Here is a 56,894-nt window from a genome sequence, read left to right as displayed (position 1 = left end):
GCGGGACGCCGCGGCCAGCAGGTGCAATCCACCCCGGCCGCCAGCTCCTGCCGAAAGACCGCCCCCCGAGGGGGCGCGGTCTGGTCGGTTCGCGTTCTCTCCAGGCCGCAGATGCCTCAGCCCGCCGCTTCCTGCATCTGGGGCGGGGTCACCGCCGGCTGGTCCGACACGAGGCGAAGCCGGAATTCCCCTTCACTATCTGCCCCCTTGTTGGCGAGATAGTTTGCCATCTCCTCCCGCGCGACCGTCACCAGCTCGCTCTCGCGGGCCTGGAGCGTGTCCACGCAACCGCCGATGCCGATGACCAGCAGCCGCGAGGCCAGTTCGGACGGCAGCTTGATGGCGATCATGCCGTAATTTTCCACGACGCGGTGCTTCGAGAAGGCATATCCCCGCCGCCGGACGCGCGTGAGCTGGGGCAGGAGCTCGGCGATGTCGACTTTTTCCTGCGCCTCGGTGGCGTAGGCATTCAGGCGATGGACGAGGCGACGCACGTCCTGATCCGGCAGCGCAGAGAGCAGCGCGTGGCCGACGCCGGATGTCGCCAGCGGTCGTTTCATGCCTGTTTGGATATGGTGGGCCACCGCCTCTGGCTGCTTGAGCACATGAACGTACTGGGCGAAATCGCCATTCCGCGCGCCGATCAGGACGAGCTGGCCAGTCCGTTTCTGGATGGCCCGCATCATCCGAAGAAGCGCTCCGTCTTCGAACAGCGAAGGAGAGATCCAGCTGCCCAGCAGCGAGACACGGTCGGTCGGCAGATAGGTTCGCGCCCGCGCGTCATACTGAAGGTAGCCCATCGTCGCCATGCTGCGCAGAAGAGCCGCGGTGCTGGACTGGGGATAGCCGAGGGCCTCGGAAACGGTAACGACATTTGCAGGGCAGCGGATCTCGTCGAAGTATTCAAGAATTTCCAGGGTCCTGACGGCTGATTTCACGACGTGTGCTTGATCTGCCCCGGTCGCGGACACTTGAATGAGCATGACAACCCTCCCTTGGCACCACGGCTGTTCCGCCGTTTATGAACGCCATTTACATATCTGAATAGCGCTTGGCGGACGTGTCAAGCAGGCCTGCGCCACCTATTGAGCACGGTTGTGTCTTTTCCCGTTCCGGTGCGGCAAGCGCTTGACCCTGAGGCACCCGGCACGAAGTCTTCCCCGCTCCAGAGCCCGCCGGATCGCGGCGAATACGAAGCCCGGAAGGGAGAAGCATGAATCTCAAATTCCTCGGCGCCGAGGACTTCTGGTGCGGCGCGCTCCTGATCGCCATGGCAGCATTCTTCCTGGTTGCGGGAAGCGACCTCGCCGTCGGGACAGCCCTGCGCATGGGGCCCGGCTACGCCCCGCGCGTGCTTGCGGCCTTCGTTGGGATTGCCGGCATCTGCCTGAGCGCTCGCAGCCTGCTCACCGAGGGACCGAGACTGCGCGCGTTGCCTCTGCGCCCGCTCGTCTTCGTGCTCGGTGCCGTGGCTGTCTTCGCCCTTCTGCTGGACCGGGTCGGGCTGGTGTTCACCACCTTCGCGGTCGTTGCGGTTGCGAGCGCCGGTATTGCCGGCCGTCGCATGGGGGAGACGCTCGGCCTGGCCGTGGCTGTGGCGGCCATCTCTGCCCTCGTGTTCGTCTATGGGCTGAAGCTCAACATCCCACTTTGGCCCTCCCTCTGAGCCCCGCGCCATGACCGAGATCTTCTCCAACCTCGCAATGGGCTTCTCCGTCGCCCTCGCTCCCTCGAACCTGATGTTTGCGCTGGCGGGCTGCCTGGTGGGCACGCTGATCGGCGTGCTGCCCGGCCTCGGGCCGGTCGCCACCATGGCGATGCTGTTGCCGCTGACCTTCTATGCGCCCCCCGAGGGCGCCCTGATCATGCTCGCGGGCATCTATTACGGCGCACAATACGGAGGTTCGACCACCGCCATCCTCGTCAACCTGCCCGGCGAGAGCTCGTCGGCCGTGACCTGCATCGACGGCTACCAGATGGCGCGACAGGGCAGGGCGGGCTCGGCGCTTGCGATCGCGGCGCTCGGATCGTTCTTCGCCGGCACTGTTGCGACGGTTCTCATCGCCTTGTTCGCACCCGGACTGTCCCAGGTGGGCCTCGCGTTTCAGCCCGCTGACTACTTTTCCCTCATGGTGCTCGGCCTCGTCGGGGCCATGGTGCTGGCGCACGGCTCGCTCATCAAGGCGTTTGCCATGGTGGCCCTCGGCCTGCTCCTCGGCCTGATCGGCACGGACGTGAACACCGGCGTGCAGCGCTTCGCATTCGGCATCCCGGATCTATCGGACGGCATCGACTTCGTGCCGCTGGCGATGGGCATCTTCGGCCTCAGCGAGATCATCATGAATCTCTCACGGCACGAGGACGAGCGAACCGTGCTTGCGAGCACGGTGAGCCGCCTGTGGCCCAGCCGTTCGGATTTCGCGCGCGCCTGGCCTGCCACGTTGCGCGGCACGGCGCTCGGGTCAGTTCTTGGCATCCTGCCCGGCGGCGGAGCGCTCCTCTCGTCGTTCGCGGCCTATACACTGGAAAAGAAGCTCTCGAAGCACCCGCAGGAATTCGGCCGGGGCGCGGTGGAAGGCGTCGCCGGTCCTGAATCCGCCAACAACGCGGGGGCTCAGACCTCCTTCATTCCCATGCTGACCCTCGGCATTCCGTCCAACGTCATCATGGCCATGCTGATCGGCGCCATGACGATGCAGGGTATCGCTCCCGGACCGCAGGTGATGACTGAACGCCCACAGTTGTTTTGGGGCATGATCGCTTCCATGTGGGTCGGAAACCTGATGCTGGTCGTCATCAATCTTCCCTTGATCGGCATCTGGATCAAGCTGCTGAGCGTGCCCTACCGTCTGCTCTATCCGGCCATCGTCGTATTCTGCGCGATCGGCGTCTACAGCGTGCACAACAGCACGTTCGACGTGGGGATGACGGCCTTTATCGGCTTGGTGGGCTATGCGCTCATCCGCGTCGGCTGCGAGCCGGCACCGCTCGCGCTCGGCTTCGTGCTTGGCCCCATGATGGAGGAGAATCTACGCCGCGCCATGTTGCTCTCGCGCGGGGATCCGATGATCTTTCTGTCCCGGCCCATCAGCCTCTCCTTGCTGATCGTGGCCGTGCTGCTGCTGGCGACCCTCGTTCTGCCCTCGCTTCGCAGCCGGCGGGAGACCGTGTTCCAGGAGTGAAGCGGCGCTCAGGACGGGGCACGTTGGTGGAGCCGGGCCGGGCAGGCCCGACCCGGCATCATCGACCGCAATGCGGAGCCGAGGGCGTCACTTGACGCCCATGCGCGCCAGCACGTGGTCGTCGAGGGTGCGCTCGTAGGGCTGGGCGTCGGTCAGGTCGAAGATGCGCGTCTTGTTCTCGGCGAAGTCCTCGATGGTGACGTTCCGCTCGCGCGAGCCGTCGATCACGGCGCCGGTCGCCTTCACGAGCTTCACGCGGGAAAAATATCCGCCTCCGGCTGCGATGATCTCACCCGTGACGTCGCAGGCCTCGCTCGCAAGCCACGCCACCGCGGGAGATACCTGTTCGGGCCGCAGGATATCCTGCAGGGTCGGCGCATTCAGGCCCTGGGTCATGCGGGTCTCGGCGACGGGAGAGATGGCATTTACCTTCACGTTCGCCTTCGCGCCTTCGATCTTCAGATTGTTCATGAAGCCGATCATGCCGGCCTTCGCCGCACTGTAGTTGGTCTGGCCGAAATTGCCGACGAGACCGGAGCCGGACGTGGTCAGGATCACCCGGCCATAGCCTTGCGCCAGAAGATGCGGCCAGGCCGCCTTGGTCACATACACGGTACCGAGCAGGTGAACATTGAGGACCAGCTCGAAATCATCGAGCGTCATCTTGGCAAAAGACCTGTCGCGGATGATCCCGGCATTGTTGACCACGATATCGATGCGGCCGAAATGGTCGAGCGCGGTCTGCACGATGGATTCGGCCCCCGCGCGATCGCTGACGCTCGCGTAATTGGCCGCGGCCTGCCCGCCGGCTGAACGGATTTCCTCCACCACGCGGTCCGCGGCGCGCTCCGATCCGCCTGCGCCGTCGACGTTCCCGCCGAAGTCGTTGACGACCACCTTCGCGCCCCGCGAGGCGAGCAGAAGGGCGTGCGCGCGCCCAAGCCCGGCGCCTGCGCCCGTCACGAGCGCGACCCTTCCATCAAACCTGATCATGTGAAGCTCCAGCCAAGTGTGAATCTGCCGAGACGGTCCAGCAGCGCATTCAAACCGGTGGGGCATTGTCATGGGGCGCGCCGCCCTGTCCATGGCCCCAGGCGCGATCCCTCATATGTGTGCTCGCGCCCCCTGGGGCCGGCGTCCTATCGGTGAGCCCTCAAGCTGGCGAAGGCGTCGCGCTCCAGCTCTTCGCGGAACTGCGGCGCGGCGATCTCCACCATGCGGCTGACCCGCTGTGCGAGCGACAGGCCGCGCAGGTCCGCGGCGCCGTATTCCGTCACGAACACGCCTGCATCGGACCGCGCGGTGCTGACCGGTCCGTCCAGCCGGGCGACGATGCGGCTGACTGGGCCATTCGGTCCACGGGCGGTCGCGGGCAGGGCGATGATCGGCAGTCCGCGCAGGGATCGCGCGGCACCGCGCAGAAAATCGGCGGCGCCGCCCACGGCGCCGACGTAGCGTCCGGCCGCCACTTCGGCGTTGACCTGACCCGTGAGGTCCACCTCCACGGCCGAATTGATGGCAGTGAAGCGGTCCATTCCCGCGAGCACCGTGGGATCATGGGTATAGGATGTCGGCGCGAGCCGGACCGATGGATTGCGGTGCAGGAGCCGTGTCAGTCGCTGCGTTCCCGCCACCAGGCCGGTGACGGAAATGCCGGCATCGCGTGTTTTGAAGGCATTGGTGACGGCGCCCCGCTCGATCAGATAGCCGAGCCCGTCGTTGATAAGCCCGGTATGGATGCCGAGGTCGCGATGACCGGACAATTGCCGTGCGATCCGATCCGGCAGGGCACCGAGGCCGACCTGAAGCACCGCGCGATCCTCCACGAGGGCAGCCACGTGCGCGGCGATCCGCGCCTCGGTCTCGCCGGTGGAGATCGACGGTGGCTCGTTCAGCGGGCGGGCCGTGCGCAGCACGGCATCGATGTCGTCAGGCCCGAGGGTCTGAGCACAGGGAATGGCAGGCGCGTCCTCATTCACTTCCGCAATGACGATCCGGGCGCGCTTGACCAGCGGGGCGAGGTATTCACAGGCGAGGGCGAAACCGTACCGCCCCTCCTGATCCGGCGGTGTGAGCTGAAGCATGAGGACGTCCACGCTTTGGCTCAGCACGTCCCCGAGCGTGGAATAGTGCACGGGCAGGATATCAAGCCTGTCCGCAGCGGCGAGGTGCCGGTTGAGACCGGTGCCGCAATACGACACGAACCGAACGTGATCCGTGAACGCCACGTCGACGGTGTCGCTCCAGCTGACACCGATGAAGGCGGTAAAGCCGCCGATCGCCGCGCGCTGCGCCATGAGGGCGCGGGTGAGGGTGAGGGGCTCCGCCGCAGCCTGCCCCCAGCAAATGGTGTCGCCTGCCCTCACGAAGCGCGCGAGATCCGGCGTGGTGGCGTCGAGTTCGACCGGCATGAAACTCAAGCCCGCTCGAAGATGGCCGCCATGCCCTGTCCACCGCCGACGCACATGGTCTCAAGACCGTAGCGGGCACCGCGCCGCTTCATCTCGTGCAGCAGCGTCGTCATGATGCGCACCCCGCTGGCACCGATCGGATGGCCAAGCGAAATGCCGGACCCGTTCACATTCAGCCGGCCCATGTCCTCGAAATGCCACGCCTTCAGCACCGAGAGCACCTGCACCGCGAAGGCTTCGTTGAGTTCCACGAGGTCCATGTCGGCGAGGGAAAGCCCTGCCTTGGCGAGGACGCGGGCCGTCGCCGGCACCGGTCCGATGCCCATGGTGGCCGGCTCGCAGCCGGCAGCCGCCCATCCGACGAAGAAGCCGAGGGGCTCCAAGCCTAGCTCAGCCAGCTTGTCCTCTGCCACCACCAGGCAGGCCGCGGCGGCATCGTTCTGCTGGCTGGCGTTGCCGGCGGTGACCGTGCCGTCCTTCATGACGGGCCTGAGCTTTGCCAGACTTTCGATGCTGGCGTCCGGCCGGATGCCCTCGTCTCGCCGAAAGAACAGCGGCTCGCCCTTCTTCTGCGGCACAGGCACCGGCACCACCTCGTCTGCGAACAGGCCGGCATCCCACGCGGCGCTCGCCTTCCGATGGCTTTCGACGGCGAATGCGTCCGCCACCTCGCGGGTGATCCCGTATTCTCGGGCAAGGTTCTCCGCCGTTTCCACCATGCCCGAGATGCGGCCGAAGCGCCATTCCGGCTGGGACCGCTCACGGCCCCGGTCGAGCCGGTCGTGGAGTTGCAGGCCGCCCGAGCGCGTGCCCCAGCGTGCGCCGGTGGTGTAATGCTCGATATGGCTCATGCATTCGATGCCGCCAGCGAGCACGACGTCGCAGGCGCCGGTGGAAACCATCATGGCGGCTGTCGAGATGGCCTGGAGCCCGCCGCCGCAGCGCCGGTCGAGCTGCATGCCGGGCACCTCGATTGGCAGGCCGGCTTCCAGTGCCAGCCAGCGTCCGACACAGGGCGTCTCGCTGTTGGCATAGGACTGGGCGAAGACGGCGTCCTCGATCCGGGCGGGGTCGACCCCTGACTTCTCAAGCACGGCCTTGATCACCAGGGCGCCGAGCTTCTCTGTCGACACATTCCTGAGGGAGCCGCCGAACAGGCCCACCGGCGTGCGGAGGGGGGCGACAATGGCTGCGCGTCGCATGCGGGTCATCCTTTGCAATCCGCCGCGTTTCAGTAGCTGCGGGGTAGACCGAGCACATGCTCGGCGACGTAGGCGAGGATCAGGTTCGTGGAGATGGGGGCGACCTGATAGAGGCGGGTCTCGCGGAACTTGCGTTCCACGTCATATTCCTCGGCGAAGCCGAAGCCGCCGTGGGTCTGCAGGCACACGTTCGCCGCCTCCCAGGAGGCATCGGCCGCCAGCATCTTCGCCATGTTGGCCTCGGCGCCGCAGTCGAGCCCGGCCTCGTAGCGCCGCGCAGCGTCATGCACCATCAGCTCGGCCGCACGCATGGCCGCATAGGCTTTGGCGATGGGGAACTGAATGCCCTGGTTGCCGCCGATGGGCTTGCCGAAGACCTGCCGCTCGCGCGCATACTTCACGGACGTGTCGGTGAACCACTTGGCATCGCCGACGCACTCGGCGGCGATCAGGATGCGCTCGGCGTTCATCCCCGAGAGGATGTAGCGGAAGCCCTTGCCCTCCTCGCCGACGAGATTTTCGGCGGGCACTTCCATGTTGTCGAAGAACACCTCGCAGGTGCTGTGGTTCATCATGGTGCGGATGGGCCGGATGGTGAGCCCGTTGCCGAGCGCCGTGCGCATGTCCACGATGAACACGGAGATGCCGTCCGTCTTCTTGGTCACCTGATCGCGCGGCGTGGTGCGGGCGAGCAGGAGCATGAGGTCGGAATGCTCCGCCCGGCTGGTCCAGATCTTCTGACCGTTGACGATGTAGCGATCGCCGTCGCGGCGGGCGAACGTGCGCAGCGAGCTGGTGTCTGTGCCGCTCGTGGGCTCGGTCACGCCGAAGGCCTGCAGGCGCAGCTCCCCGGTGGCGATCTTGGGCAGGTAGCGACGCTTCTGCGCTTCGGAGCCGTGCCGCAGGATCGTGCCCATGATGTAGAGCTGGGCATGGCAGGCGGCGCCGTTGCAGCCCTCGGCCTGGATGGTTTCCAGGATCGCCGCCGCTGCCGACACGCCAAGGCCCGTGCCGCCGTATTCCTCGGGAATGAGAACCGAGAGGTAGCCCGCTTCCGTCAGGGCGCGGACAAAGTCGGTGGGGTAAGCGCGGGCCTCGTCGAGCTTGCGCCAGTAGTCTGCCGGGAAGCGCGCACACAGCTTTCGGACTTCTTCCCGGATGTTGTCGTGCAAGCCCGAATCGTGAGCAGTCATCGTCGTCATCCTGTTTGCTCTGTGCTGCCCGGCTCAATGGAGCGCCCGGGCGCTAAAAATGGAACCGGAGGCGGCGCGCGGCTCAGCCCGGCAGGCCGAGGACGTTCTTCGCCAGAATGTTGCGCTGGACCTCGCTCGCGCCGCCGTAGATCGTGGACGCACGCGCCGCCAGGAACTGGCCTGCGGGATTGAGGTCCCGGTTGCCGTTGATCGGTTCGAGCCCGGCGGCCGCCTCGCTGCCGATCTCCAGCATCAGCTCGGTGATGCGCTGGTAGAGTTCGCCCTGGTGCAGCTTCAGGAACGAGATGTCCGGCCCGAGCTGCCCGCCGGCCCTGAGGATGTCTGCGAAATGCTCGTAGAGGGCCTTGTGGTCGGCGAGATCGAGGGCGAGGCGGGCATAGCGGTCGCGGAACACCGGCTCGGTCCAGCATCCCACATGGTGCGCCAGCACCTTGAGCCGCTCCAGCGCATTGGCCGACTGCCGCGGCGAGCCGAGGAAGATACGCTCGAAGCCGAGCAGCGCCTTGGCCATGCTCCAGCCTTTGTTGATCTCGCCGACGAGGTTCTCGCGCGGCACTCGCACGTCGTCGAAAAAGACCTCGCAGAACTCGTCCTGCATCTCGAGGTTCAGGATCGGCCGCACGGTGACGCCGGGGCTGTTCATGGGAACGAGCAGGAAGCTGATGCCCTCCTGCTTGCGGGCCGCAGGATCGGTGCGAACCAGCATGAAGATCCAGTCAGCGTCCTGGGCCAGCGTGGTCCAGATCTTCTGGCCGTTGACCACCCAGTGCTCGCCATCGAGCACCGCCCGGGTCTGCACATTGGCGAGGTCGGACCCGGCGTTGGGCTCGCTGTAGCCCTGGCACCAGATGTGCTCGCCGGAGATGATTTTCGGCAGGAATTCCTGCTGCTGCGCCGTGCTGCCGTAGCGGATGAGGAGCGGCCCGAGCAGCATGATGCCGTGGTCCGGCATTCGGGCGGCTCCAAACTGCTCGAACTCCTCCATGTAGATCAGCTGCTTGGCGGCAGACAGCCCCATGCCGCCATGGGTGCGCGGCCAGCCCGGCGCCAGCCATCCGTGGGCCGAAAGGGTCATGTACCAGCACCGGATTTCGTCCCAGTGCAGCCGCTTGGGCGGGTTCCGCAGATCTTGCGGATAGTGCTCCTTCAGGAAGGCCCGTGCGAGCGCGCGGAACGCCTCGTCGTCGAGGGCATCGAAATCGTCGAGCCGGTAGAGCGAAGTGGTCATGTGCGCTTCCTCAGGCAGTCCGAGCGGGGGCGGGGCTGGCCTCGGCGCCGTCGCCGAACGTCAGCGCGGCGAAGCGGGCGCGATGAAAGGCCGAGCCGCCGAACGCGGGGGCGAGCACCATCGCCTTCCGCAGGTAGAGGCCGATGTCGCATTCGTCGGTGAAGCCGATGCCTCCGTGGAGTTGCACGGCTTGACGCGCCACCAGAAGGGCCGCGTCCGAGGCGCGGGCCTTGGCGCGCGAGACAGCTGCGCGGCGCTCGTCGATGCCGACGTTCGTATCCGCGATCCGCGCTGCATCCTCGACGCTGACGCGGGCGAGAACGGCCTGGAGCTTCAGGTCGACGCAGCGGTGCTGCAGGGCCTGGAAGGTGCCGATAACGGCGCCGAACTGCTTGCGTACCTTCAGGTACGCGACGGTGCGCTCCAGCACCGCGTCGGCGAGACCCAACAGGTAGGCCGCGGTGGCGAGGCAGGCATCGTCAAGCCCATCTTCGAGCCGCCCCGGGAGCTTCTCCACGGGCACGTCTTTGAGCACCAACGTTCCCGAATGGCTTCCGTCCTGCATGGTGACAGCCTCGATCACCAGGCCCGGAGCGTCCGAACGCACGAGGAAAGATCCATCCCGGCTTGTCACCACGAACGCATCCGCGCCACGGGGCGAAGGAACGAACAGCTTGCGGCCGCTGATCCGGCCCTGCTGCACGGAGGTTGCCGGGGCCGTGTCGGGATCGGCGGCCTGTTCCTGGAAGGCTGGAAGGACGACGAGGCGCCCCTCCAGCGCCGCGGTGCGCTCAGGCTCGGCCAGGACGCGCACCGCGAGGGCGGCCGGGATCAGCGGCTCCGGGACGATTGCGGCACCCAGCTCCTCTGCCAGCGCGCACATTTCCAGCATTCCGAGACCGGAGCCCCCGTCTGATTCCGGCAGGCGCAGCCCCAGCCAGCCGAGATCGCACATCTCTTTGAGAATCTGTCGATCAAAGCCGGTCTCGGAAAAGCGGAGCTTGCGGGCGCGGCCGACATCCCCGCGGTCCGCGATGCCCGCGGCGCTCTCCCGGATCATCCGAGCGCCTTCCAGGCGTTCTGCGGTGATCGTCATGCGTGTCCTCCAGAATGCGTCTGGTCTGTCTCGGTAGTGCCTTGCTGGCCACCCGATAGCATGACCGACTGCGCTTTGCGGTCGGCCGTCACGAAAAGCACAGGTGTGTTCAATGGGCCCTGCGGGCTGCCGGACAGCGAAGGCGCAAGGTGCGCCTTGGAGTATATAAGTTGACATAAATTCTCGCGGGGAGATTGCTGCAGGGAGAAAATCAACGCAAATATAATAATTTAAAATTCAAGTGCCCATCCATCGCGCGCGATATGCGCAATATGTTGACTGAAAGTCAGGCTGCTGACATCGTCGTTTCCCTAACGATAAATGGGGGAAACGACCATGCTCCGGATTGCCGCCGCGATGGCCCTCTCGCTCTTCGCGGGATCCATTGCCTATGCCGAGATGACCGTGAGGGTCGGCGTTCTGACCGATCTCACCGGCCCTTACGCTTCGCTGTCCGGGGAGGGCTCCATCACGGCAGCCAAGCTTGCCGCGGAAGAGTTCGAGGCGAGCAATCCGGGCGTCAAGGTCGACGTGATCTTCGGCGACCATCAGAACAAGGCGGACATCGGCTCGGCGATCGTCCGCAAGTGGTACGATCAGGGCGACGTCGATGCGGTGGTGGACATCACCAATTCAGCCGTGGCTTTCGCGGTGAACCAGATCACGCGCGAGCGCAACAAGGTGTTTCTGGCCTCCGGTCCTGCGAGCCCCGATCTTTACGGGAAGGCTTGCGCGCCTACGACGGTCCTGTGGACATACGATACCTACGCCATGAGCCAGGGGACCGGCCGGGCCCTCGCCAAGTCCGGCGGCAGCAAGTGGTTTTTCATTACTGCGGACTATGCGTTCGGGCACGCTTTGGAGCGCGACACCACGCGCGTCGTCGAAAGCGAAGGCGGCAAGGTCGTCGGGCAGGTGCGCGCTCCGCTCAATACGGCGGACTTCTCGCCCTTTCTGTTGCAGGCCCAGTCTTCGGGGGCAAACGTGCTCGGGCTCGCCAATGCGGGGCTCGACATGATCAACACGGTCAAGCAGGCCTCGGAGTTCGGCATCGCGCGGTCCGGGATGAAGCTCGCCGGCCTGCTGGTCATGATCACGGATGTGCGCAGCCTCGGCCTCAATGCTGCGCAGGGTCTGGTCGTCACCGAGCCCTTCTACTGGGATCTGAATCCGGCAACGCGAGGGTGGTCCCAGAAGTTTGCCGAGCGGGCGCGGGGCAAGATGCCGAGTTCGGCGCAGGCAGGGGCTTATTCCGCCACGCTGCATTACCTGAAGGCGGTCGCGGCGCTCGGCTCCAAGACCGATGGCGCCGAGGTTGTCCGGAAGATGAAGGCGATGCCGACCTCCGATCCGGCCTTCGGCAACGGCATGATCCGCAAGGATGGCCGCAAGCTGCACGACATGTTCGTCTTTGAGGTGAAAACCCCCGGCGAATCCAAATCGGAATGGGATCTCTACAAGCTGGTCGCGACCATTGCGCCGGAGCAGGCCTTCAAGCCGATGGGCGACTGCGTGGCGCTGCAGTGAGAGGCGCCCGGAGACCACCCGGTGGACCCGCCCGCCGGGCGGTCTCCGCATTGTAATGTGCAGGAGCCGAAAGTAGTTTTGGCTGCGAATGGCTCGGGCGGGTGCTGGCATGGGGCGAAGCGCAACCCGAGCGCATGACGGAACCGAGATGAAGAACCGTTCGACGTCCGCTGCAGCCTCCACAAGCCTCACGGCGCTGCACAACCGGCTGTTTTTTCGCGTTTTCCAGGTCGGAAACATGCTTCAGCGGCAGGCCGCCCAGGAGATCGGGATCAGCTCTGTTCAGTGGGCTGTCCTGGGGGCACTCTCAAGTCCTCGCTATCAGGAAGGCATGACGGTGACTCAGCTGGCCGAACACTTGGCGGTCAGCCGGCAGAACCTCGATGGTGTGCTCACCAGGCTGGAACGCGACGGCCATGTCGTTCGCGTGCCCGATGCCACGGACAAGCGCACCCGCCGCGTGACCATGACCGAGGGCGGCTGGGCCTTCTGGAACGGGCTGCAGGCGACGATCGAAGCCTTCTATGCCCAGTCCATCCATGATTTCAGCTTCGACGACAAAGTTGCCTGTGTTCATTTTCTGAACAAGCTGCTCACCAACATGCGGAATGTGAAGCTGGGCTAGGCGGGCGCCGCTGGTTCTGCCGGGCGCCCGCCTGTGCTGCCTATGCGTTCACTGGCTGGCGATTGAACTGCGGCGTCCGCTTTTCCCGGAACGCGGCGATCCCTTCCCGTGCATCCGCGGAGACGAAGGCTTCGGCGAGCAGGTCGGCTTCCGCGTCAAGGCCTGCTGCAAGCGGGAGGGTGGATGCCGCCTCGATCGCCTGGCGTGCCAGAAGGCTTGTGCTCCGGCTGAAGGCGGTGAAGCGTGCTGCGAAGGCGAGCCCGGCCGCGGTCGCATCCTCGCCTTCGACGACCGCCTGGATGAGGCCGATGCGCTCGGCTTCCGTGGCATCGATCGTTCGTCCAGAGAGGATGATCTCGGCGGCACGCGCCGGCCCCACGAGCCGGGGCAGGCGCTGGGTGCCGCCGTATCCGGGGATGAGGCCGAGCTTGATCTCCGGTAGGCCCAGCTTTGCGTCGGGCAGCGCGATGCGGAAGGTGCACGCCATGGCGAGTTCGAGGCCGCCGCCGAGCGCGAAGCCCCGGATGACGGCGATGGACGGCATCGGGAGGTGATCGAGCTTGGCGAACGTCGACTGACCAAGCAGCACCGCGCGGTGCTGCTCTTCCCGTGTGCGGCCCTCGATTTCCTTGATGTCGGCGCCTGCGCAGAAGGCGCGGTCGCCCGCGCCCACGATGACCAGCGCGGAAGCGTGCGAGGCTGCGACGGTATCGAGCGCGCGGCCGATGTCTGCAATCACTCCCGCGTTCAGCGCGTTGTGCGCTTCGACGCGGGCGATCACCATGATTGCGACGTCATCACGCCAGTCGATGTGGACCGCCATGGCATTCTCCTCTTTCCGCCAGCGCCGTGCCCGTGAATGTCCGGGTTTGGTGTCAACATATTTACGTGTTTTTCCGCGATGAGCGCAATTCCTTGCGGATATCGAGGTTGGGTGGATGGTGATTTTTAAGGGGGGAAGGTGCCGCTCCGCAGCAGTCTCTCATATGAGAACACATACGTGTGAAACGTGCGTGTAGAATGGTCATCGGGGTCGAGTCTGCGAGAGGATTGAAGCCGCAGAAGGTGCGAATCCAAATTAAGTAAAGATATTGACGGTTATTCGGGGCGGATCTAGGTTTGGAGAAAATACAAACCGGATCGGGAGGAAAGATGTCGCCGTACCCAAAGCTCATGGAGCCGCTGCACCTTCGCGCCACCATGCTGCGCAATCGCATCGTGATGGGCGCAATGCACACCCGCCTGGAGACCCTCGATCGGGCCAACGAGCGTCTGGCTGCGTTCTACGGCGCGCGGGCCCGTGGCGAGGTCGGTCTGGTGCTGACCGGCGGATACGCGCCCAACCCTGATGGCATCTTCGAGCCGGGCGCTCCGGCCTTTTACGATGCGTCGAGGATGGATGAGCACCGCGCCATCGTCGGTGCCGTCCATGACGGCGGGGCGAAGATCGCGCTTCAGATCGTTCATTCGGGGCGCTATGCCAAGCACGACCGGTGTGTGGGTGCATCCACGCTGCGGTCACGCATCAATCCCATCGGCCCGCGCGCGCTGACGACCGAGGAAGTCTGGCGCACCGTCTCCGATTTCGCAGCCACCGCGGCGCTGGCGCGGGAGGCGGGTTACGACGGCGTCGAGGTCATGGGGTCGGAAGGCTACCTCATCAACCAGTTCACGGCCCCGTTTACCAACCAGCGCGAGGACGAATTCGGCGGCAGCCTGGAAAATCGCGTGCGTTTCCCTGTTGAAATCGTGAAGGCTGTTCGGGAGAAGGCCGGGGACGATTTCCTTCTGATCTATCGCATCTCCGCGGTGGATCTGGTCGAGGGCGGAATGCCCGGCGATGAGGTGCAGGAGCTGGCGCGGCGGGTCGAGGCCGCCGGGGCGGACCTCTTCAACACCGGGATCGGCTGGCATGAATCCGCCATACCCACCATCGCGGCCGCAGTGCCTCGCGCGGCCTGGAGCTACGCTGTCCGGAACGTCAAGGAGGCGGTGGGCATTCCCGTCATCGCCTCGAACCGCATCAACACCCCCGACGTCGCGGAAGACATCATCGAAAGCGGCGTGGCGGATCTCGTCTCCATGGCGCGGCCCCTGCTTGCGGACCCCGATTTCGCCCGGAAGGTGCGCCTCGGCCGTGCCGACGAGATCAACACCTGCATCGCCTGCAACCAGGCCTGCCTCGATCGCATCTTCACGGAACGCACGGCCACCTGCCTGGTCAATCCCCGGGCCGGGCGCGAGATCGAATTCGCGGACGCCCCGGCGCTGTCACCGAAGCGGATCGCGGTGGTGGGGGGCGGGCCTGCGGGCATGGCATTCGCCGTGAATGCGGCCGAGCGTGGACATCAGGTGACGCTCTACGAGGCCGCGAGCGAACTGGGCGGCCAGCTCAACATGGCCCGTGCGGTGCCTGGCAAGAGCGAGTTCAACGAAATGCTGCGCTACTTCCGCACGCGCCTCAAGGCGCTGGCGGTCGAGCTGCGGCTCGGCCACGCCGTGGAGGCGGAGGAGCTGACCCGGGAGAGTTTCGATGAGATCGTGGTGGCCACGGGCGTGCGCCCGCGCCGCCCGGATATCGCCGGCCTCGATCACCCGAAGGTGCTCTCCTACGTGGATGTTCTTTCGCGCAAGGTGCCCGTGGGCCGCCGCGTGGCGATCATCGGGGCCGGCGGCATCGGCTTCGACGTGGCCGAGTATCTGGTGGGAGAGGACAGTGAAGCCCTCGTGCCGGAAACCTTCCTCAGCACCTGGGGGGCGGATGCGGAGCTGCGCAGTGCCGGCGGCCTGACGGAGCCGGCCGGTGAGCGGGCGCCGCCGCGCGAGCTCTTCATGTTCCAGCGCAAGCCGGAGGCGTTGGGCCGGCGGCTCGGCAAGTCCACGGGCTGGATCCTCAAGACGAAGCTCAGGCGCGCCCATGTCGCCATGATCGCCGGCGCCGAATATCGCGCCGTGGACGATGCCGGCCTGCACTATGTCACCGACGGAGTGCCGCACGTCCTCGACGTGGATCAGGTGATCCTGTGCGCGGGCCAGGAATCGGAGCGCACCCTGTACGACCGCCTCGCGTCCCTCGGCGCTCCTGTGCGGTTGATCGGAGGCGCGGACGTGGCGGCGGAGCTCGACGCGCTCCGTGCCATCGATCAGGCCACCCATCTCGCCGTCGCCATCTGAGGAGAGCGGCATGACCAGCAAATATGATGTCGGTCTGGAGCGGCGCGGCGCGAACTTCCGGCCGCTTACGCCGCTTCATTTTCTCGACAGGGCTGCCGACGTCTACCCGGACCGCACGGCAGTGATCTACGGCGAGTCGCGCTACACGTGGCGCATGTTCGCGCAGCGTTGCCGGCAACTCGCGTCCGCGCTCATCTCTGCCGGGATCGAGCGGGGCGACACCGTATCCATCTTCTCGCTCAACACGCCGGCCATGCTGGAGGCTCAATTCGGCATCCCGCTGTCAGGCGCCGTCATCAACTGCCTCAACAGCCGCCTCGATGCGCCTGCGGTCGCTTTCATCCTGGCGCACAGCGAGGCGCGGATCGTCCTCGTCGACCGGCAGCTCGCGCCGGTGGCGAAGGAGGCTCTGCGCTTGATGGAGGCGCCGCCGCGCGTCATCGATATTGACGATCCGGCCGGCGCCGACTTCCCCCTTCTCGGCGACACCGAGTACGAAGCGTTCATTGCCGCCGGGGATCCCTCCGCCGAGCTGCGCTGGCCGGAGGACGAGTGGGACGCCATCGCGCTTAACTACACCTCGGGAACCACCGGCGATCCCAAGGGTGTGGTGTATCACCATCGGGGGGCCTACCTGAACGCCCTCGGCCAGATCATCAACGGGCGCATGACCGGCGCGCGTCCGGTCTATCTGTGGACGCTTCCGCTCTTTCACTGCAACGGCTGGTGCTTCGCCTGGGCGCTGGCGGCGGTGGGGGGCACCCAGATCTGCATGCGCAAGGTTTCCGCCGAGGGCATGTACGAGGCGATTTCCGAACACGGCGTCACGCTTCTGTGCGGCGCTCCGATCGTGCTCGGCTTCCTCGCCGATGGCGCTCCGTCAGGTTGGACGCGGCCCGCCGCTCCAATCCGTGTGCTGTCGGGCGGCGCCTCGCCGCCCGCGCCGGTGTTCAAGCGGCTTGCTGAACTCGGCTTCGAGGTGGTCCACCTCTATGGCATGACGGAGATGCACGGGGTGACCACCCTGTGCGAGCCGCAGGAGGCGTGGGACGACCTCGATATCGACGAGCGCATGAAGCATGTCGCCCGTCAGGGCGTCCGCGCCGTCCTCGCCGATGAAATGATCGTGGGTGACCCGGTGACGCTCCAGCCCGTCCCCCGGGATGGTCAGACCATCGGCGAGGTATTCATGCGCGGCAATATCGCCATGAAGGGCTACCTCAAGAACCCCAGGGCGACCGAGGAAGCGTTCGCGGAGGATTGGTACCATACCGGCGACCTCGCCGTGATCCATGATGACGGCTACATCGAGGTCAAGGACCGCTCCAAGGACATCATCATCTCGGGCGGAGAGAACATCTCTTCCATCGAGGTCGAGGAAGCCCTCTACAGCCATCCCTGGGTGGCCGGCGCAGCCGTGGTGGCCGTACCGGACCCGAAGTGGGGCGAAACCCCCTGTGCGGTCGTGGAGCTGAAGCCTGGCGCGCCGGGCGGCATCACGGAAGCCGACATCATCCGCTACTGTCGCGAGCGGCTCGCCGCCTACAAATGTCCCCGCCATGTGCTCTTCGAGCCATTGGTCCGCACGGCGACCGGCAAGCTCCAGAAGTTCAGGCTGAGGACGCACGCAGCCGAGCAGCTCGCCGCAAAGGGTCGGATCTGAAGCGCGGCGCATCCGTCGCCCTCCGCAATCCCCAGGGCTGCCGGCCAATACGGCAGCTTCATCTCGCACGGACAGGGAGTTCCACATGACCGGTTTCACCGACATCCTCTACGAGGCGTCGGGGGGCGTCGCCCGCATCACCATCAATCGCCCGGACAAGTACAATGCCTTCCGGGGGCAGACCTGCGAGGAGCTCATCACCGCCTTCAACCGGGCCGGCTGGGACAAGTCCGTGGGCGTGATCGTACTCACCGGCGCAGGCGACAAGGCGTTCTGCACCGGTGGCGACCAGTCGGCCCACGACGGCGGCTATGACGGCCGCGGTCTTGTCGGCCTGCCGGTGGAAGACCTGCAGACGGTCATCCGCGACATGCCCAAGCCCGTCATTGCGCGGGTGAACGGCTACGCCATCGGCGGCGGCAATGTGCTGGTGACGTGCTGCGACCTCGCCATCGCGTCGGAGACCGCGCAGTTCGGGCAGGTCGGGCCGAGGGTCGGCTCGGTGGATCCCGGCTTCGGGACCGCCCTTCTCGCCCGCACGGTGGGTGAGAAGAAGGCGCGGGAGATCTGGTATCTCTGCCGGCGCTACAAAGCCCAGGACGCGCTGGAGATGGGGCTGGTGAACCGCGTGGTGCCGGCGGCCGAACTCGATGCGGAAGTGGCCCGGTGGTGCGAAGAAATTCTCGCCTTGAGTCCCACCGCGATCGCCATCGCCAAGCGCTCCTTCAATGCCGATTCCGAATCCATTCGCGGCATCAGCGCCCTCGGGATGCAGACGCTTGCGCTCTACTACGAAACCGCCGAATCCAAGGAGGGCGTGACCGCCTTCATGGAGAAGCGCAAGCCGCGGTTTCGGAACACGGGCGAGTGAAAAGCCTTTCCCGCCGGCTTGGGCGGGCGGGACACCAGGAAAGGGAGACCTGAGGGGCAATGACCGACGTCAGGCAGCTTGATCTTGCCCTTCTGCGCAGCTGGATCGGCCGCGAGGAGACCGCGGAAGAAGTGGTGACGCACGCGCTCGCGGAGCGCTTCCGCGCGACGTTTGACGAGGGCAGGGGCACGGCCGAGGCATCTGCGACCGCCCCCCGGATGCTGCACTGGTGCCTTGCGCCGCCGGCGGTGCCGATGGGGGAGCTGGGAGCGGACGGCCACCCCGCCCGTGGCGGGTTTCTGCCGCCCGTTCCATTGCCGCGCCGGATGTGGGCTGGCGGCGATTTGGTTTTTCATGGGGAGATTTTGGCGGGTGACGCGGTGCGCCGCATATCGCGCATCGCGGATGTCTCCGTGAAGGAGGGGCGCAGCGGTCTGCTCTGCTTCGTCACTGTCTGCCATGAGGTGAGCGCCAACGGTCGCGCTGTGCTGTCCGAGACGCAGGAGATCGTCTATCGCGATCACCCCGCTGCCGACGCGGGGCCGGCGCGGGGTGGGGCACCGGCTGCGGAGGGAGAGCACAGGCGGAGTATCGATCCTTCTGCGGTGCTCCTGTTCCGCTATTCGGCCCTGACCTTCAACGGCCACCGCATTCACTACGATCTGCCCTATGCGACGCGCACGGAGGGCTATCCCGGCCTCGTGGTGCAGGGACCTCTTCAGGCCACGCTGCTGGCCCGCTTCGCGGAACAGATCCACGGCGCGCCGCCGTCGCGTTTCTCCTTCCGGGGCTTGGCGCCGGCCTATTCGGGTACGCCGCTCGTGCTTCATGCCCAGTCGGAAGATGGCGGTCTGAAGCTGTGGAGTGCCGTGCCGGGGGGCCCTGTTTCCATGAGCGCGCGGGCGGACTGGTGATGGCGAGTGACCTCGATTTCTGCGTTGCCCTTTTCGTGCCGGCGAACCGGCCGGAGCGGTTTGCCAAGGCGGCAGCGGCGCGGCCCGATGCCGTCATCCTCGATCTCGAAGACGCCGTGCCCGCCGACGCCAAGGCGCCGGCACGCGCCGGCCTGCGACGCGACTTCACGGAATTGCCGGTCATCGTCCGCGTCAATGGCGCCGGCACGCCCTGGCACGACGCGGATCTCGCCGCCGTCGCGCGTCTTGCGCCGACGGCCGTGATGCTGCCGAAGGTGGAGCGGGGCGAACAGCTCGATGCCGCGGCTGCGGTGCTCGGGCCGTCAATCCCCATCGTCGCTCTCGTGGAGACCGCGGCGGGGCTGGCGGCTGCCCGCGCCGTCGCATCGCACCCGGCGGTGGGGCGTCTTGCCTTCGGCTCGGTGGATTTCTGCGCCGACCTTGGCTGCGCGCACGAGCGCGAGCCGCTGCTTCCGGCGCGCATGGAACTGGTGCTGGCCTCCCGCCTCGCGGGGTGCACGCCCCCGCTGGACGGCGTGACCACGGATATCCGCGACCCCGCGCTTGCGCAGCAGGATGCGCAGCATGCCCGTGCCCTCGGCTTCCGCGGAAAGCTCGCCATCCACCCGCATCAGATCGCTGCCATCCGTGAAGGTTTCCGGCCCAGCGCGGCCGAGATCGCCTGGGCCGAGGCGGTGCTCGCCAGCGGGGACGGGGCGCAGAGCGTCGGCGGTGCCATGGTGGACGAACCCGTGCGCAAGCGCGCCCGCGCCATTCTCGCATGGCGGGGGAGCCCGGCCCGTCGCCGTGACGGAATGTAGGCCCTTGGACAATGGGCGTGCCCGACAGCGCGGTTATGTGGATTATCGCCTTCTGGAGCGTCGTAGTGGCGACGAATGCCCTTTCCGGAAACCAATGGGGAGGCCCGCGTTCGGACTGGCCGGGCGCGCGGTGTTCGGGTACGCGTGGGTTTGACGGATCCAGCACCGCTCGGGCCGAAAGGAATGCATGATGATACTCGGCGTGGAAGCGGCTGTGGCGGACGGCCTGAGCACGGTGGCACCCGATTTATTGCGCGTGAAGGTGCCGCTGCCCTTCCCGCCGCGGGAGGTGAATGCGTGGCTTCTCCCCGGCCCTGACGGGTGGACCCTGATCGATTCCGGTGTTGACGATGCGCCGACCCGCGCGCTTTACGAGCGCGTGCTGGCAGACCGGCGGCTCGGCGGCAGGCCCGTTGACCGGCTTCTCGTCACCCATTTCCATCCGGACCACGTCGGTCTCGCCGGTTGGCTCCACGCGCGTACTGGTGCCGAGATACACATGAGCCGGGTGGAGTGGATGCAGGCGCGTCTGCTGCTGAATGAGCGGCCGGACGAGGTGATTCCCCAGCTCGTGTCGCATTTCGGTCGATGCGGCGCTCCGGAGGCATTTCTGGGGTTTCTGGAGCAGCGTGGCATTTTCTATCACCAATGGGTGGGACCGTTGCCGCGCCGATATCACCGGCTCCAGGAGGGGGAGAGGGTCAGCCTCGCGGGTACCGCGTGGCGGGTCATGATCGGCGAGGGTCATGCCCCGGAGATGGTCTGCCTGTACAGCGCCGAGCGCCGGATCCTCATCGCCGCGGATCAGATTCTTGAGCGGATTTCGCCGCATATCGGCACGCATCCGTCCGATCCGCGCGCCGACCCGCTGGGGGCGTTCCTGTTGTCTCTCGAGAAGTTCGAGGCATTGCCCGAGGACACGTTCGTGCTGCCGTCCCATGGCGAGCCATTCCACGGACTGCATGCGCGCATCGCTGCGCTGCGGGCGCATCACGCGGACCGTCTCTCGATGTTGCTGGACTTCTGCGCGGTCCCGCGGACGGCGATGGACACGCTTGATGTGCTGTTCCGCCCCCTGCCGATGGAGCAGTTCGGTTTCGCCCTCAGCGAAGCCCTGGCGCATCTGCACCATCTGGAGCGTCTGGGGAAGATCGATCGCGATCTTTCCGGGCATCAGTGGACGTTCGTGCGGCGCTGACGGGCAGGGCGGTTCCGGCCCGCGAGGGCTACAGCGGAACCTGTTCCAGCAAGGGCTGGCCCGCAAAGAAGCCGCGGATGTTGCCGAAGATGAAGTCGGCCTTTTTCTCGGTCGTCTCCACCTGCCCGGCACCGATGTGAGGGGTCAGCACCACGTTGGGGAGCCGCAACAGGGCAGATGCAGGCGAGGGGGGCTCCTGGGTGAACACATCGAGGCCCGCGCCGCCAAGCTGCCCGCTGCGAAGCGCATCAACGAGGGCTTCCTCGTCCACGAGCAGGCCGCGCGCCGTGTTGACGAGGAAAGAACCGGGCTTCATCCGCATCAACTCCCGCCGTCCGATGATGTGCCGCGTTTGCGGCGTCCCCGGCAGGTGGAGGCTTACGATGTCGCTCGTCTCAAGCAGCGTATCCAGCGCGACGTGACGGAATCCGGTCTCTTGCCAGGCGGCATCGGGCGCCGAGCGGGAGTAGCAGAGGCCTTCGACATCGAAGGCGCGGAGCAGCTTTGCGAGCTGCCGAGCGATGCGGCCCATGCCGACGAGGCCGACCGTGCGTCCGCGGAGCACGTGGGATACGGAGCGCAGTTCGACGTGTAGGAATTCGCCTCGTCGCATCGCGGCATCGGCGTGCGAAAGATGTCTCTGCGCCGCGAGAATGAGCATCAAGGCATGCTCGGCCACCGCGTCCGCCGTTGCCGTCGGACAGCAGGCGAGGGCGATGCCGCGACGTTTGAGGACCTCCCAGGCCACGCGGTCATGCCAGCCGACCCCGACCATGTGCACCAGCTTGAGGCGGGGAGCGAGGCTCAGCGTCGCCTCGTCCACCGGCTCGCCTCCGCTCACGATGGCATCCGCCGTGGGAAGGGCTTCCGCGCGGGCCTGAGCGGTATCGGGCAGCACGAGATCGAATGCATCCGGACAGCGCCGCGACAGCAGCGCCCGCATGCGCTCATCGACGGTCGCAAGGTAAAGCACGCGCGGGCGATGCAGATCGGCTGACACGGGTGCGTCCCTCGTCCGTGGGTACACCTGCGCTGGTAGGCCCGAGGCTGCGTTGCAGCAAGGCGGTTTGTCCCATCCTCCTGGGTTAAATGGCACGACGGCTTGAGGGGGCGGGCGCGCGGCTTGTTCAATGAGGCTCTTCCTGCCGCTGGAGCACCCGCCGTGATCGTCGATAGCCAGATCCATGTCTGGGCTGCGGAAACACCCGATCGCCCCTGGCCGGCCGAGCGCATGAGCCATCCTCAAAGGAGCGCCCCGTTTCTGCCGTCCGATGCGCTCTGCGAAATGGATGCGGCGGGTGTCGCCGGCGCGGTTCTCGTTCCGCCGACCTGGGAGGGTGACAGGAATGATCTCGCCCTCGCTGCCGCCCGCGCGCACCCCGGACGCTTCACCGTCATGGGCCGCCTCGCACTGGATGCGCCCGACGCGCGGGACCTCGTGGCCGGCTGGCGCGATCACCTGGGGCTCTCCGGCTTCAGGCTCACCTTCCACACGCCGGCGTTGCGCCGCCATCTCGATGACCCGTCTGCCTCATGGCTGTGGCGGTCCCTCGAAGACTCCGGCGCACCCGTCATGATTTCCGTGCCCGGCATGGCGCGTGCGCTCCAGCCGGTCGCCGAGCGCTATGAGGGGCTGAGGATCGCGGTCTGCCATCTGGCGAGACCGATCGGCGGCCAGGAGGAGGCGGGCTTTGCCGACCTTGACGATATGCTTGCCCTCAGCCGGTTCGCCCATGTCTCGGTGAAGGCTTCGGCAACACCCTGCAACACGCGGGATGCCTATCCCTTCCCCCGCGTGCACCGTCATCTCCTGAGGGTCCGCGATCATTTCGGGGCCGAGCGGATGTTCTGGGGATCGGACCTCACGCGCCTGCCCTGCACCTACCGCCAATGCATCGATCTTTTCGCTGAGGCCCTGCCGGGCCTCAGCGAACCGGAGCGTGCACAGATCCTCGGGCGCTCTCTCTGTCGCTGGCTGAACTGGACGCCCACTAGTCCCGGAAGCGGGGCGCGATCGCCTTGATGACGGCGGCGGCTTCGCCTGCTGCGGCCGCAAGTTCGCCGCAGTATCCGTCCCGCACCGCACCGATTGCCCAGATGCCCGGCGACGTGGTGGCGAAACCGTCGTCTGCACATACGTGGCCGGTGTCCGTGCGGGCGACGTCCATGGGCAGGAATGCGCTGTTCGGGATGCCGCCGATGAGCGGAAACACTCCACGGCAGGCCACCTCCTCCAGTCGCCCGCTGCTGCAATCACGCAGGCGGACGCCCGAAAGTCCGTCATCACCCAGCAGGGCATCGACCTCCATGCCCCAGATGAAGCGCAGGTTTGCCTTGCCGGTGGCGCGATCAACGAGAGCGCGGCGTGCGCGGGCATTTCCCCGGACCACGACGGCCACTTCTCGGCAGATGTCGGCCAGCGCGGCCGCGGCTTGAAATGCGGCATCGCCGCCGCCGACGACCAGAACATCGCGCCCTCGGTAGAAGCCTCCGTCGCAGGCCACGCAATGAGAAAGCCCGCGCCCCGCCCAAGAGGCTTCGTGTGGCACGTTCAGCAGGCGCCTGCGGCACCCGCTCGCCACGACAACCGCGCGGCACCGATGCGCGCCCGCTACAGTGGCAACCCGCCTCAGCGCGCCTTCCTGCTCGATCGCGATCACATCCGCCTCCACGAGGGTGACGCCCGACTGGACCGTCGCTTCCAGCAGGCTCGCAGCGAGACCGTGGCCGGAGACGGGCGCGATGGATGGGAAGCCATCGACCCGGTCCAGGGTGGCAACCTGCCCGCCAAACAGGGGGCTCGCCTCAACGAGGACGACGGACATGCCGGTCTGCGCGGCATGCCAGGCCGCAGTCAGGCCGGCGATGCCGCCGCCGATGACCGCCACATCGTGAGCCTGGCGCTTGCGCATGGTCATGCCGGAAGGTTCCTCGCGTCGCTTCGCCGCCTCATGCCTCCCGACCCGCGATCAGATCGTCCCAGGCACGGGGCAGCAGGATGCGCTTTCCCACCGGATAGCCGAGCGTGCCATTGTGGGAGAGCGTATAGGCGTTCGTCCGCATGGGGTCTCCGGTCACCGCGATGGTGAAGTCGTCCGGGTGGAAGACCAGCGGCACGAGCCGTCCGGGATCGTCCGATGCGTGGAATGATTTGGGGACCTTCCCGAGCCGTGCCAGGGCGGCGAGATCGCAATCCACGTGGTTCGTCCAGTCGCGCATCAGGCGTTCGAGCTTTTCGGCAGGCATGCGCGCATGCTCGAACAGATAGCGCTTCACGTCGTGCTTGGACCAGCCGGCGCCGGCAAGGCGCTCCGCCAGGATGGGGCTGAGGAGCAGCATCGGCCGCAACATCCCGAACGTGGCGCTCATGGTGAAGGTCATCTGCCAGGAGGTCTGGCGGAGGATCGCATCCGCGATGTAGGGCAGCATCGCCTCGGGTGTGTCGCCGTTGACCGAGACGATCACGTCGCCGCCGGTGTAGCGAGCAAGGCTCACCACGTTCTCGCCGCGGCTGAAGCCGAACTCCGCGCTCATCGGCTCCCAGCCGATGCGCGCGAGCACGTCCTCGTTCTCCGCGATCGCCACCCGCCATGTGCCGCCGAAGGTCGCCTTGTCGGTCTTGTGCGGCAGGAAGCCTGCGACGTTCCTCAGAAGAAGACGGAGGAACCGTCCGACGGACGTATTCGCCCTAAAGCCGTCACGCATCACCCCCTGCTCGAAATTGAATCCGAGCTGTTTGATGATGGGTCCATTGACGACGATGAGGGTTTCTGCGCCGGGTGTGTTGCCGCTGTGCTCGACGCCATATTCGGGATCGCACAAGGCCTCGGCGATGGCCAGCAGCACGGGCATGTAACGAGGGGCGCAGCCCGCCATCACGCCGTTCACCGCCACGCTCCACACGCTGGCATTCCGCTGGTCCGGGAGCATCACGCCAAGGCTCGCGTCCGGCGCCAGATCCGTAAAGCGGAGGAAGGCCTCCACGCGGTCGAGGGTCGGCGGGACGACGGGGAGGCCGTCGCTCCATTCGTTCTCCTCGAAACAGGTGTTCACGGCGTCAAAGGATCCGGCGAACACGATGGATCGCTGCGCGGGCTCGGTGGACAGGACGGCCGCCTGGGGCTGTCGCGTGAGATTTTCCACGATCTGCGGGAAGGTCACGTCCGCAATGTTGCGTGCTAGCTCTTCGTCGCTCTGCACGCCGGGGTGGCCAGGGATCGCGGCAACCGGAAGGTTGGGCATGCCAAGGCCGACCGCGGTGAACGCTGCCTGTTGCAGAAAGCCCTCGCAAACCAGTGTCGAGGACGGGATGCCTGCAGCCTCACACGCCGCGCTGGCCCGCAACACGGCGGGCGTGCAACTCCCTCAACACCCCAGACCGGAAATGGCAGCGACCGCGCCGAGCGCGGTGAGCCGGCTTCCCAGCTGGGCAACGAGCGCTTGCTCGTCGTTTCCGTGGATGTTGCCGATTTCCCTCCAATGGATGAATTCCACGCCCGGGAACCGCTCCCGGAGCAATTGCTCCAATTGAAGGAAGATGCGGTCGCCCTTGAAGAGATAATCCCAAAGCTGAACGATCTTCAGACCCGACAGATCGGACGTGCGGGGCGCCAGCGGCTTGAGACTGCCGCGGCGCTCTCCGCGCGGCCAGACCACCTCGAAATGGCCGTCAGTGCACTTCGGCATTTCACTCTCCCCGTTTGTCGGAGAAGGATCCGATCGCGGGTTTGCGCGTCAAGGTCTCGCGTCCTGCGACGGCGTAAATCCCAGCCATGTGGTGTTCACAAGGCTCCGTTCGCAAGCGCCGGCGGCATTGTCCGGCGTTCCGGGCTCGCGGCTTCCGGCAACGTTAAACTCCACATCCATGCGCAAAATCCGCAGGCGGAGCAAAGCCGGGGGACGCGCTGGACAATGCTCGTCCGCGCCGTTCACAGTGACGGCGGATGCAGTGCGATGCCCCATGGGCAACCAGGCTGATCGCCGGCGCAAGAAGCAAGCAATAACCACCGCTGACCCACCCGGGAGGAGAGGATATCTTGACCGCGAAGGCTGCCATTCGGGTGCACGGTCTTACCAAGTGTTATGGTGTCGGGAGTGGAGCGCTGGTCGCGTTGAGCGATATCGGCTTCTCTGTTGGCGAAGGAGAGTTCACCGTCTTCGTCGGACCGTCGGGTTGCGGAAAGTCCACCCTGCTGAAAATTCTGGTGGGTCTCGACCGCGCAACGGCCGGGACCGCCGAGATCCAGGGAGAAGCGATCACCGGGCCGAGGCGCGACACAGGCGTGGTGTTTCAATCGCCGGTCCTGTTTCCGTGGCGGACCGTGCTGGACAATGTTCTGTTGCCCATCGACGTGCTCCGGCTCGACCGGAAGCAGCATCTGGCCACGGCGCGCGAGCTGCTGTCGATGGCCGGCCTTTCCAGCTTCGAGCGGCACTATCCCTGGCAATTGTCGGGCGGCATGCAGCAGCGCGTCGGGATCGTGCGCGCGCTTGTGCACGATCCCAAGCTGCTGCTCATGGACGAGCCCTTTGGAGCCCTCGACGCGCTGACGCGCGAAAACATGAACATGGAGCTGCAACGCATCTGGATGGAGCGCCGCAAGACCGTGATCTTCATCACCCACTCCATCACGGAGGCGGTGTTGCTGGCTGATCGCGTGCTCGTCATGACGCCGCGTCCCGGCCGCATCGTCAGGGATATCAGAATCGACATTCCGCGGCCGCGCGACCTTTCGGTCGCCAATACGCCCTTGTTCGGAGAATACGTGCGCGAGGTTCGCGAACTTCTGAACGCCACCGGAGCAATAGATTGATGTTCGGCATCCAGCATCACGTTCTACGGCTGCTTTTCATGGTGGCAGTCATTCTTGGCTGGGAATTCCTGGCCCGCTTTTTCGAAGTCCCCGCCTTTATCCTGCCCACCCCGAGCGCCATCGCCGTGGCGTTGGTCAGGGGCGTGCAGTCGGGTCTCTACATCTCGAACGCCTGGGTCACCCTCGCGGAGACCTTCCTCGGCTTTCTGCTCGGCGTCTTTCTTGCGCTGTCTCTGGGCACGGTCGTCGCGCTGAGCCGCCGGACGGAATTCTACCTCTATCCGTTCATCGTGATGTTCCAGTCCATGCCGAAGGTGGCTCTGGCTCCCATCGTGGTCATCTGGTTCGGGCTGGGCATGACCTCTAAAGTGGTCAGCGCCGCGCTCGTCGCCTTCTTTCCGCTCATGGTGAACACCATCGCCGGGCTTCGCTCCACCGACCCCGATCGCCTCAGTCTCATGAAGAGCCTCAACGCCAGCCCGCTTCAGATCTTCACCATGCTCCAGTTGCCGAATGCCCTCCCGTACATCATGGCCGGCATCGAGGTGGCGATGATCTTTTCGCTTATCGGAGCGATCGTCGCCGAGTTCGTGGGCGCGGAGGCAGGGCTTGGCATGCTGATCCAGAGCATGAACCTGTCTCTCGACGTGGCGGGGCAGTTCTCAATCCTGATCATACTTTCCTTCTTCGGGCTGGGATTCAGTGTGGTCCTGCGCCTTCTAAAGAAAAAGATGCTCTTCTGGGATGCATCCAGCCGTTCCGAAAAGAAGGGAGGAGAAGTCGCATGAAGAAGAACATCCTTTGGACGGTGGCCGCGTCATGCGTGGTCGCCATCGGGGCCACGCTCCATGTGGCTGCAGCGCCTGCGCTGGAAACGGTGAAGATTGGCATTTGCACGCCGGCCTTGACCATGGGCGTGGCCCCGTTCGCTGTTGCCGAGAAGATGGGCTACCTCGCCGCAGAGGGATACAGGGTGGACTTGGTCGCGGCCGGCACTGCGACGGACTGCGCGAAGTATGTCGCGACCAGGCAATTCCCCTACGCCCAGTTCTCAATCGAACCGATTGTCACCATGCGCCAGCAGGGCGTGAAGATGACGACCTTCTATACGCACAACCAGGGCAATGTGTACGGCATAGCGGTGCCGGAAGACAGTCCGATCAAGAGCATTTCGGACCTGAAAGGCAAGAAGGTCGGCGTGACGTCGCTCAGCTCCGTCGGCGTGTTCGTTGCCCGCGCGCTGCTGCAGCAGGCGGGGTTGCAGCCCACGGATTTCACCCCGGTCGTGGTCGGCCAGGGTGCGCAGACGGCCGAACTCCTGCGCAGCAAGCAGGTCGATGCCCTGAGTGCCTACGACACCCAGTTCGCCCTGGTGCGGAATGCCGGCGTGCCGATGCGGGAACTGCCCGTGCCGGACGAGTTTTCCGGCATGCCGACAACGGGCTTCGTCGCCCTGGAAAGCGTGTTGCAGGCCAATCCCAAGACTGCGGAAGCGATTGGCCGGGCCTGGGCCATGGGAACGGTCTTCGCGATGGCCAACCCGGCCGCGGCGGTCAGGATGACCTGGGAGCAGTATCCCCAGACGAAGCCCTCCGGGAGATCGGATGAGCAGGCGCTGGCCGATGACCTCAGCGTCCTGAAGGCGCGCCTTGAGAACCTGAAGCTTGAGAAAAGCCATGTTACCCGCTGGGGCGAGAACAACCCGGCTTCCTATAAGCGGTATCTGGATTTTATCACCAAGTGGAACATCGTGAAGCCGGGCGTAGATGCGTCAGAAGTCTTCACAAACGCATATGTCGCAGGTTTCAATACGTTCGATGTGGCCAAGGTCGAGGCGCAGGCCAAGGCTTACCGCTGAACGAAGGTCGATCATCAGCTGGCGGGCGGCTTTCCAGCACGGGCCGCCTGCGGGTGTTCAAATAAAAAATGGGGCGGGCAAGGCCGCCCCCCCTCGTGATGTCTCGGTGCGCCCCGTCCGGCTGTCTCAGCGCAGGCCGAGCGTCTTGGCGATGATCCCGCGCAGGATCTCTCGCGTTCCGCCATAGATGGAAAATGACGGGGCGTGCAGCATCACGTGATGAAGAACGCTCGCGTACGTTTGCGCGGTGTCATTCGCGGCGGCGGGGGAGATCCGATCCATTTCATCATCCGGAACGAGCGCCTGAAGATCCACAAGGTCACGGGCAATTTCCGGGATGGACTGCTCGAATTCGCTGCCCATGCTCTTCACCACGGAAGCTTCGCTGGCTATGTCCCGCCCGGCTTCCAGGGCCGCTGCCAGGGAGAACGACATGGAGCGCAAGGTCACGAGATGGGCCAATAGCCGACCGACGGCGATCCGGGCCCGTTCAGGCGCATCCGGCCCGAGCTGACGCACCAGCTCGCGCAGAAGGATGTAGGATGTGAGGAAGCGCTCGGGGCCGCTGCGTTCGAAGCCGAGTTCCGCGTTCACCTGCTTCCAGCCTTCCCCGGCGACACCGACGAGAGCAGCGTCGGGAATGAAGCAGTCGGTGAACACCACTTCGTTGAAATGGTGCTCGTTCGCCATGTTGCGGATGCCGCGGATTGAGATTCCCGGGCTTTTCAGATCGACCAGGAACTGGCTCATGCCGCCGTGTCGCTCCTCGCTGCTGCCGGTGCGGCAGAGCAGGATCATGTAGTTTCGGCGGTGTGCGTTGCTGGTCCATATCTTCGCGCCGTTCACGCACCAGCCGTCGCTCACCTTGCGCGCGCGAGTCTTGATGTTGGCGAGGTCGGAGCCGGCGTCCGGCTCGCTCATGCCGATGCAGAAGAACAGTTCGCCAGCCGCGGTGGCCGGTAGCAGTGCCATCTTCTGTTCCTCGGTGCCGTAGCGCAGCAGCAGCGGCCCGCTTTGGCGATCGCCCGTCCAGTGCGCGCCGATCGGCGCGCCGGCCGCCAGGAACTCCTCGATGACCACATATCGCTCGATGACGGTGCGTCCGTGCCCGCCATATTGTTTGGGCCAGGTCATGCCGATCCAGCCCTTCTCGGCCACCTTCCGGCTGAAGGCGGGGTCGAAGCTGTGCCAGGAGCGCGCCGCTTCTTCCGCGGGAATGTCGCGCATCGCCTCGGCGAGGAAGCCGCGAACCTCCTGACGCAGATCGGTCAGGTGCTGCGCGTTCGGCGGGATATCAAATCTGAAGCTCATCTTGATTGCTCCGCGAGGGCCGGCGGCCCGACCTCTGGTTGCTCTTTCCGCACAAGGAGCGCGTCGGCGATGGTGAAGCCGGATCCATCGGCGTGCATGATCACCGGGTTGAGCTCGAGTTCGCGGACGTCCTCGCGCCATGCCACGGCGATCTCGGAGATGCGGGCAATGAGACGGCATAAGCCTTCAAGATCGAGGGGCGTCCGGCCGCGGAAGCCGCTGAGCAGGGGGGCCGACTTCAGCGCCATGAGCATTTCGCGGGCTCCATCGGGCGTGACGGGTGCCGGGCGGTAGGCGACGTCCTTGAACAGCTCGACGGCGACCCCGCCGAAGCCGACCATCATCATGGGGCCGAAGGTGTCGTCCTGGAGCATCCCGATGATGATCTCGGGTCCTGCCGGGGCCGAAGCCTGGATGAGCATGCCATCGATCATGCCGTCAGGGGCATAGGCGCGGGCATTGGCGAGGATCGTGGCGTACGCCGCGCGCGCGGCCTCCTTCGATCCGATCCCGAGCTTCACGCCTCCTGCCTCGCTCTTGTGCGGGATGTCAGGAGACTGGATTTTCATCACGACCGGAAAGCCGATGCCTTCGGCGGCCGCTGCGGCCTCCTCCGCGTCACGCGCAAGCACTTCGCGGGGAATATCGATACCGCAGAGCTTCAGCAGGGCCTTCGCCTCGTACTCGCACAGCACGGAGCGCCCCCCATGCAGCTGCGCTGTCGCAACCTCGGGCACAGGTGCCGGTGCGTCGGCGGCCACCGGCTCGGCCCGCAATCCGGCGAGCCTTGCGATGGCGCTCGTGAGCCCGGGCAGATTGGTGACCATGGGTACGCCCGTCTCGATCATGGCCATGCGCCAGATTTCGGATGGCTGCACATAGGAATAGAGGCACACCGGGATCGGGCTGTCCGCAACGACGCGTGCGAGTTCCGCGAGATCGAGGTTGATGTGCGTGCCCCCCAGCGAATGCACAATGATGATCGCATCCACCTCGCCGGAGCGGGACAGCAGGGCGATGGAGCGCAGGAGTGCCCCTGTCCGAACGCCGGTTGCCGTGATGTCGATCGGGTTCACCGCCGAGCCATAGGATGGCAGCATGCCTTCGATGGCCGCCCGCGTGGGGGCGGAGGGCAGGGGCAGGAGGAGGCCGCTGCGCTCGGCGGCATCCGCGGCAAGCGCGCCGGCCCCGCCCGACACGGTCACGACAGCGACACGGGGACCCGGCGGGCGACGCCCGGCGAGGAGCAGAGCCACGGCCGCGAGGGCTTCGTCCAGATCGAGCGGCTGCAGAATGCCGAGGTCGCGGAACATGGCATCATAGGCCACGTGCCACCCCGCGACGCTCGCCGTGTGGGAGAGGGTCGCGCGCTGCCCGGCCGCACTCTGGCCGATCTTGATTGCCACGATCTGCTTGCCCTGGGCTCTGGCGCGGCGGGCGGCGCGCACGAAGCCGTCCGGGTCGCGGATCGTCTCAAGGTAGAGGAAGATGACCGACGTATCCGGGTCGTCCACGAGATAGTCGAGATAATCCGAGAGGGTGAGATCAGCCTCGTTGCCGCTGGTGATGATATGGCTGAACGCGAACCCGAGGCGGCGCCCGTGGCTGAACAGGGCAAAGCCGACGCCGCCGCTCTGCGCCACAACGGCGACGCGGCGCGTCCCCAGCACGGGCAACGGCTCGCGCGCGTGCTCCAGCGTCGGGCTGAAGCTTGCGATGATCCCGCCGACGGCATTGTAGAAGCCTTCGGCGTTGGGGCCGATCACCCGCATGCCGGTGCGCCGCGCGATCTCCCCGATGCGAGCCTGGACCTCGGCGCTGCCGTCCCCGCCCTCCGCAAAGCCGGACGTGATGATGACCGCGAACTTCGTGCCCGCCGCCGCGCAGCGTTCCAGTTCGTCCAGCACCTGTTCGGCGGGAATAGCGATCAGCGCCACGTCGACGCTGCGCCCGACCGCTGCGATCGAGGGGAAGCAGCGCAGCCCGTCGATCTCGGCATAGCTGGGATTGATCGGGAACACGTCTCCCGAGAAGGCGCTCTTGCGCACATAGGCGAGCAGACGGCCGCGAATCTTGCCGATGTCCGGGGACGCGCCGACGACAGCGATGCTCGATGGCCAAAGAAGGGAATGAAGAGGATGCACGTGCGTCAGGCCTTGCTGGAAAATGCCCACAGATGGTCCGCGCCGGCGGCGAGCCCCTGCCGGCCGAGGCGCTCGGCCCAGACGGCCTCGCGTCCGAAGTCCTCGCGCCAGGCCCAGAGGCGCCGCGTGGTGTAGTGGAGCGTGTGCTCGTGCGTGAAGCCCATGGCCCCATGCACCTGGTGGGCGATGGCGGCGGCGGCCGTGGCGGCTTCGCCTGCACGGATCTTGGCGACGGCGGCGCTGATTGCGAGCGTTTCCAACGGTTCGTTTCGCGCCAGCGCGGCCAGTCCCAGCTCCGCCGCCATGCCGGCGGCTGCGACATGCGCCGCCATCACCGCGACCATCTGCTGGATGGCCTGGAATTTTCCGATGGGGCGGCCGAACTGCACCCGGTCGTTGGCGTAGCGGACGGTGCCGTCGAGCAGGCCATCGAGCGCGCCCGCTATCTGGAGCGCCCGCATCACAGCCCCGCAGCAGGCGATCCATCCGGGCGTCAGGAAGGCCGGGGCCGGTCGCACGGCCTCCGGGGGAAGCGGGACGGCATCGAAGATGACCGTGTCACGGGGCTCGTGCGCCACATTGCGGGCTTTTACGAGACGCGCCGCAGAGGGATCGACGCTCACGACGAAGAGGCCAGCCCGGCTCTCGCTCTGGGGCATGCCATCGCCTAGGGCGAGCATCGCGAGGTGGGCGCACCGAGCCCATGGCACCGCGTTCACGGCGCCGCTCAGCAGGTAGCCACCCGCGTTCGAGGGCGTGATCCGCGGAAGCGCCTCATCTTCCCGGGCCGGAGCGAATGTCAGGACGGCGCTCGTGCGAGGAAAGCCCGCGCGGTCGAGGATCCACGCTGCCACCATGGTCTCGGGAAGGGGGGCGGGCACCGTGAAGCGACCCGCCGGGCGCAACAGCACAAATCCCTCCGCAAGGCCACCAAGGCCGCCTTCCGCCTCCGGCAGGCATGCGCCTTGAAATCCGAGTTCGGAGAGCGCGGCCCACAGCGCCGCCGGGAACTGCCCCGCCTCTGCCTGCTCGAGCACATCGCGCGTGACAAGATCTCCAAAGACACTTTCCGCAACGGCTACGGATTGGTCCTGCATCTCTCGCGTCGTTTGCGACGCCGGGTACGCTTCCTGGGTGATCAAGCGATGCTCCCGCAGAACTTTGGCGCCACAGCGCGATGACTGACCGATACGACATCGGGGGGAGCGGACCAACGGCGGCACCGTTTTTCGCATTCTCCTGCGGTTTCCCGTGTGCGGCGCCGCATGTTCGGCGGCTTTTGCCGGCGGGTATTGCGGCCCCCACACCCCGGCATTTTTCCCAGATGCTTGTTCAATTGTCCGGAGCGGCCAGCTTTCCTTCCGAAATCGCTGTTGCGACGTATGGTTATTGAAAAGGGAAGGGAGTCATCATTGACGACGGTCCGACAGTCTCGGCTGATGATTATCGGCTCTGGCCCCGCCGGGTACACCGCGGGGATTTATGCGGCTCGCGCGGGGCTTGCCCCGTTGCTGGTCACGGGCCTGACCCCCGGAGGCCAGCTCACCACGACAACAGACGTCGAAAACTATCCCGGCTTCGCTGAGGCGGTCCAGGGCCCGTGGCTGATGGACCAGATGCGCGAGCAGGCCGAGCACGTCGGGTGCGAGCTGGTCTACGACGCCGTCGCGGAGGTTGATCTGTCGGAGCGGCCCTTCAAGATCCGGACGGAGGCGGGAGATGCGTTCCTGGCCGACACGCTTGTGCTCGCCATGGGGGCTCAGGCGCGCTGGCTCGGGCTGGAGGCCGAGCGGGTCTTCTCCGGATACGGTGTCTCGGCGTGCGCCACCTGCGACGGCTATTTCTTCCGCGGCAAGGAGGTCGTGGTGGTGGGAGGTGGCAACACCGCCGTCGAGGAGGCGCTCTACCTTACGGGACATGCCACGAAAGTCACCGTGGTGCACCGACGGGACAGGTTCCGGGCCGAGCAGGTTCTTCAGGACAGGCTGCTTGCAAATCCCATCGTGAGCGTGCTGTGGAACCATGTGGTCGAGGACATCGTCGGCACCACCGATCCAACCCCGGTGGTCACCGCCCTGCGTCTGCGAGACCTCGGCACGGGAACGGCCCGAGAGATGCCCACGGACGGGCTTTTCGTGGCCATCGGCCATGATCCCTCGTCCGCCCTCGTCCGCGGCCAGCTCGACCTCGATGAGGCGGGCTATGTGAAGGTCGCCCCCTGGTCGACCCGGACCTCGGTTCCCGGCGTCTTTGCCGCCGGCGACATCTGCGATCCGGTGTTCCGTCAGGCGATCACTTCCGCGGGAATGGGGTGCATGGCAGCCATCGAAGCCGGCCGTTTCCTCTCCGAGCACGCGCCGTCCCCATCCTCGGAGCCCGCCGGCACCCGAGCGCAGGCTCCGGTGGCATGACGGGCCGCCACGGCCGTCAGGGGAGGGCAGGTGCCGCGCGCCGGGGTGCCACGGGCACTGTCTGCGGCCTTGATCCGCCCGGCCAGGACGGGATCGCGCACATCTTGATTCCAGCGCCACCCGTGACGACGGGGATGATGGCGTAGCCGGCGCGCTCGGCGAGGATGGTCTCGACCTCGACGCGCGTCAGGCCCAGCTCACGCAGCCGCGAGGCAAGTTCCGGCGGGAGCAGGAGGATGTCGACGTCATCGGGACGTGTCTCGCCCGAGGTGCGTCCCGCGCATTTCGCCGCGTGAAGGACGTCTACGGGTGGAAACAGAATGTCGCTCGCGCTGCGGTACACACGGGGCAGGACTTCGATGGTCCCGGTCGCCCCCACGACCGTGACGACGTCCGCGCCATCCGCACCTCCCTGCCGGTCAGCAAGGGCCGCCAGAATGGCCTCCTGGTTCTCGGCACAGACGAAGGTATATTTCCCGGGCTGGCCGATGGTCGCCATGTCGACGCCGGGCTGGGCTCCGCCCAGCGCGCCGAGGACGAATTGCAGCGCGCGTCCCAATGTGGCGTTGGCGGCGCAGCCGGGTCCCAGGCCGTTTCCCCCCGGATTGAAGCGAAGCCTCGTGACCTGCGGTCCCGAGACAATGACGGCGACCGTTGCGGAGCCGGTCGTCGTCGCGATGCCGAGCAGGTTGAACGCCGGTGCGAGCATGGCATCGACCGCCGCTGTCAGGATGGCCAGCACGCCCGGACGGCAGCCCGCGAGCACGCTGAGGTAGGCCAGGTTGCCCATGGACGCCTCGCCGAACAGCGGCGGGACAGGGCCGAGGCTGCGGTCCGGGTCCCGGCCGTCCAGCATGGCTTCGATGGCATCCCGCGTCGGGACTGCCAGCGGGAGCCCGTCTCCCAGGCCAAGCGGCTCCATGTCCCTGCGGGTGTCGTGCCACGGAGCCGCCGCGTCGAAGACCGGCGCGTGGACCTCGCCGATGCGGATCATGGGTCGATCGCGGCGGAGCACATCTGGGTGTATCCGAAGCTCGGAATCCAGGCGGAGTGCTTGCCCGCGCCGCCGGCGACGAGCACGTGGATGTCGGCGGGCGACGGCACCATGGTGTAGTGATCATCCACCGGGAAATGCTGGACGTTCTGCTCGTAGTGGCGGCGGTTGTCGGCGCCGATCCGGGAGATGTGCACGCGCGCGCCTTGGTACAGGGCCTGCTGGATCATCTCGACGGACCATCCGTCCCGATGGAGGGTCGCGGCGTGCTCGGGCCCCAGCACCACGGCGAACGGGCCTTTCGCATAGATAGTGTTGGCGCCGGGCTGGCTGATCGCCTCGGCCAGCATCTTAACGATGCCCTCGGCGCTGTTGCTGCCGTGGTCGTTGATGTTGTGCGGCCCTTCGCTGGCCATGCAGGAAACGAGGCTGGCATCCCTGGCAAAGCCCCGCCGCACGCCATAGGGCTCCCAGGGGCTCTGTTCCTCGTTTTCGCCGAAGCAGAACGTGATTTTCGCCGGGGTGCCCTGGGTGGCGTTGTCCATCTCCCCCGGTCTTGCGCCACCGATGTTGCGCAGGATGAGATTGAGCGCCCGACCGATCGTCAGGTTGGCCCGCCAGCCCTGTCCGAAACAATTGCTGCCGCACGCGATGCCGAGCCGCGTCCGGATCGGGCCACTGACGATGATAACGATCCCGCAGGGATGCGTCGTTGCAAGCATACCGTGCAGGTTGAAGTCAGGTTGCAGCACGGCGCGCAGCGCCGCGAGCACGACAGGGAAGTCCGAGGGGCGGCAACCGGCCATGACGGCGTTCGCTGCCAGGCTCTCCGGTGTCGGTAGAACCTGCCGGGGAGAAATGGGAGCCCATGGCTCCCGAACCTCCCCGGCACCCGAAAGGAAGCGTTCCACCGCCTTCTCGGTCGGGATGACCAGAGGAAGGCCATCGCTCCAGCCCTGCGCGATGGCGAACTCCGTCCATTCCTCATCGCGGAGGTCGAGATCGAAGGTCTGCCGCGCGGCGAGGTCGTCCAACATCTGCATGCGGCCCATCCCGGGTTCAGCCACGGCCGATCTCCTCCTTGAGCTTGCCGAACGCCGTATCGATGCGCTCGGACAGCTCGTCCGGACTGAGCCCGCCCACCGGATGCCGGACCACGAGCAAGCGGGGTTCGACCTTGCGGGCCTTGGCCTGCGCCATCACGAGGCCACGGAACGTCTCGGTCACGATGACCCAGCTGCGCACCCCCCGTTTCTCAAGTTCTACGCTGTCGTGGAAACTCCACGATGAGCAGGAGCCTCAATCGCCGAGGGCGACCAGCGCCATCCTGTACTTCTGGGCGACCGCATCGATCATCGCGGAGGTGGCCGCCACGCTGGGGCCGGGCTTGAGGACGAGATCCACATTGTCGACGGGCCGAAGCTCGGCGAGGCGGTCCCGAAGGCCAAGGAGCAGTTCCTGGCTGTTGGGCTTGCCGTTGCTGAAGAGGGCGATGGGCGAGGATGTCCACTCCGACAGCCCGGCCGTTTCCTTCACCACCTCGCCGCGATTGTGCGTCGCGGGCAGAAGAGCATAGCTGGGATTCACGATGCGCATGGTTTCTCCTGTGCAATTCGGCATTTTGCCAGCAGGCGCTGGTTCCGCGGGCGTCGGCCGGGCCGGCGGGACATGGCGGAGGAGAATGGGAGTCGAACCCACCCAGGACCGCCATGCGGCCCTGCCCGGATTTGAAGTCCGGACACCCCACCGGGGGCGACTCTCCTCCCTGCAACGGTCAGGCTCATGAGCCCGCCCCCGCGAACAACGTGCATGAATCTCTCAGCGCTCGTCGGCTATCACCGGAACGTGCCGTGAAGCGCTTGCGATCGAACAATTCGAGCACCGCGACCGCAAGGTTCCGCCCCACCCCGACGGTGTCCCGGAACTCGGCAACCGTGAAACCCTGCCCGCGATGGGAAAGGCTGACCGCGGCCTCGGCCATCCGCACCAGCGTCGCGCGCGGCAGAAAATGGTCCGGTGCAGCCTCGACCAGAGCGCCCGCCCGGGCCATCCGCTTGAAGACCTGCCGAACCTGAGCCTCATGGAGGCCGGTGGTGCGCGCGATGTCGGCAAGCCGCGCTGGAATGGGCTCGATCTCCAGCAAATGGCAGGTCTTTGACCAGATCTTGCTGTCCGTCTCCGAAAGGCCGGTGGAATGATGCGGCAAACGCACCTCCCCGCGCTCGACGAGGACATGTCCTTCGACCGACCAGGCGCGCAGGAGAGACAGCAGGGCGCTCCGGGAAAGCGGCTCACGCAGACCTCGCCGCAGGCCATCCAGGCTCAGTCCGCTTTTCGTCGGTTCGAGAGCATGGAAGGCGTGCAACTGTGCAAGCACTGCCGCGCGAAGAATGGCGTCTGCTGCGGGAGCGATGGCAAAGGTCCGCCCGTCGGCTTCCAGCACCGCGAGGTCCGCGATCCGTGCGGCGTCCTGAGCCTCCTCGATCGGCAGGTCCCGGTCCTCGGCGAACGCCGACAGATCGACGAGGCCCGGGGCGATCCGCGACAGTGCGGCCAGCGCCTCCGCCTCATCGGCCGGGCGCATCGCGGCGAGCTGCGCAAGGCGCCGGATGGTTCGGCGGCCGCGCCGCGGCGCCCGGGGATCGACGATCGTGCCACCGCCGATGGTCCGGGAGCAGCCGGCATCGCGCAGGACGATATGGTCCCCATGGCGCAGCGGCGCCGGCCGATCCAGCACAACCTGGACCAGTCCGGATTCGCCAGCGCGCAGTTCATCACGCTCGATCGGCACCAGATGCCCCGGGATCTGGGCCGCGCCGTGATGCGCCAGCACCGGGGACCATGCCTTGATCATCAGGCCCGGATGGTGGGCAAGGCAAAGCTCGATGTCTGCGCGATCACTGGTCCATGCCGCCGTTGGGGCCAGCACCCAGTCTCCGCGCTCGATGGCGTCCTTGCGAATTCGGCGGCCTGTGAGATTGAGGGCGCAGCGCTCGCCGGGGCCGGCGACGGGCACCGGCCGTCCGGCCATCTGGATCGAGCGCACGCGCGCTTCGAGACCGGAGGCAAGGCAAACCTCATCCCCGCCCCGGACATTGCCCGAAGCAACGAAGCCGCTGACCACCGTTCCGATACCGGCGAGGGTGAAGCTCCGGTCCACCGAGAACCGCAGCCGCCGGTCCGAACATGCATCGCGCGACGGCGCCGCAAGCCGGCCCAATGCCGCCCGCAGGTCTGTCAGCCCTTCTCCGGTCTCGACCGATACCGGCACGATCTCCATTTGCGGACTGAAGGAGGCCTGGAGGCTGCGGATCTCTTCGATGACCTGCTGACGGCGTGTGGCGTCTGCAAGATCCGCCTTGGTCAGGGCGAATACGCCGCGCCGCACGCCCAGGAAGCGCATGATATCGAAATGCTCACGCGTCTGCGGCATGATTCCGTCATCGACTGCGACCACCAACAGGACGCTGTCGATGCCGCACGCCCCCGCGATCATCGTATGCACAAGGCGCTCGTGGCCCGGCACGTCGACGAAACCGATCGTCCGGCCATCCTGGAAATCCGTGTAGGCGAAGCCGAGATCGATCGTGATCCCGCGCGCCTTCTCTTCCTTGAGCCTGTCGGTATCCACGCCGGTGAGGGCTCGGACCAGCGCGGTCTTCCCGTGATCGATGTGGCCTGCCAGTCCGATGATCATAGGGAGCGCCCCATGGCAGAGCCGGAGGTCGGAAGGCCGACATGCCGGTCCGATGACTGTTCTCTCAAGCCCTGGCTGCCAGTTCCGCGCGCCGGTTCGATCATGAGCGCAGTAAGGTTGGAGGCTCCGCGCCGTGCAAGTGCGCGTCGGGGATAGGAGATTTAAGCCCACATATGTGGGATCAAGGCGCGCGCGTTGACACCTTGTGGGCACCGTGACCACTGTTGCCGTCCGCTTGACAGGAGCGTTTCAGTAGGAGCGTTTCATGGGCAGACCTCCAGCTCAGAGGCTCGACAAGGAGCGGATCGGCGCGTTTCCGTCGCTCCCGTCCACGGTTGTGAAATCGGCCGGACGAACCGCGCAAATTCTGGAATATTTCGATGACGTCCAAAGAGATGTCAGTATCGTCGAGGTGGCCGAAGCGCTGCGGTCGCCGCAATCGAGCATCGGCGTCATCCTGAAAAGCCTCGTGGAGCTCGGCTTCCTGGAGCTGACTCCGCGCCGGACCTACGCCCTCTCCTACCGTGTCGCGATGCTCGGGAGCTGGATGGACCACAGCCTGTTCGGACGTGGACAATTGCGCTCTCTCATGGAGCGCATTTCCGCCGAGAGCGGCGAGTTCGTCGTGCTGGCACAGCGCGTCGGCATGCACGCCAAGTTCATTCAGGTGGTTCAGGCCGCCAAGCCGGGCCGGCGCCACATCACCGTTGGCACGGAACGTTGCCTTCTGCGTTCCGGCACGGGACGCACGCTCCTGAGCATGCATTCGGACCTTGAGGTGGCGAAGCTGATACGGCGGTTCAACGCCTCCGTCGATGACGTGGGGCGGGTCGACGCTGCCGAGGTCATGGGGACCATCAATTCCATCCGCCAGAACGGCTATGCCATGACGCTGGACGCGGTGACGCATGGCGGGGGCGTCATATCGGTCCCGGTGACACGCGACACCCGTCCGGGCTTCGCCCTGGGGATCGCCAGCACGTCGATGACCCTGCGCCGCAACGAAACCGCGTTTGCGAACCTGCTCCGGGACGGCGTCCAGAGGCTGTTCGCCTCGCCGGGGCGGGGCAACGGCCCCGTCGGCACCAGCCTGCGCCCGGTCGCCCTGGCGGGGTGAGGGGGCGCCGATCCATGCGCCCCGTCCCGGACCTTGTGCGGTGTCGGGAGCGGCGGGGCAAAACACCCTCTATTCCGCCGACGTCTTTCGGTCTCGCGCCTCAAGGAAGCGGCGCTTGGCTTCAGCATGCTCTTCGGACATCGCGAGCATGGGCTGAAAGGAGATCTCCTGGCGAAGCGCGGCCTCAAGGCCCTCGGAAAAGGCTTCCTTCAGCATGGCCATCGCGGGCGGTGAGGCCTTCGCGAAACGCAGTGCGACCGCCTTCGCGGCGGCAAGGGCTGCTCCCGGCTCGACAACTTCGTCCACAAGGCCGATGCGACCGGCTTCCGCTCCGTCCAGCACGCTCGCCAGAGCCGTCAGCTCCTTGGCCTTGCCGAGCCCGACCCGGCGCGGCAGGCTCCACAGGGTTCCGAGATCGGGGATGAACCCCATCCGGATGAAGGCGCAGCACAGTTTCGCGTCGCGCGCCGCCACGGCGTAGTCGGAGGCCGACATCAGCGAAAGACCGGCGCCGTAGCAATTGCCTTCCACGGCCGTGATGACGGGTTTGCGTCCGGCGATCAGGAGGCGGACCAGCTGCATGCTTGTCCGCTCCATGCGCGAGCGCATCGCCAGCGCGTCGCGCTCGTTGAAGCTCGCGATGTCGCCGCCGGCCGAAAAGTGTCCGCCGGCCCCGGTGAGCACGATGGCGCGACAGGTGTCGTCATCGTTCAGGTCGCGCAGGCGCCCCAGAAGCTGGTCGCGCAGCTGTGGCGAATACACGTTCATCCGCTTCGGTTCGTTCAGGGTAAGAATGGCGAGGGGCCCCTCTCGCGTGCAGAGCACGCGGTCTTCGTCGGCTTCGATCATGATCGCGTTGCTCCTCAGTTCCCGGCAGGGCCCGCTTCGGCGACCCTTCATTTCTTCCAGTCGGCGGCGGCCTTCAGGACGGCTTGCTGGTCGAAGCGGTTGAAGGCCGGCACCAGAGCGTTGGTGTAGAGATCGGTGGGGGGAATGCCGGGCTGGATCATTTTCCATTTCAGCAGGAAGTCGACGTAGGCGGCATAGTGGGCCGGATTGCTCTCGCCCCAGTCCGAGACCCCGCCCAAAGCGAGATCCCAGTTGGCGAGGCGCGCTTTCAGCACGGCAACCTCGTTGGCCAGCGCCTGTTCTTCGGGTGTGCCGACGGGCTTCAATTGGGGAAAGTAGTCCCATGCCATCCGCACGGCGGCCTCGGGATTGGCCTGGGTGAATTCGGAGCCCATGGCCCACAGCCGGCCCAGCGCCTCCAAGGCCGCGCGCTTGTCCCGCAGCGTCGATTCCAACGCGACGAAGCCGGTCGTGGGAAACGCCCGATATTCCTGCGGGAGAGGGAGGAGCCGCAGCGGGGTTCCGGCATTCCCGATCATTGCGAACTGGGTGTCGAACATGCTCACGGCGTCGACCTGCCCGCGATTGAGCAGGGCGGCCGCCTGGGCGCCGGTGCCGGCGGCGGAGAAGGCGACGTCTGTCTGCGGATTGAGGCCGACGGTCGCGAGGAACGCCCGCCCGTTCAGCACGCCGACCGAACTCATGGACGTGACGCCGATGCGTTTGCCCTTGAGGTCCGAGAGGGTCTTGATGGCGCTGTCCTGCGGCACGGCGATGCCGTAGACGTTGCCTTGGCTGAATGTGTAGAAGGTCGTCATCCTGACGCCCTGAAGACGCATCGCGATGATCTGCTCGATGGAGAATTGTGCGGTGTCAAACTGGCGCGTGGCCAGATACTTCGCGCAATCGGTCGAGGTTCCCGCCACGATGAAGTCGAAGCGCAGGTTCTCCCGTTCGCTGTAGCCGAGTTTTTCCGCGACCGCGAACGGTGCGAGGCTGACGCTGACCGTGGGCGCGCAGACCCCCACCCGCAGGGTTACAGGCTCGGCTGCCGCGCAGGCGATCGAAGTCGCGGCGAACAGCGAGGCCAAGGCCCACCTCATCATGATGCACCTCCGATCATCTGCCATCCCGTCTGTAAAGGCTGCGCCCGGCGCGCCTTCAATTTTCGGGCGAGAGCACCACCACGGCATCAGCGGCGAGGGCGCCCTTCGGGCGCACCAGCAGCGGATTGATCTCGAACTCGCTCATGAGGTCGCCTGCAGCGACGGCGAACTGCGAAAGCAGCGCAACGGCGTGGGCGGCGGCTGCCACGTCCGCCTTCGGCGCACCACGGAAGCCGTCAAGCAGCGCGAAGCCCTTGAGTTTGCGGAACATCTCTTCCGCGACCTGGGGGCTGACGGGCGCGAGGCGGGTTTCCGCGTCGCCCAGGAGTTCTGTGAAGACGCCGCCGAGACCGACCGTCACCATCCAGCCGAAAACCGGATCGCGGGTGAAGCCGACCAGCACTTCGACGCCATCGGTTACATATGGCTGCACCGAGATGCCGTCGATGCGGGCGTCGGGTGCCAGGCGCTGGGCGCTGGCGAGGATGTCGTCATAGGCCGCGCGCGCCGCCGCTTCGCCCACCACGCCCAGCCGGACGCCGCCGATTTCCGTCTTGTGCAGGACATCCGGACTGACGAGCTTCAGGACCGCCGGCTCCCCGAGTGCGAGCACGGCTGCGGCCGCCTCCTCCGGTGAATGGACCAGCCGATCGGCAACGGCATCGACGCCGATCTCCTGGAGTAGCACCTTGCCCTCCACCTCGCTCAGCGCGGTACGTCCGGCCTCCTTCAATCGCGCGAGGCTGGCGCGCGCCGACAGAACAGCGGGAGAGGGCGGAATGTGCGCGTCCTCCGCTGTTGCCTTCGCATTGCTGAGGTAGGCACAGAGGGCACGCGCGGCTCGGGTCATGTCGTTGAAATAGGCGAAGCCGCTGGCTTCCGCCTCCTCCCGCGCATTGCACAGCGTGTCGACGGTAATGAGCAGCTTTTTTGGCCGTTCGGGGTCCCGCGCGATGTCCGCCCACGGCTTGCGCATGACATTCGCTGAGCCGCAGGTGACAATTGCGCTCACGGCATCCGAGCGTCCCACCAGACGCACCAGTGTCGGCAGGGTGGCATCGTCGTTGACCACATTGGCCGTCATGTCCACGGGGTTCGCCACCATGCCGTAGGCAGGGACGAGAGTCCGCAGTTCCTTTTGGAGTTCGGCATCGAACGTCGGCAGCGGATGGCCTCCCTCGGCGAACTCGTCGGCGAGCGCGACGCACGCCGCTCCCGACACGGAGAGGACACCGACGCCGCCCACGGGGGTGCCCGCGGCGAAGCGATGCAGGTAGGAAATGTCCACGAGTTCCGCGACGTTGCGCGCTTCGATCACCCCCGCCGCCCGGAATGCCTCGCGATACGCCCGGTCGTTGCCGGCGAGCGCGGCGGTGTGGGACTGCGCCGCCTCCGCGCCTTTGGCACTGCGTCCGACCTTGTAGGCGACGAGCAGCTTGCCGTTGCGCTTCAGACGCCGCGCCGCGGCAAGGAAGCGGGGGCCGTCCCGCACCTGTTCCACATAGGAGAGGACGACGTCGATGTCGGGAGCGTCCGCGAAATATTCGATGAAGTCCGACAGGTCGAGACAGGCCTCGTTCCCGGTCGTGACCACATGGCTGATGCCGAAGCCGGCCTGGCTGGCGCTGGCGTAGATGGCGGCTGCCAGAGCCCCGCTCTGAGACACGATGGCCGCGCGCTTGGAGCCGGACTGGGGGGCGAACAGGTTGAAGCTGGCGATGGCTCCGCTGTTGAAGTTGGCGACGCCAAGGCAGTTGGGACCGATGATCGCCATGCCCGTGCGCGCGGCGATATCCCTCAGCCGGGCCTGACGGGCAATGCCTTCCTCGGTGCCGAGTTCGGCGAAGCCGGCGGAGAAAACGATGGCGGCCTTCACCCCCAGCGCGGCGCAGCGCTCGATCTCGTCGAGGCCGGCATCGGCGTTGACCGAGAGCAGCGCCGCGTCGGGCGTCGCGGGCAGGGAGGCGACATCGGGATAGCAGGGAAAGCCCTGCACCTCCCGATAGCGGGGATTGATGCAGTAGATGGAGCCGGAATAGCCATAGTCGCGCATCTGCGCGAGAGGCCGTCCGCCGATCCGGGTGGGATCGGGCGAGGCGCCGATCACCACGATGGATGACGGATCAATGAGGGCTTTAAGATCGGGCTTCGGAACAGCGAATGCTTTCTGGCCAGACGAAAATACGGTTGAATTCATCTGGCTATATGCTCCGTTCCTATAGATCGGAGGCAATTTTAGGTGTTCGCGCTGCGCGCAGCCAGTGTTCGTAAAGCCCTCTTGATCAATCGACACATATCTGTCGCCCCACCGCGTCTGCGTCCGGCGCCTGCCGACCCGTGAGGGCGGACATTCTGGATATGGCTGCGCAAGCCCCGTCCAGCATATCGTCGAAGATCGTCTCCACACTCTGGATCGACGTGGCGAAGGCGGCCGCCGGCCCGAAGTCGAGCATGCCCCGGGACCGGTCGCCGGTGCGGTAGGCTTCGCGCGCGAGCTTGCCTGCGACGTGGGGCCGGTAGGCGTCGAAATCCGTCACCTTCCGGTCTTCCAGCGCCAGCAGTTCCCGGGCGCTGTCATTTTCGAGCACCCGGTGGTGATCGCGCAGGATCTGCTTCACCACCACGCTCTGGGTTCCGTCGCTCTCGGCGATGAACTGCTTGTAGGACGGGTGAATCCACAATTCCTCGGCCACCAGCATGCGGGTGCCCATGACGATCGCATCCGCGCCCATGGCGAGCGCTGCCGCGAGCTGGCTGCCGGTTCCTATGCCCCCGCCCACGACGAGCGGCAGATCGATCTCCCGTGCCAGCACCGGAGCCTGAACCATGGTGGAAATCATGAAGACACCCGGATGGCCGCCGCAATCGGCGCCGACCACGGTGATCGCATCGACATCAAGGCGCGCCGCGCTGCGCGCATATTTCACGGCCGGCACCTTATGGATGATCTTGATGCCCGCTTCCCGCAGCGCCGGAATGATCGGCTCGGGCGAGGCGCCGGCCGTCTCCACGCAGGAGACGCGATTGTCCGCGAGCAGGGGGATGAGTCGGCGGGCCCGCTCGATGCCTTCGTCAAAGCGCGAAATGTAGATGTTGACCCCAAAGCCGAGATCACCGAGCGTCGCGCGGCAGGTGCGCACCTGTTCCTCGACCCAGTCCGTCTCGCCGGACGAGACGATGAAGCCCATTCCGCCGGCCTTCACCACGGCGGCAACATACGCGGCGTCTGACACGCCCGGCCCGAGCCCTCCGCACAGGATAGGATGTCGGATGCCGAGAAGCTCGGTGATCCGCGTTTTGAAGATCTGCGGTCGCATGGAAGACGCACTTTCGCTGTGGATCAGGAAGGCGGCACGCCGCCCGGAGCCGCGCAGGCCTGATCCGTCGGCGGCGCGGACCTGAGCCGCATTATCGGCAACCTGCGAAAGCCGCGGAGCGCGAAGACGCAGGCCAGGGATAATCAACACATATCGGTTGCGGTCGGGCATGACGGCGCGTGGGCCCGGCTCCATACTCCGCCTGTCCGTTGGGAGCAGGCCGGCGTTGCCGGACGTGGTTCGTCCCGCGCCTTTCCCACGATCCTTCCCTTCCCCGAAATGGCGAGCCCGACCCATGGAATCCATCGTCAAGGTCGAGCGTCCCGCTGACGGCGTGTCGCTCGTGAGGCTCAACCGCCCCGAGGCGCGCAATGCCTTAAGTCGCGCGCTCAAGGATGCCCTCGATGCTGCCCTGCTGGATGCGGAGCGGGCGAGCGACGTGCGCGTCATTGTCCTGACCGGCACCCCTGAAGCCTTCTGTGCCGGTGGCGACATCAAGGAACTCGGCGCCGTCACCGTCGAGGAGCAGCTCGCGATGCGCGAGCATCCGCTTTGGCGAACCCTCGGCGCGCTGCGCAAGCCGCTGGTGGTGGCCGTCGATGGCTATGCGCTCGGCGGCGGCATGGAGATCGCGCTGGCGGCCGACTTGGTGGTCGCCAGCGAGGGGGCGGTGTTCGGCCTTCCCGAGATCCGGCTCGGCATCCTGCCCGGCGCGGGCGGCACGCAGCGCCTGGTGCGGCTTGCGGGCCGCCAAAGGGCTCTTCGCTATCTCCTCACCGGAGACCGCCTGTCCGCACGCGCGGCGCAGGCCATGGGGATTGTCTGCGAAGTCGCGGCGGACGATGCGGTGGCGGCCGCGGTGGCGCTGGCCGCTTCCATTGCCGCGATGCCCCCGCTCGCGGTCCGCCAGATCAAGGAGGTCGTCCAGCTCGGGCCGGATGCTTCGCTGGCCACCGCCCTTGCCCTGGAGCGCAACGCCAATCTGGCCCTGTTCGGGACCGAGGAACGTACCCGCCGAATGAAGGCCTTTGCCGAGAAGGGCAGTGGCCGGGCCTGAGGCTGGCTTCCGGCTGCAGCCTCCCGCGCTCCGCCGCTTAAGCCTTGAAGGCGACGGAGAGCGAGATATCGGCGAATGTCTCGAACTCGTTGGCGACGGCCGCGGCCTTGCGACGGAGGCGATCGAGGGAATCCTCGCCGAGCGGAAGGCGGCCCGGCGGGTCGGGCATGCGGGCGATCTTCAACAGCACTTCCCCGACCTTTCTGGGATCGTTCGGCTGCTGTCCATCCCGCGCGTTCATGCGGTCGAGGGTGGTCTTGGTCGCACCGGATTGGTAGGCCGCGATGGGATGGCGTGGACGCTGGAGCGAGGCGCCGGCGAACCGGGTCCTGATCGATCCGGGCTCCAGGATCGTGACCTTAATGCCGAAGACGGCGACCTCCTGGGCGAGCGCATCCGAAAAGCCTTCCACGGCATACTTCGTGGCGGCGTAGAATGCGAAGCCCGGAGATGCCGAATAGCCGCCGCTGGAAGACGTGTTCATGATGTGCCCGCGCCCGCGGCTGCGCATGCCGGGCAACACCGCCCGCGTCACTTCCGCGAGGCCGAAGAAATTGACATCGAAGAGCGGTCGGTACTCGTCGGGCGTCGTTTCCTCGGCGGCGGCCATCAGGCCGTAGCCCGCATTGTTGACCAGCACATCGATGCCGCCGGTCCGCCGTTGGGCCTCGGCAACGGCGGCGGCGATCTGGTCCGGCCGTGTGACGTTCATCTCCAGGGCGATGACCCGGTCGCCGAAGCGCATCACCAGGTCTGCGAGATTGGCCGTGTCGCGCGCCGTGGCGACGACCGTCTCGCCGTGCTCCAGCGCGACCTCGGCGAAGGCGTAGCCCATGCCGCTGTCGCAGCCGGTTATGAACCAGGTCAGGGGTGCAGGTGTCGACATGTTTCCTCTCCGCCGCTTACTGCAGAAGATGCGTGACCGTCTTGCTGACGGTGTAGCCCTCGATGCCCTCGACGCCGCCCTCGCGTCCGTGCCCGCTTTCCTTCACGCCGCCGAACGGAATGCCAACCGTGGAGACGACGAGATGGTTGATGCCCACCGTGCCGCATTCGAGCGCGCCGGCGAGCTTGTCCGCCCGGGCGGCTGAGCGGGTGAAGACGTAGCCCGCGAGCCCGTAGGGCAGGGCGTTCGCACGCGCCAGCACCTCCGCCTCGTCGTCGTATCGCGCAATGATGGCGACCGGGCCGAAGGGCTCTTCGTTCAGGATGCGGGCATCCTCCGGGACATCGACGAGCACGGTCGGAGCGTAGAAGTACCCCGTGTTGCCGATCCGGCTGCCGCCTGCCAGCGCGCGCCCGCCCCGCTGCACCGCGTCGGTCACCAGTTCATCGACGGCGGCAAGGCGGCGGGCATTCGCGAGCGGCCCCATGGCAGTCGTCGCGGCCTCGCCCGGCCCGACCGGGATCTTCCTCGCAAGAGCTGCGAACTGATCCACGAAGCGGTCGTAAACCGACCGATGGGCATAGAGCCGCGTCGGCGAAAGGCAGGCCTGGCCGGCATTGCGGAACTTGGTGCCGGCGATGCGGGTCGCTGCCGTCTCCACATCCGCGTCCTCGCAGATGATGACCGGGGCGTGGCCGCCCAGCTCCATGATGGTGGGCTTCATTTCGCGCGCGGCGAGCTGGGCCAGGTGCTTGCCGACCGGAACCGAGCCGGTGAACGTGACGAGGCGCACCTGCGGCGCAGCGATGAGGTGTTCGGAGATGGCCGCCGGGTCGCCGAACACGACGTTGAGGACGCCGGGCGGCACCCCGGCATCAATGAAGGTCTGCACCAGCGCCAACGTGCTCGCCGGGGTCTCCTCCGCGGGCTTGAGAACCAGCGTGCAGCCGGCCGCGAGTGCACTCGCGATCTTGCGGCATGGAGTGAACACCGGCGCGTTCCAGGGCGCGAACGCCGCCACGACCCCGACGGGCTCGCGCACCACCATCTGGCGCAGGCCCGGTTCGGACGGGATGATCCGCCCGTAGAGCCGCCGGCCTTCCTGGGCGTCCCATTCGATGATCTCGATGCCCCGCAGGATGTGAACCTTCGAATCCGCAATGGGCTGCCCCTGCTCGCGGGTCGTCAGCCAGGCGATTTCCTCTATTCGTTCACGCAACAGCGCCGCCGCCTTCATGAGGATGTCGCAGCGCTTGAGCGGCGGTGTGCTCCGCCATCCGGGAAGCGCCCGGCTCGCCGCCATCACAGCCTTGTCGAGATCTGCTGCGCCTGCCACGGGCAGGCGGCCGATCTCTTCCTCCGTCGCGGGATCGAACACCGGCCGGGTGATGCCGGACGAGCCGGCGGTCCACTCGCCGTCGATGTAGAGCTTCGGTTCCGGGTATGCGAACGACATGGGCTAGGAAACTCCGGGAGGGTAGGGCTAGCGGCCTTCGAAGCGCGGGGCGCGCTTCTCCCGCAGGGCGGCGACGGCTTCCACGTGGTCGCGGCTCGACCGCACGATGGTCATGTGGGAGGAAACGAGGTCGAGGCTGGTGGAGAGGTCGGTGTCGAGGCCCTGGTAGACCGCGCGCTTGATGAGCCGCGCCGAGAGCGGAGGGCCGGCGGCGACGCGGCGGGCGAACGTGCGCGCCTGCTCCATGAGCTCGGCATCCGGATAGATGCGGTTGACGAGCCCGATGCGCAGGCATTCCTCGGCGCCCACATAGTCGGCGCTCCAGAACATCTCGAGTGCCTTTGCGGGCCCGACGATCCGCGGCAGATAATGAGCGCCTCCGGCACCCGGCACGAGCCCGAGCTTGAAGTAGGTTTCGGCCACTTTGGCGCCCAGCGCCATGAAACGCAGGTCGCACATGAGGGCGATGTCGAGACCGGCGCCTGCCGCAACGCCGTTGATCGCCGCGATCGCCGGCTTGTCGAGGGCAGCCATGGCGTGGGTGATGCGCTGGATACCCTTTGTCAGGCGCTCCTTGACCTGCAGCGGCGTCATCTCGGCGCTGCCCATCTTGTCCACGTCGCCACCGCTGCAAAACGCGCGTCCCGCCCCCGTCAGGATCACCGCCCGCACGGCGTCGTCCGCTGCGACCTCGCGGATGGCGGCTTCCCATAGCGTCAGCATGGGGTCGTTGAAGGCGTTGAGCTTGTCCGGGCGGTTGAGGAGGATCGTGGCAACGCCACCCTCGATGTTCAGGCGGATCTCGGCTTCTACTTCTGTCGAGGGAAGAGACATGATCTTTGGTACTCGGCGTGACGGCGGTATCCAACGGATCATCGGACGAAAAGAGTGAAGTCACCACCGGGCGTTTCTTATTCGCAGGGGGGTGGAAATTATCGCGTGATCTGCAATCCGGCGGGGGGATGACGCCGTTCTTGGGGGCGGAGGGGCCGTTGGATCTCCAACCCGTCTTTCGGGCACTCTTTGCCTTTCTGCGCTGCGCTGCGGCAGGATCAGCAAGGGGTTCCTGAGGGGGTGTCCGTCAATATCTTGACATTATTGCCCGCTTGCATTCTCCTAGCGAACAACAGACGTGGAGGCGGCGACAAGCTGCCCCGCCAATGGGAGGATGCCATGCTGATGCGAGGTTCGCCGTCAGGTCGCGATGAGGCCCATGTCGTCAAGTCCGCCGTCAGGACGCTGGAGATCCTCGAGTTCTTTGACGAGGTGCGGCAGCCGACGAATGTCGTGACCGTGTCGGAAGCCCTTGGATATCCTCAATCGAGCACGGCTGCTCTTTTGCGTAGCATGGTTGCCATGGGCTATCTGCAGTTCGATGCCAAGGCTCGCACCTACCTTCCGACCGACCGGGTGGGCCTGCTGGGGAACTGGATCAGTCCGCCGCTCTTTGAGGACGGGGCGCTCCTGCGAATGATGCGGGCGGTCCATCGTCGGACCGGCCAACTGGCCTTGATCGCCGCGCGCAACGGCGATTTCGCGCAATATATTCACGTACTGAAGCAGCCGGACGCCATCGCGTACCACATCCAGATCGGCATGAAGCGACCGCTTGCGTCCTCGGGAGCCGGGCGCGTGCTGCTGGCGGCCTCTTCCGATGGGGAGGTGCGAAGTCTGGTCCACCGGCTGAACGCCTACGCATCCAGCGATGCGGTGCGGATCGACCTGCCCGAACTGCTGAACGAGCTGACGGCGATCCGTCGCCGCGGGTATTGCGTTTCCAAGAACCGGGTGGTCGACAATTTCGGCTCGATCGCCATCAGGCTGCCGGCGGAGTTGACTTCGCGTCCGCTGGTGGTCGGGCTCGGTGGCCGCACGAACGTGATCGAGGAAAGGGAGAGCGACTTTGTCGCCATCGTGCGGGAGGAAATTGCCCGCCATCTGGTGCGGCCTTGCGGCGAAGGCGGGCCTTCGGTGAGTTTTGCGGCGGGGCACCTGCAGCCGAGCGCGGCCTGAGCTTCCGCCGAGGAGCATGAGGGGTGCGCGGGGGCAGCCCCTCGTCAGCGTTGGGTTTGGCGCCAGCGATTACTCGAGCTTCGCGCCGGAAATGCTCAGCATGTTCTTCCACATCTGAACATCCGGCGCGAGGAAAGCCTTGAATTGGGCGCTGTCCATCGGCTTCTTGCAGTCAAGGCCGATCTTGGCCAGCTTTTCCGCGACGGACGGCTTGGTCAGGGCGTTGCGGATGGCGGTGTCCAGACGAGCGGTGACGGCAGAGTCGAGGCCCTTGGGGGCGATGACGCCGGTCCAGGGGAGCACCACGAGATCCGTGACGCCGGATTCCTTCAACGTCGGTACGTCTGGAATCAGGTCGGAGCGCTGATCCGACGTCACGGCGAGAATTTTGATGCCTCCCGACTTCGCAAGTTCTGCCTGCGACGCATAGGCATCGAACATCAGGTCGATCTGTCCCGAGAGGAGGGCCGTCACGGCAGGGGCGCTTCCCTTGAAGGCCACATGGGTCATCTGCGTGCCGGTCAGCTTCTTGAACCATTCGCCGATCAGATGAGGAGATGATCCGGCGCCGGCCGTGCCATAGAAATACTTGTCCGGGTTTGCCTTCAGCGCGGAGATGAAGCCGCCGACGTCCTTCACGGGCATTTTGTTCGGGTTGACCGAAAGGACCATGAGAATCGAGCAGGCCAGCGTGATGGGCTGGAAGTCCTTGACCACATCATACTTCGTCGAATTGTACAGCGAAGGCGCGACGACGACGCCGGGCGTGGCCACCAGGATCGTGTAGCCGTCGGGCGCGGCCCTCGCCGCGTATTCCGAGCCGATCATGGTGCCCGCGCCGGGCTTGTTGTCGACGATAACCGGCTGGCCCAGGCTCTCCCGCAGTGCCTCGGCCATGATGCGGGCGAAGGCGTCTGTCTGGCCGCCGGGTGCATAGGGCACCACAACCGTTACGGGTCGGGTCGGGTAGTCGGCGGCGCGGGCCGCGCTGATCGGAGCGGCCGCCCCCAGCGCCAATGCGATCAGGGTCGCCAAGCTACGACGAAGTGGCTTCTGCAAGGAATCCTCCCTCTCTGTTCCGCCTCAAGCGATCGGCGATCTGAGAAATTTATGAACATATATTCATTTTTAATGCAGATCCCACGCGACACTCAGGTGGCGTGGGGCGGCTGCTCCGCATCTCGCCAGAGAGCAGGATGGTGTTGAGTGTGCGCATAAAGTCAATGGTCGCCCCATCGATTGCACGATGGTGTCATTTTGAGGTTCGTGCGACCTGGAGACGGGCGTGGCATTGACATTCCCGACCCCATAATAAATCACTGTTCATAATTCGGCCGCGACACGTCGTGGCACGAGGCATTCCATGAAATGCAGGCAGGGAGACGCGAATGGCGGCGTATTTGATTTGCGAGGTGGATCAGATCGATGCGGAAGCCGCGTCGACCTATCTGCCCCAGGCCGCTGCAGCGATTTCCGCGTTCGGGGGGCGCTATCTGTCTCGTGGCGGCGAAACACGGCTTGTCGAAGGGGAAAAACAGCCCGGCCGCATCGTCGTTATCGAGTTCCCATCGATGGACGTCGCCATGCAGTTCTATGAGTCGGATGCGTATCGGGCGCCGCGAGATCTTCGTCGCGCAACGACGAAATCCCGTCTTGTCCTCGCGGATGGTCTCTGAGGGGCGGAAAAGACGTGACGGCTATGTTGCTTCCAGACGACCAGATGGTCGATGACAGCGAATTGCGGTTGCTCGGGGATAGCGCGGAGGCCTTCCTTGCGGCGCGCGCATCCAGCGGGCGGCTGCGCGCGGGCGGTCCGGTCCTTGATCCGGACATATGGGCCGCCATGGCCGAGCAGGGGTGGCTCGGCATGTGTCTGCCCGAGGCCCAGGGCGGGCTCGGGATGGACGCTTCCGCGGCCTGCGTGCTCACCGAGGCGTTCGGTGCCGCGCTCCTTCCCGAACCCTTCATCGCCATGGCGCTGATGCCGTCGCTTCTCCTCGCCGCCCTGCCGGGCGCCGGGGATGAGATCGCAGCCGGTATCGCCGCAGGGGAGCGCCTTGTGACCGTCGCCTGGCAGGAGGCCGCGGAGAACCTCGCTCCTCTTCCAAGGGATGCTGTGGTCGAGCGGAACGGTGATCACCTTGTGCTGCGCGGGCGCAAGGTCTGCGTTCCGGCCATTGCCAGCGCGGGCGAATGGCTCGTCACGGCGGTGCTCGACGGGGCGAGCGCGTTGCTGCGCGTGGGGCCGGCGTCGCCGGGCGTGGAGGTGGAGCAGGTCCTGCTCGTCGACGGCACCCGCATGGGCGCCGTGTCGTTTGCGCAGGTCCGCCTGGATGAGACTGCGGTTCTGGCTCGGGGTGACGAGGTGGAGCGGGCAACCGCGCGGATGATCGCCGGCGGCCAGCTCGCTCTGGCGGCGCAGCTGTACGGCATCGCCAAGGCGAGCCTGCACATCTCATTGCGATACATGGAGACGCGGGTCCAGTTCGGCAGCGCGATCGCGCGCTTTCAATCCCTCAGGCATCGGGCGGTGGACCTGAAGATCGGTCTTGAACTGGCCCGGGCCGCGCTGCGGGACGCTCGTCGTCCCCATGGGGCCGGAGACGAAGCCATCAGCGCCGCCAAGGCGAGCGCATCGGAGGCGGCGGTGGCAACCAGCCGTGCCGGCATTCAGCTGCACGGCGCGATGGGCTTCTCCGATGAAGCCGACATCGGGCTCTACCACAAGGCCGCGTTGACCGGGGCCGCATGGCTCGGCAGCGCGCGCCTTCACCGGACCACCTCGACCCAGGGCAGAGGACGCGACCGTGAATCGGCTTGAAGAGATTTCCGCTTCCGTCGTGGCGCATCGGTCGGAACTGGCGGATGCCGAATTCCGGGCCGCGTGGCGCGCGTGGCTGGAAGAGCATTGCGATGTGCAGATGCTGCGTCCGGCGCGACGGCTGGCCGGAGCCCCCCTGAAGGCTTGGCTGCGCAAGCTCAATGTCCATGGCTGGCGCGCCCCGGGCTGGCCGCGAGAGCACGGCGGCATGGGCCTGTCCTTCGCCAAGCAGCTCATCTATCGCGAAGAGCTGGAACGGCTTGGTGTCACACGTTGGCTCGACCTTGGTGAAACCCTGCTCGGCCCCATGCTCATGCGTCATGGCACGCAGGAGCAGAAGGCCACTTTGCTGCCGCGCATTCTTGATTGCTCGGATTTCTGGTGTCAGGGCTACTCCGAGCCGAATGCAGGATCGGATCTCGCCAGCCTGCGGACCACAGCGGTGCGTGACGGGGACGACTTTATCGTCAATGGCCAGAAGATCTGGACCACGTTCGTTCAGGACGCAACGCACATCTTCACCCTGGTCCGCACCGGGCGCTACGAGCGCAGGCAGCAGGGCATCAGCTTTCTTCTCATAGACATTGAGACGCCTGGAATCACGCGGCGCGGCATCCGCAATATTGCAGGCGATAGCGAGTTCGGCGAAGTCTTCTTCGACGATGTCCGGGTGCCGTCCTCGCAGCTTCTTGGCACGCTGGACGAGGGGTGGACCATCGCGAAGTCTCTTCTGGAGTTCGAGCGGACCAGCATCGGAAGCCCCTTCCTCGCGGATCTCGCGCTGAAGATGCTGAACAGCCTCGCGGAGCGCTGCGGCATCGCGGATGATCCCGTGTTTGCAGCCCGGATGAAGGGGTTCGCGTCCGAGCTTGACGTCGCGCGTTTGCTCTATGCCGACTTGTGCGGGCGGTTTGTCGCCGGCGAGAAGCTCGACAGCGAGTTCTCCATGATGAAGCTTGTGTCCACCGAGCTTTTCCAGCGCACCGCGGAGTACGCGGTGGAGGTGCTGACCCCCTACCAGGCCGGACATCACGACCAGCCCACGCGCGTGCTGTTCGAGGAGCTTAACCATCTCTACCTGATCTCGCGACCGGTGACGATTTTCGGCGGCACCAGTGAGGTCCAGCGCGACATCATCAGCCGCTCCCTTCTCGCTGTCTGAGGCGGGTTCACCCCTTTTTTCTAGCAATCGCGACGGCCGAACAGGAGGCCTCATGGGATACATTCGTCCACTCCAGGACTACATGGAGTTTCTTTCGAAGGGGAAGCTGATGCTTCTCAGGTCGCGGTCGACGGGTGGGTACGTCTTCTATCCCCGCGTCGCCGAGCCTCGGACGGGAGCCACCGACCTCGAGTGGGTGGAGGCCTCGGGCCGGGGGGCGATCTATGCCTGCACCATCGTGCGCCAGCGCCCGCCCACGCCGCACTACAACGTCGTTCTGGTCGACCTCGCCGAGGGGCCTCGCATGATGTCCACCGTCGTCGAGATGGAGAACGAGGACATCCGCATCGGCATGCCTGTCCAGGCTGCCATCATCGAGCGCGACGGAGTGCCCCTCGTCGTGTTCAAGCCCGCCAATACCTGAGGATAGGATCGAGAGCGTGGACGACACCTTTCCCCGCGGTCGAACCGCAATTGTCAGTAATGCCACCTACGGGTTGGGCGAGGCGCCGGGCCTCAGCTCCATGGACCTCGCCGCGCATGCGAGCGTGACCGCGCTCTCGCGCATCGGCCTGACGCCGGCAGACGTGGATGGCGTGTTCATCGGCCTGCCCGACGATTATCTCTCCGGGCTGACCCTGTCGGAATATCTCGGCATCAAGCCGCGCATCTCGGACAACAACCGCACCGGCGGGTCGGCCTTCCAGACCCACGTCGCCTGGGCCGCGATGGCGCTGGCCGCCGGCCAGTGCGACGTGGCCCTCATCGCCTATGGGTCCAACCAGCGCACCGCCTCGGGAAAGCTGGTCCAGTCGAACCGCCCGTCTCCCTACGAGGGACCCTACCGGCAGCTCCTGCCGATCTCCTCCTATGCGCTTGCCGCCTCGCGCCACATGCATCTCTACGGCACCACGAGGCGGCAGCTCGCGGAGGTCGCCGTGGCCGCGCGCGGCTGGGCGAAGCTCAATCCGGAAGCGTTCATGCGGGACGACCTCACCATCGAGGATTGCCTCGCGGCGCGCCTGGTTTCCGATCCGCTGGGGCTCAGGGATTGTTGCCTCGTCACGGACGGGGCCGGTGCCATCGTGATGGTGCGGGCGGACAGGGCGCGGGACTTCACGCCGAAGCCGGCCTACGTGCTCGGCGCGGCCTCCGCCGTCACGCACCGCGACATCACCAACATGCCCGACCTCACGGTGACGGGCGTGGCCGAGGCCGCGCCCCGCGCCTACGCGCAGGCTCGGGTGAAGCCGGCGGATATCGACGTGGTCGAGCTCTATGACGCCTTCTCCATCAACACCATTCTCTTCCTGGAGGATGCCGGCTTCTGCCCGAAGGGCGAGGGCGGCCGCTTCGTGGAGGATGGCGCAATCGGACCTGGCGGCCGGCTGCCGGTCAACACCAATGGCGGCGGCCTCTCGTGTGTCCATCCCGGCATGTATGGGCTGTTCACGATCATCGAGGCGACGCGCCAGTTGGCCGGGGAGGCGGGTGCGCGGCAGGTGGCCAACGTGGACCTCGCCTTCGCTCAGGGGAATGGCGGGATGCTGTCCAGTCAAGCCGTGGTGATCCTCGGCAGCGAGGCGACCCTCTGACCCCCCGGCAGACCGATCACGCGGCCCCGCGTCATGCCGCGCAGGACCCGTTTCGGCTGGATGGCCGCACCGTCATCGTGACCGGTGCGGGATCGCGCGGCGAGGGGATCGGCAACGGTCGCGCCATCGCGGTGCTGATGGCGCAGGCGGGTGCGCGCGTC

General features: G+C 66.2%; 50 protein-coding genes and 1 tRNA gene (1 of these 51 only partly in view). 24 read left to right on the top strand and 27 right to left on the bottom strand.

Going from position 1 to position 56,894, the window contains the following annotated elements:
• Positions 1–116: 116 nt before the first annotated feature.
• A complete protein-coding gene (locus tag V5F74_RS24330; protein WP_250167006.1) occupies positions 117–983 on the bottom strand; it encodes an IclR family transcriptional regulator in 867 nt (288 codons plus the stop codon).
• A 230-nt stretch (positions 984–1,213) separates the two neighbouring features.
• Between V5F74_RS24330 and V5F74_RS24325 the strand changes: the two genes are divergently transcribed.
• Together V5F74_RS24325 and V5F74_RS24320 are read left to right on the top strand one after the other, a co-directional pair.
• Entirely contained in the window at positions 1,214–1,666 is a 453-nt protein-coding gene (locus tag V5F74_RS24325; RefSeq protein ID WP_394010270.1) for a tripartite tricarboxylate transporter TctB family protein, read from the top strand.
• Positions 1,667–1,676: 10 nt separating this feature from the next.
• Positions 1,677–3,182, top strand: a complete 1,506-nt coding sequence (locus V5F74_RS24320; RefSeq protein WP_250167008.1) for a tripartite tricarboxylate transporter permease — start codon at positions 1,677–1,679, stop codon at positions 3,180–3,182.
• A gap of 87 nt (positions 3,183–3,269) precedes the next feature.
• Here V5F74_RS24320 and V5F74_RS24315 read toward each other — a convergent pair whose 3' ends face one another.
• The 6 genes from V5F74_RS24315 to V5F74_RS24290 form a co-directional block, all read right to left on the bottom strand.
• The gene (locus tag V5F74_RS24315) at positions 3,270–4,268 is read right to left on the bottom strand and encodes an SDR family oxidoreductase (protein WP_394010269.1); all 999 of its coding nucleotides are present in this window, start codon (positions 4,266–4,268) and stop codon (positions 3,270–3,272) included.
• 53 nt (positions 4,269–4,321) lie between these two features.
• Positions 4,322–5,593, bottom strand: a complete 1,272-nt coding sequence (locus tag V5F74_RS24310) for an acetyl-CoA hydrolase/transferase family protein (protein ID WP_394010268.1) — start codon at positions 5,591–5,593, stop codon at positions 4,322–4,324.
• 5 nt (positions 5,594–5,598) lie between these two features.
• Positions 5,599–6,795: an acetyl-CoA C-acetyltransferase gene (locus V5F74_RS24305; protein WP_394010267.1), complete on the bottom strand. Its 1,197-nt coding sequence runs from the start codon at positions 6,793–6,795 to the stop codon at positions 5,599–5,601.
• A 29-nt stretch (positions 6,796–6,824) separates the two neighbouring features.
• On the bottom strand, positions 6,825–7,988 hold the full coding sequence (locus V5F74_RS24300) for an acyl-CoA dehydrogenase family protein (RefSeq protein WP_394010266.1): 1,164 nt from the start codon (positions 7,986–7,988) through the stop codon (positions 6,825–6,827).
• A gap of 82 nt (positions 7,989–8,070) precedes the next feature.
• Positions 8,071–9,237, bottom strand: a complete 1,167-nt coding sequence (locus V5F74_RS24295; protein WP_394010265.1) for an acyl-CoA dehydrogenase family protein — start codon at positions 9,235–9,237, stop codon at positions 8,071–8,073.
• 10 nt (positions 9,238–9,247) lie between these two features.
• Positions 9,248–10,333 (bottom strand): acyl-CoA dehydrogenase family protein, encoded by a 1,086-nt coding sequence (locus V5F74_RS24290; RefSeq protein ID WP_394010264.1) that lies wholly within the window; start codon positions 10,331–10,333, stop codon positions 9,248–9,250.
• Positions 10,334–10,669: 336 nt separating this feature from the next.
• On the opposite strand from V5F74_RS24290, the gene V5F74_RS24285 reads away from it, so the two are divergent.
• Together V5F74_RS24285 and V5F74_RS24280 are read left to right on the top strand one after the other, a co-directional pair.
• Positions 10,670–11,860 (top strand): ABC transporter substrate-binding protein, encoded by a 1,191-nt coding sequence (locus V5F74_RS24285; RefSeq protein WP_394010263.1) that lies wholly within the window; start codon positions 10,670–10,672, stop codon positions 11,858–11,860.
• 148 nt (positions 11,861–12,008) lie between these two features.
• Entirely contained in the window at positions 12,009–12,485 is a 477-nt protein-coding gene (locus tag V5F74_RS24280; protein WP_394010262.1) for a MarR family winged helix-turn-helix transcriptional regulator, read from the top strand.
• A 40-nt stretch (positions 12,486–12,525) separates the two neighbouring features.
• Here the strand turns inward: V5F74_RS24280 and V5F74_RS24275 are convergent, their stop codons facing one another.
• Positions 12,526–13,308 (bottom strand): enoyl-CoA hydratase/isomerase family protein, encoded by a 783-nt coding sequence (locus tag V5F74_RS24275; protein ID WP_394010261.1) that lies wholly within the window; start codon positions 13,306–13,308, stop codon positions 12,526–12,528.
• A gap of 329 nt (positions 13,309–13,637) precedes the next feature.
• Between V5F74_RS24275 and V5F74_RS24270 the strand changes: the two genes are divergently transcribed.
• The 6 genes from V5F74_RS24270 (at position 13,638) to V5F74_RS24245 (ending at position 21,126) form a co-directional block, all read left to right on the top strand.
• Entirely contained in the window at positions 13,638–15,659 is a 2,022-nt protein-coding gene (locus tag V5F74_RS24270) for an oxidoreductase (protein ID WP_394010260.1), read from the top strand.
• Between the two features lie 10 nt (positions 15,660–15,669).
• Positions 15,670–17,322, top strand: a complete 1,653-nt coding sequence (locus V5F74_RS24265; protein ID WP_394010259.1) for an AMP-binding protein — start codon at positions 15,670–15,672, stop codon at positions 17,320–17,322.
• Between the two features lie 85 nt (positions 17,323–17,407).
• Positions 17,408–18,193 (top strand): enoyl-CoA hydratase-related protein, encoded by a 786-nt coding sequence (locus V5F74_RS24260; RefSeq protein WP_374250602.1) that lies wholly within the window; start codon positions 17,408–17,410, stop codon positions 18,191–18,193.
• 59 nt (positions 18,194–18,252) lie between these two features.
• Positions 18,253–19,107, top strand: a complete 855-nt coding sequence (locus V5F74_RS24255) for an FAS1-like dehydratase domain-containing protein (RefSeq protein WP_394010258.1) — start codon at positions 18,253–18,255, stop codon at positions 19,105–19,107.
• Complete coding sequence (locus tag V5F74_RS24250; protein ID WP_394010257.1) at positions 19,107–19,928, top strand: HpcH/HpaI aldolase/citrate lyase family protein; 822 nt, start codon at positions 19,107–19,109, stop codon at positions 19,926–19,928. The genes V5F74_RS24255 and V5F74_RS24250 overlap by 1 nt, the downstream gene beginning before the upstream one ends.
• Positions 19,929–20,115: 187 nt before the next feature.
• Positions 20,116–21,126 (top strand): MBL fold metallo-hydrolase, encoded by a 1,011-nt coding sequence (locus V5F74_RS24245; protein ID WP_394010256.1) that lies wholly within the window; start codon positions 20,116–20,118, stop codon positions 21,124–21,126.
• A 28-nt stretch (positions 21,127–21,154) separates the two neighbouring features.
• Here the strand turns inward: V5F74_RS24245 and V5F74_RS24240 are convergent, their stop codons facing one another.
• Positions 21,155–22,126 carry a 2-hydroxyacid dehydrogenase gene (locus tag V5F74_RS24240; protein ID WP_394010254.1) on the bottom strand — a complete coding sequence of 324 codons (972 nt, stop codon included), beginning with the start codon at positions 22,124–22,126 and terminating at the stop codon, positions 21,155–21,157.
• A 162-nt stretch (positions 22,127–22,288) separates the two neighbouring features.
• Here V5F74_RS24240 and V5F74_RS24235 point away from each other — a divergent pair, with 162 nt between their 5' ends.
• Positions 22,289–23,149: an amidohydrolase family protein gene (locus tag V5F74_RS24235; protein ID WP_394010253.1), complete on the top strand. Its 861-nt coding sequence runs from the start codon at positions 22,289–22,291 to the stop codon at positions 23,147–23,149.
• Here the strand turns inward: V5F74_RS24235 and V5F74_RS24230 are convergent.
• Together V5F74_RS24230 and V5F74_RS24225 are read right to left on the bottom strand one after the other, a co-directional pair.
• Positions 23,118–24,044 carry an NAD(P)/FAD-dependent oxidoreductase gene (locus tag V5F74_RS24230; protein ID WP_394010252.1) on the bottom strand — a complete coding sequence of 309 codons (927 nt, stop codon included), beginning with the start codon at positions 24,042–24,044 and terminating at the stop codon, positions 23,118–23,120. The genes V5F74_RS24235 and V5F74_RS24230 overlap by 32 nt on opposite strands.
• Before the next feature lie 31 nt (positions 24,045–24,075).
• Positions 24,076–25,812, bottom strand: coding sequence for a UGSC family (seleno)protein (locus V5F74_RS24225; protein ID WP_449361636.1), 1,737 nt, complete (start codon positions 25,810–25,812; stop codon positions 24,076–24,078).
• A gap of 350 nt (positions 25,813–26,162) precedes the next feature.
• Here V5F74_RS24225 and V5F74_RS24215 point away from each other — a divergent pair, with 350 nt between their 5' ends.
• Genes V5F74_RS24215 through V5F74_RS24205 form a run of 3 tightly spaced genes read left to right on the top strand, consistent with a single transcriptional unit; the run spans position 26,163 to position 28,797 of the window.
• The gene (locus tag V5F74_RS24215; protein ID WP_374250610.1) at positions 26,163–26,939 is read left to right on the top strand and encodes an ABC transporter ATP-binding protein; all 777 of its coding nucleotides are present in this window, start codon (positions 26,163–26,165) and stop codon (positions 26,937–26,939) included.
• Positions 26,939–27,727 (top strand): ABC transporter permease, encoded by a 789-nt coding sequence (locus V5F74_RS24210; protein WP_394010250.1) that lies wholly within the window; start codon positions 26,939–26,941, stop codon positions 27,725–27,727. Before V5F74_RS24215 ends, V5F74_RS24210 begins: the two co-directional genes overlap by 1 nt.
• Positions 27,724–28,797 carry an ABC transporter substrate-binding protein gene (locus V5F74_RS24205; RefSeq protein WP_394010249.1) on the top strand — a complete coding sequence of 358 codons (1,074 nt, stop codon included), beginning with the start codon at positions 27,724–27,726 and terminating at the stop codon, positions 28,795–28,797. Before V5F74_RS24210 ends, V5F74_RS24205 begins: the two co-directional genes overlap by 4 nt.
• A 126-nt stretch (positions 28,798–28,923) precedes the next feature.
• Here the strand turns inward: V5F74_RS24205 and V5F74_RS24200 are convergent, their stop codons facing one another.
• From V5F74_RS24200 to V5F74_RS24190, 3 genes are read right to left on the bottom strand one after another with little or no spacing between them, the layout of a single operon-like run.
• Positions 28,924–30,108, bottom strand: a complete 1,185-nt coding sequence (locus V5F74_RS24200) for an acyl-CoA dehydrogenase family protein (RefSeq protein ID WP_394010248.1) — start codon at positions 30,106–30,108, stop codon at positions 28,924–28,926.
• Entirely contained in the window at positions 30,105–32,252 is a 2,148-nt protein-coding gene (locus V5F74_RS24195; protein ID WP_394010247.1) for an acetate--CoA ligase family protein, read from the bottom strand. Before V5F74_RS24195 ends, V5F74_RS24200 begins: the two co-directional genes overlap by 4 nt.
• A gap of 5 nt (positions 32,253–32,257) precedes the next feature.
• Positions 32,258–33,394 (bottom strand): acyl-CoA dehydrogenase family protein, encoded by a 1,137-nt coding sequence (locus V5F74_RS24190; protein ID WP_394010246.1) that lies wholly within the window; start codon positions 33,392–33,394, stop codon positions 32,258–32,260.
• Positions 33,395–33,691: 297 nt separating this feature from the next.
• Here V5F74_RS24190 and trxB point away from each other — a divergent pair, with 297 nt between their 5' ends.
• Positions 33,692–34,663 carry a thioredoxin-disulfide reductase gene (trxB, locus tag V5F74_RS24185; protein WP_394010292.1) on the top strand — a complete coding sequence of 324 codons (972 nt, stop codon included), beginning with the start codon at positions 33,692–33,694 and terminating at the stop codon, positions 34,661–34,663.
• A gap of 16 nt (positions 34,664–34,679) precedes the next feature.
• Here trxB and V5F74_RS24180 read toward each other — a convergent pair whose 3' ends face one another.
• From V5F74_RS24180 to selB, 5 genes are all read right to left on the bottom strand, one after another.
• Positions 34,680–35,657: a hypothetical protein gene (locus tag V5F74_RS24180; RefSeq protein ID WP_394010245.1), complete on the bottom strand. Its 978-nt coding sequence runs from the start codon at positions 35,655–35,657 to the stop codon at positions 34,680–34,682.
• Complete coding sequence (locus V5F74_RS24175; RefSeq protein WP_394010244.1) at positions 35,654–36,700, bottom strand: hypothetical protein; 1,047 nt, start codon at positions 36,698–36,700, stop codon at positions 35,654–35,656. The genes V5F74_RS24180 and V5F74_RS24175 overlap by 4 nt, the downstream gene beginning before the upstream one ends.
• Before the next feature lie 16 nt (positions 36,701–36,716).
• Positions 36,717–37,253 carry a UGSC family (seleno)protein gene (locus V5F74_RS26000; protein WP_449361635.1) on the bottom strand — a complete coding sequence of 179 codons (537 nt, stop codon included), beginning with the start codon at positions 37,251–37,253 and terminating at the stop codon, positions 36,717–36,719.
• 73 nt (positions 37,254–37,326) lie between these two features.
• A tRNA-Sec gene (locus V5F74_RS24160) sits at positions 37,327–37,422 on the bottom strand.
• Positions 37,423–37,437: 15 nt separating this feature from the next.
• Positions 37,438–39,354, bottom strand: a complete 1,917-nt coding sequence (selB, locus tag V5F74_RS24155; protein WP_394010241.1) for a selenocysteine-specific translation elongation factor — start codon at positions 39,352–39,354, stop codon at positions 37,438–37,440.
• Positions 39,355–39,619: 265 nt separating this feature from the next.
• Here selB and V5F74_RS24150 point away from each other — a divergent pair, with 265 nt between their 5' ends.
• Positions 39,620–40,471 carry an IclR family transcriptional regulator gene (locus V5F74_RS24150; protein ID WP_394010240.1) on the top strand — a complete coding sequence of 284 codons (852 nt, stop codon included), beginning with the start codon at positions 39,620–39,622 and terminating at the stop codon, positions 40,469–40,471.
• Positions 40,472–40,540: 69 nt separating this feature from the next.
• Here V5F74_RS24150 and V5F74_RS24145 read toward each other — a convergent pair whose 3' ends face one another.
• From V5F74_RS24145 to V5F74_RS24130, 4 genes are all read right to left on the bottom strand, one after another.
• Positions 40,541–41,320, bottom strand: a complete 780-nt coding sequence (locus V5F74_RS24145; protein ID WP_394010239.1) for an enoyl-CoA hydratase/isomerase family protein — start codon at positions 41,318–41,320, stop codon at positions 40,541–40,543.
• A gap of 47 nt (positions 41,321–41,367) precedes the next feature.
• A complete protein-coding gene (locus V5F74_RS24140; RefSeq protein WP_394010238.1) occupies positions 41,368–42,411 on the bottom strand; it encodes an ABC transporter substrate-binding protein in 1,044 nt (347 codons plus the stop codon).
• Positions 42,412–42,481: 70 nt separating this feature from the next.
• Positions 42,482–44,623 carry an acetate--CoA ligase family protein gene (locus V5F74_RS24135; protein WP_394010237.1) on the bottom strand — a complete coding sequence of 714 codons (2,142 nt, stop codon included), beginning with the start codon at positions 44,621–44,623 and terminating at the stop codon, positions 42,482–42,484.
• Between the two features lie 85 nt (positions 44,624–44,708).
• Positions 44,709–45,914, bottom strand: a complete 1,206-nt coding sequence (locus tag V5F74_RS24130) for an NAD(P)H-dependent flavin oxidoreductase (RefSeq protein ID WP_394010236.1) — start codon at positions 45,912–45,914, stop codon at positions 44,709–44,711.
• Between the two features lie 124 nt (positions 45,915–46,038).
• Here V5F74_RS24130 and V5F74_RS24125 point away from each other — a divergent pair, with 124 nt between their 5' ends.
• Entirely contained in the window at positions 46,039–46,800 is a 762-nt protein-coding gene (locus V5F74_RS24125; RefSeq protein ID WP_394010235.1) for an enoyl-CoA hydratase-related protein, read from the top strand.
• Between the two features lie 37 nt (positions 46,801–46,837).
• Here V5F74_RS24125 and V5F74_RS24120 read toward each other — a convergent pair whose 3' ends face one another.
• Genes V5F74_RS24120 through V5F74_RS24110 form a run of 3 tightly spaced genes read right to left on the bottom strand, consistent with a single transcriptional unit; the run spans position 46,838 to position 49,976 of the window.
• Positions 46,838–47,686: an oxidoreductase gene (locus V5F74_RS24120; protein WP_394010234.1), complete on the bottom strand. Its 849-nt coding sequence runs from the start codon at positions 47,684–47,686 to the stop codon at positions 46,838–46,840.
• A gap of 16 nt (positions 47,687–47,702) precedes the next feature.
• On the bottom strand, positions 47,703–49,142 hold the full coding sequence (locus tag V5F74_RS24115; RefSeq protein ID WP_394010233.1) for an NAD-dependent succinate-semialdehyde dehydrogenase: 1,440 nt from the start codon (positions 49,140–49,142) through the stop codon (positions 47,703–47,705).
• A 27-nt stretch (positions 49,143–49,169) separates the two neighbouring features.
• Positions 49,170–49,976, bottom strand: coding sequence for an enoyl-CoA hydratase/isomerase family protein (locus V5F74_RS24110; protein ID WP_394010232.1), 807 nt, complete (start codon positions 49,974–49,976; stop codon positions 49,170–49,172).
• 339 nt (positions 49,977–50,315) lie between these two features.
• On the opposite strand from V5F74_RS24110, the gene V5F74_RS24105 reads away from it, so the two are divergent.
• Positions 50,316–51,155, top strand: coding sequence for an IclR family transcriptional regulator (locus V5F74_RS24105; protein WP_394010231.1), 840 nt, complete (start codon positions 50,316–50,318; stop codon positions 51,153–51,155).
• Between the two features lie 69 nt (positions 51,156–51,224).
• Here V5F74_RS24105 and V5F74_RS24100 read toward each other — a convergent pair whose 3' ends face one another.
• Positions 51,225–52,190, bottom strand: a complete 966-nt coding sequence (locus V5F74_RS24100; protein ID WP_394010230.1) for a Bug family tripartite tricarboxylate transporter substrate binding protein — start codon at positions 52,188–52,190, stop codon at positions 51,225–51,227.
• Positions 52,191–52,543: 353 nt separating this feature from the next.
• Here V5F74_RS24100 and V5F74_RS24095 point away from each other — a divergent pair, with 353 nt between their 5' ends.
• The 6 genes from V5F74_RS24095 to V5F74_RS24070 all read left to right on the top strand — a co-directional run.
• On the top strand, positions 52,544–52,831 hold the full coding sequence (locus V5F74_RS24095; RefSeq protein WP_029557336.1) for a DUF1330 domain-containing protein: 288 nt from the start codon (positions 52,544–52,546) through the stop codon (positions 52,829–52,831).
• A gap of 44 nt (positions 52,832–52,875) precedes the next feature.
• A complete protein-coding gene (locus V5F74_RS24090) occupies positions 52,876–53,976 on the top strand; it encodes an acyl-CoA dehydrogenase family protein (protein WP_394010229.1) in 1,101 nt (366 codons plus the stop codon).
• Entirely contained in the window at positions 53,963–55,138 is a 1,176-nt protein-coding gene (locus V5F74_RS24085) for an acyl-CoA dehydrogenase family protein (RefSeq protein ID WP_394010228.1), read from the top strand. The genes V5F74_RS24090 and V5F74_RS24085 overlap by 14 nt, the downstream gene beginning before the upstream one ends.
• 52 nt (positions 55,139–55,190) lie before the next feature.
• Positions 55,191–55,562: a Zn-ribbon domain-containing OB-fold protein gene (locus tag V5F74_RS24080; protein WP_394010227.1), complete on the top strand. Its 372-nt coding sequence runs from the start codon at positions 55,191–55,193 to the stop codon at positions 55,560–55,562.
• 16 nt (positions 55,563–55,578) lie between these two features.
• Positions 55,579–56,733: a thiolase gene (locus tag V5F74_RS24075; protein ID WP_394010226.1), complete on the top strand. Its 1,155-nt coding sequence runs from the start codon at positions 55,579–55,581 to the stop codon at positions 56,731–56,733.
• A 77-nt stretch (positions 56,734–56,810) separates the two neighbouring features.
• Positions 56,811–56,894, top strand: the 5' end (the start) of a protein-coding gene (locus tag V5F74_RS24070; protein ID WP_197022985.1) for an SDR family NAD(P)-dependent oxidoreductase. Its footprint extends 690 nt past the window's final position; 84 of the gene's 774 nt are visible here — the first part of the coding sequence; the start codon lies at positions 56,811–56,813; its stop codon lies beyond the right edge, outside the window.

The sequence above is a fragment of the Xanthobacter aminoxidans genome (genome assembly GCF_043193615.1).
Classification (GTDB): Bacteria; Pseudomonadota; Alphaproteobacteria; order Rhizobiales; family Xanthobacteraceae; genus Xanthobacter; species Xanthobacter aminoxidans.
This window is presented reverse-complemented; position numbering and strand designations above follow the sequence as displayed.

Excerpts from the sequence above, each read along its gene's own strand:
- V5F74_RS24330 (WP_250167006.1), bottom strand. The coding sequence starts at position 983 with ATGCTCATTCAAGTGTCCGCGACCGGGGCAGATCAAGCACACGTCGTG.
- V5F74_RS24325 (WP_394010270.1), top strand. The coding sequence starts at position 1,214 with ATGAATCTCAAATTCCTCGGCGCCGAGGACTTCTGGTGCGGCGCGCTC.
- V5F74_RS24320 (WP_250167008.1), top strand. The coding sequence starts at position 1,677 with ATGACCGAGATCTTCTCCAACCTCGCAATGGGCTTCTCCGTCGCCCTC.
- V5F74_RS24315 (WP_394010269.1), bottom strand. The coding sequence starts at position 4,268 with ATGGACAGGGCGGCGCGCCCCATGACAATGCCCCACCGGTTTGAATGC.
- V5F74_RS24310 (WP_394010268.1), bottom strand. The coding sequence starts at position 5,593 with ATGCCGGTCGAACTCGACGCCACCACGCCGGATCTCGCGCGCTTCGTG.
- V5F74_RS24305 (WP_394010267.1), bottom strand. The coding sequence starts at position 6,795 with ATGCGACGCGCAGCCATTGTCGCCCCCCTCCGCACGCCGGTGGGCCTG.
- V5F74_RS24300 (WP_394010266.1), bottom strand. The coding sequence starts at position 7,988 with ATGACTGCTCACGATTCGGGCTTGCACGACAACATCCGGGAAGAAGTC.
- V5F74_RS24295 (WP_394010265.1), bottom strand. The coding sequence starts at position 9,237 with ATGACCACTTCGCTCTACCGGCTCGACGATTTCGATGCCCTCGACGAC.
- V5F74_RS24290 (WP_394010264.1), bottom strand. The coding sequence starts at position 10,333 with ATGACGATCACCGCAGAACGCCTGGAAGGCGCTCGGATGATCCGGGAG.
- V5F74_RS24285 (WP_394010263.1), top strand. The coding sequence starts at position 10,670 with ATGCTCCGGATTGCCGCCGCGATGGCCCTCTCGCTCTTCGCGGGATCC.
- V5F74_RS24280 (WP_394010262.1), top strand. The coding sequence starts at position 12,009 with ATGAAGAACCGTTCGACGTCCGCTGCAGCCTCCACAAGCCTCACGGCG.
- V5F74_RS24275 (WP_394010261.1), bottom strand. The coding sequence starts at position 13,308 with ATGGCGGTCCACATCGACTGGCGTGATGACGTCGCAATCATGGTGATC.
- V5F74_RS24270 (WP_394010260.1), top strand. The coding sequence starts at position 13,638 with ATGTCGCCGTACCCAAAGCTCATGGAGCCGCTGCACCTTCGCGCCACC.
- V5F74_RS24265 (WP_394010259.1), top strand. The coding sequence starts at position 15,670 with ATGACCAGCAAATATGATGTCGGTCTGGAGCGGCGCGGCGCGAACTTC.
- V5F74_RS24260 (WP_374250602.1), top strand. The coding sequence starts at position 17,408 with ATGACCGGTTTCACCGACATCCTCTACGAGGCGTCGGGGGGCGTCGCC.
- V5F74_RS24255 (WP_394010258.1), top strand. The coding sequence starts at position 18,253 with ATGACCGACGTCAGGCAGCTTGATCTTGCCCTTCTGCGCAGCTGGATC.
- V5F74_RS24250 (WP_394010257.1), top strand. The coding sequence starts at position 19,107 with ATGGCGAGTGACCTCGATTTCTGCGTTGCCCTTTTCGTGCCGGCGAAC.
- V5F74_RS24245 (WP_394010256.1), top strand. The coding sequence starts at position 20,116 with ATGATGATACTCGGCGTGGAAGCGGCTGTGGCGGACGGCCTGAGCACG.
- V5F74_RS24230 (WP_394010252.1), bottom strand. The coding sequence starts at position 24,044 with ATGACCATGCGCAAGCGCCAGGCTCACGATGTGGCGGTCATCGGCGGC.
- V5F74_RS24210 (WP_394010250.1), top strand. The coding sequence starts at position 26,939 with ATGTTCGGCATCCAGCATCACGTTCTACGGCTGCTTTTCATGGTGGCA.
- V5F74_RS24205 (WP_394010249.1), top strand. The coding sequence starts at position 27,724 with ATGAAGAAGAACATCCTTTGGACGGTGGCCGCGTCATGCGTGGTCGCC.
- V5F74_RS24200 (WP_394010248.1), bottom strand. The coding sequence starts at position 30,108 with ATGAGCTTCAGATTTGATATCCCGCCGAACGCGCAGCACCTGACCGAT.
- trxB (WP_394010292.1), top strand. The coding sequence starts at position 33,692 with ATGATTATCGGCTCTGGCCCCGCCGGGTACACCGCGGGGATTTATGCG.
- V5F74_RS24180 (WP_394010245.1), bottom strand. The coding sequence starts at position 35,657 with ATGATCCGCATCGGCGAGGTCCACGCGCCGGTCTTCGACGCGGCGGCT.
- V5F74_RS24175 (WP_394010244.1), bottom strand. The coding sequence starts at position 36,700 with ATGCAGATGTTGGACGACCTCGCCGCGCGGCAGACCTTCGATCTCGAC.
- selB (WP_394010241.1), bottom strand. The coding sequence starts at position 39,354 with ATGATCATCGGACTGGCAGGCCACATCGATCACGGGAAGACCGCGCTG.
- V5F74_RS24150 (WP_394010240.1), top strand. The coding sequence starts at position 39,620 with ATGGGCAGACCTCCAGCTCAGAGGCTCGACAAGGAGCGGATCGGCGCG.
- V5F74_RS24145 (WP_394010239.1), bottom strand. The coding sequence starts at position 41,320 with ATGATCGAAGCCGACGAAGACCGCGTGCTCTGCACGCGAGAGGGGCCC.
- V5F74_RS24135 (WP_394010237.1), bottom strand. The coding sequence starts at position 44,623 with ATGAATTCAACCGTATTTTCGTCTGGCCAGAAAGCATTCGCTGTTCCG.
- V5F74_RS24130 (WP_394010236.1), bottom strand. The coding sequence starts at position 45,914 with ATGCCCGACCGCAACCGATATGTGTTGATTATCCCTGGCCTGCGTCTT.
- V5F74_RS24125 (WP_394010235.1), top strand. The coding sequence starts at position 46,039 with ATGGAATCCATCGTCAAGGTCGAGCGTCCCGCTGACGGCGTGTCGCTC.
- V5F74_RS24120 (WP_394010234.1), bottom strand. The coding sequence starts at position 47,686 with ATGTCGACACCTGCACCCCTGACCTGGTTCATAACCGGCTGCGACAGC.
- V5F74_RS24115 (WP_394010233.1), bottom strand. The coding sequence starts at position 49,142 with ATGTCGTTCGCATACCCGGAACCGAAGCTCTACATCGACGGCGAGTGG.
- V5F74_RS24110 (WP_394010232.1), bottom strand. The coding sequence starts at position 49,976 with ATGTCTCTTCCCTCGACAGAAGTAGAAGCCGAGATCCGCCTGAACATC.
- V5F74_RS24105 (WP_394010231.1), top strand. The coding sequence starts at position 50,316 with ATGCTGATGCGAGGTTCGCCGTCAGGTCGCGATGAGGCCCATGTCGTC.
- V5F74_RS24095 (WP_029557336.1), top strand. The coding sequence starts at position 52,544 with ATGGCGGCGTATTTGATTTGCGAGGTGGATCAGATCGATGCGGAAGCC.
- V5F74_RS24090 (WP_394010229.1), top strand. The coding sequence starts at position 52,876 with ATGGTCGATGACAGCGAATTGCGGTTGCTCGGGGATAGCGCGGAGGCC.
- V5F74_RS24080 (WP_394010227.1), top strand. The coding sequence starts at position 55,191 with ATGGGATACATTCGTCCACTCCAGGACTACATGGAGTTTCTTTCGAAG.